Annotated in this window: 44 protein-coding genes, 1 tRNA gene and 2 pseudogenes (1 of these 47 running past the window's edge); 14 read left to right on the plus strand and 33 right to left on the minus strand. The window is 45.1% G+C overall.

The genetic code is table 11. The features are described 5' to 3' along the window. Positions 1-304 precede the first annotated feature (304 nt). From J3492_RS13250 to J3492_RS10700, 4 genes and pseudogenes are all read left to right on the plus strand, one after another. Positions 305-1,933 (plus strand): annotated as a pseudogene (locus J3492_RS13250) (arylsulfatase). Positions 1,934-2,034: 101 nt separating this feature from the next. After that, the gene (locus tag J3492_RS10690; RefSeq protein WP_207992042.1) at positions 2,035-2,430 is read left to right on the plus strand and encodes a hypothetical protein; all 396 of its coding nucleotides are present in this window, start codon (positions 2,035-2,037) and stop codon (positions 2,428-2,430) included. A 99-nt stretch (positions 2,431-2,529) separates the two neighbouring features. Then, positions 2,530-3,606 carry an RNA-guided endonuclease InsQ/TnpB family protein gene (locus J3492_RS10695; protein ID WP_207992043.1) on the plus strand — a complete coding sequence of 359 codons (1,077 nt, stop codon included), beginning with the start codon at positions 2,530-2,532 and terminating at the stop codon, positions 3,604-3,606. After that, on the plus strand, positions 3,563-4,567 hold the full coding sequence (locus J3492_RS10700) for a radical SAM/SPASM domain-containing protein (protein WP_207992044.1): 1,005 nt from the start codon (positions 3,563-3,565) through the stop codon (positions 4,565-4,567). Before J3492_RS10695 ends, J3492_RS10700 begins: the two co-directional genes overlap by 44 nt. A 32-nt stretch (positions 4,568-4,599) precedes the next feature. Here the strand turns inward: J3492_RS10700 and J3492_RS10705 are convergent, their stop codons facing one another. From J3492_RS10705 to mdlC, 4 genes are all read right to left on the minus strand, one after another. Then, positions 4,600-5,466: an IclR family transcriptional regulator gene (locus J3492_RS10705; RefSeq protein ID WP_207992045.1), complete on the minus strand. Its 867-nt coding sequence runs from the start codon at positions 5,464-5,466 to the stop codon at positions 4,600-4,602. A 31-nt stretch (positions 5,467-5,497) separates the two neighbouring features. Beyond that, positions 5,498-6,136 (minus strand): maleylacetoacetate isomerase, encoded by a 639-nt coding sequence (maiA, locus tag J3492_RS10710; RefSeq protein ID WP_207992046.1) that lies wholly within the window; start codon positions 6,134-6,136, stop codon positions 5,498-5,500. A gap of 52 nt (positions 6,137-6,188) precedes the next feature. Beyond that, a complete protein-coding gene (locus tag J3492_RS10715) occupies positions 6,189-6,431 on the minus strand; it encodes a cupin domain-containing protein (protein ID WP_207992047.1) in 243 nt (80 codons plus the stop codon). A 265-nt stretch (positions 6,432-6,696) separates the two neighbouring features. Then, positions 6,697-8,316 (minus strand): benzoylformate decarboxylase, encoded by a 1,620-nt coding sequence (gene mdlC, locus J3492_RS10720; protein ID WP_243453226.1) that lies wholly within the window; start codon positions 8,314-8,316, stop codon positions 6,697-6,699. A 172-nt stretch (positions 8,317-8,488) separates the two neighbouring features. Here mdlC and J3492_RS10725 point away from each other — a divergent pair. Further along, positions 8,489-8,917: pseudogene (locus J3492_RS10725) on the plus strand (aldehyde dehydrogenase family protein); the annotation flags it as partial. Between the two features lie 152 nt (positions 8,918-9,069). On the opposite strand, the gene J3492_RS10730 reads toward J3492_RS10725, so the two are convergent. The 3 genes from J3492_RS10730 to J3492_RS10740 all read right to left on the minus strand — a co-directional run bounded on the left by J3492_RS10730 (position 9,070) and on the right by J3492_RS10740 (position 10,647). Further along, positions 9,070-9,145 (minus strand) — tRNA-Arg (locus tag J3492_RS10730). 73 nt (positions 9,146-9,218) lie between these two features. Further along, complete coding sequence (locus tag J3492_RS10735; protein WP_207992050.1) at positions 9,219-10,055, minus strand: type 2 periplasmic-binding domain-containing protein; 837 nt, start codon at positions 10,053-10,055, stop codon at positions 9,219-9,221. Between the two features lie 79 nt (positions 10,056-10,134). Further along, positions 10,135-10,647 carry a hypothetical protein gene (locus J3492_RS10740; protein ID WP_207992051.1) on the minus strand — a complete coding sequence of 171 codons (513 nt, stop codon included), beginning with the start codon at positions 10,645-10,647 and terminating at the stop codon, positions 10,135-10,137. Positions 10,648-11,088: 441 nt separating this feature from the next. Here J3492_RS10740 and J3492_RS10745 point away from each other — a divergent pair, with 441 nt between their 5' ends. The 3 genes from J3492_RS10745 to recD are packed head-to-tail and all read left to right on the plus strand — an operon-like array spanning position 11,089 to position 22,369. Continuing rightward, positions 11,089-15,564 carry an exodeoxyribonuclease V subunit gamma gene (locus tag J3492_RS10745; protein ID WP_207992052.1) on the plus strand — a complete coding sequence of 1,492 codons (4,476 nt, stop codon included), beginning with the start codon at positions 11,089-11,091 and terminating at the stop codon, positions 15,562-15,564. A gap of 1 nt (position 15,565) precedes the next feature. Further along, complete coding sequence (locus J3492_RS10750) at positions 15,566-20,095, plus strand: UvrD-helicase domain-containing protein (RefSeq protein ID WP_243453227.1); 4,530 nt, start codon at positions 15,566-15,568, stop codon at positions 20,093-20,095. 60 nt (positions 20,096-20,155) lie between these two features. Beyond that, positions 20,156-22,369, plus strand: a complete 2,214-nt coding sequence (recD, locus tag J3492_RS10755) for an exodeoxyribonuclease V subunit alpha (RefSeq protein ID WP_207992053.1) — start codon at positions 20,156-20,158, stop codon at positions 22,367-22,369. Positions 22,370-22,436: 67 nt separating this feature from the next. On the opposite strand, the gene J3492_RS10760 is transcribed toward recD, so the two are convergent. Continuing rightward, positions 22,437-23,000, minus strand: coding sequence for a hypoxanthine-guanine phosphoribosyltransferase (locus J3492_RS10760; protein ID WP_207992054.1), 564 nt, complete (start codon positions 22,998-23,000; stop codon positions 22,437-22,439). A 100-nt stretch (positions 23,001-23,100) separates the two neighbouring features. Beyond that, a complete protein-coding gene (locus J3492_RS10765; protein ID WP_207992055.1) occupies positions 23,101-23,769 on the minus strand; it encodes a hypothetical protein in 669 nt (222 codons plus the stop codon). A gap of 314 nt (positions 23,770-24,083) precedes the next feature. On the opposite strand from J3492_RS10765, the gene J3492_RS10770 reads away from it, so the two are divergent. The 3 genes from J3492_RS10770 (at position 24,084) to J3492_RS10780 (ending at position 27,362) form a co-directional block, all read left to right on the plus strand. After that, positions 24,084-25,763: a carbon starvation CstA family protein gene (locus tag J3492_RS10770; RefSeq protein ID WP_207992056.1), complete on the plus strand. Its 1,680-nt coding sequence runs from the start codon at positions 24,084-24,086 to the stop codon at positions 25,761-25,763. A gap of 222 nt (positions 25,764-25,985) precedes the next feature. Then, positions 25,986-26,261, plus strand: coding sequence for a cory-CC-star protein (locus J3492_RS10775; RefSeq protein WP_207992057.1), 276 nt, complete (start codon positions 25,986-25,988; stop codon positions 26,259-26,261). Positions 26,262-26,342: 81 nt separating this feature from the next. Next, a complete protein-coding gene (locus J3492_RS10780; RefSeq protein WP_207992058.1) occupies positions 26,343-27,362 on the plus strand; it encodes an ArsA family ATPase in 1,020 nt (339 codons plus the stop codon). Positions 27,363-27,396: 34 nt separating this feature from the next. On the opposite strand, the gene J3492_RS10785 is transcribed toward J3492_RS10780, so the two are convergent. Together J3492_RS10785 and J3492_RS10790 are read right to left on the minus strand one after the other, a co-directional pair. Further along, positions 27,397-29,025, minus strand: a complete 1,629-nt coding sequence (locus J3492_RS10785; protein WP_243453228.1) for a DUF3482 domain-containing protein — start codon at positions 29,023-29,025, stop codon at positions 27,397-27,399. Between the two features lie 130 nt (positions 29,026-29,155). After that, positions 29,156-30,556: a DUF2868 domain-containing protein gene (locus tag J3492_RS10790; protein WP_207992059.1), complete on the minus strand. Its 1,401-nt coding sequence runs from the start codon at positions 30,554-30,556 to the stop codon at positions 29,156-29,158. A 303-nt stretch (positions 30,557-30,859) separates the two neighbouring features. Between J3492_RS10790 and J3492_RS10795 the strand changes: the two genes are divergently transcribed. Then, positions 30,860-31,615 carry an SDR family oxidoreductase gene (locus tag J3492_RS10795; protein WP_207992060.1) on the plus strand — a complete coding sequence of 252 codons (756 nt, stop codon included), beginning with the start codon at positions 30,860-30,862 and terminating at the stop codon, positions 31,613-31,615. A gap of 53 nt (positions 31,616-31,668) precedes the next feature. Here J3492_RS10795 and J3492_RS10800 read toward each other — a convergent pair whose 3' ends face one another. The 7 genes from J3492_RS10800 to prpF all read right to left on the minus strand — a co-directional run bounded on the left by J3492_RS10800 (position 31,669) and on the right by prpF (position 39,838). Next, positions 31,669-33,168, minus strand: a complete 1,500-nt coding sequence (locus J3492_RS10800; RefSeq protein ID WP_207992061.1) for a bifunctional 2-methylcitrate dehydratase/aconitate hydratase — start codon at positions 33,166-33,168, stop codon at positions 31,669-31,671. 131 nt (positions 33,169-33,299) lie between these two features. Then, entirely contained in the window at positions 33,300-33,908 is a 609-nt protein-coding gene (locus J3492_RS10805; RefSeq protein WP_207992062.1) for a GNAT family N-acetyltransferase, read from the minus strand. A 77-nt stretch (positions 33,909-33,985) separates the two neighbouring features. Beyond that, complete coding sequence (locus J3492_RS10810; protein WP_207992063.1) at positions 33,986-34,408, minus strand: hypothetical protein; 423 nt, start codon at positions 34,406-34,408, stop codon at positions 33,986-33,988. Between the two features lie 124 nt (positions 34,409-34,532). Beyond that, positions 34,533-36,380, minus strand: a complete 1,848-nt coding sequence (locus J3492_RS10815; protein ID WP_207992064.1) for an ABC transporter ATP-binding protein — start codon at positions 36,378-36,380, stop codon at positions 34,533-34,535. Positions 36,381-36,392: 12 nt separating this feature from the next. Then, entirely contained in the window at positions 36,393-37,085 is a 693-nt protein-coding gene (gene bioD, locus J3492_RS10820) for a dethiobiotin synthase (protein WP_207992065.1), read from the minus strand. Then, the gene (gene bioA / locus J3492_RS10825) at positions 37,085-38,389 is read right to left on the minus strand and encodes an adenosylmethionine--8-amino-7-oxononanoate transaminase (protein WP_207992066.1); all 1,305 of its coding nucleotides are present in this window, start codon (positions 38,387-38,389) and stop codon (positions 37,085-37,087) included. The genes bioD and bioA overlap by 1 nt, the downstream gene beginning before the upstream one ends. Before the next feature lie 198 nt (positions 38,390-38,587). After that, on the minus strand, positions 38,588-39,838 hold the full coding sequence (prpF, locus tag J3492_RS10830; protein ID WP_207992067.1) for a 2-methylaconitate cis-trans isomerase PrpF: 1,251 nt from the start codon (positions 39,836-39,838) through the stop codon (positions 38,588-38,590). A gap of 87 nt (positions 39,839-39,925) precedes the next feature. Here prpF and J3492_RS10835 point away from each other — a divergent pair, with 87 nt between their 5' ends. Beyond that, on the plus strand, positions 39,926-40,078 hold the full coding sequence (locus J3492_RS10835; RefSeq protein ID WP_207992089.1) for a hypothetical protein: 153 nt from the start codon (positions 39,926-39,928) through the stop codon (positions 40,076-40,078). A 29-nt stretch (positions 40,079-40,107) separates the two neighbouring features. Here J3492_RS10835 and J3492_RS10840 read toward each other — a convergent pair whose 3' ends face one another. The 7 genes from J3492_RS10840 to J3492_RS10870 all read right to left on the minus strand — a co-directional run bounded on the left by J3492_RS10840 (position 40,108) and on the right by J3492_RS10870 (position 50,178). Continuing rightward, the gene (locus J3492_RS10840; RefSeq protein ID WP_207992068.1) at positions 40,108-41,868 is read right to left on the minus strand and encodes an ATP-dependent nuclease; all 1,761 of its coding nucleotides are present in this window, start codon (positions 41,866-41,868) and stop codon (positions 40,108-40,110) included. Positions 41,869-41,978: 110 nt separating this feature from the next. Further along, positions 41,979-42,224, minus strand: a complete 246-nt coding sequence (locus tag J3492_RS10845) for a type II toxin-antitoxin system Phd/YefM family antitoxin (RefSeq protein WP_207992069.1) — start codon at positions 42,222-42,224, stop codon at positions 41,979-41,981. Between the two features lie 127 nt (positions 42,225-42,351). Continuing rightward, complete coding sequence (gene acnD / locus J3492_RS10850) at positions 42,352-45,006, minus strand: Fe/S-dependent 2-methylisocitrate dehydratase AcnD (protein ID WP_207992087.1); 2,655 nt, start codon at positions 45,004-45,006, stop codon at positions 42,352-42,354. Between the two features lie 252 nt (positions 45,007-45,258). Next, a complete protein-coding gene (gene prpC, locus J3492_RS10855) occupies positions 45,259-46,389 on the minus strand; it encodes a bifunctional 2-methylcitrate synthase/citrate synthase (protein WP_207992070.1) in 1,131 nt (376 codons plus the stop codon). Between the two features lie 119 nt (positions 46,390-46,508). Continuing rightward, the gene (prpB, locus tag J3492_RS10860) at positions 46,509-47,399 is read right to left on the minus strand and encodes a methylisocitrate lyase (protein ID WP_207992071.1); all 891 of its coding nucleotides are present in this window, start codon (positions 47,397-47,399) and stop codon (positions 46,509-46,511) included. 413 nt (positions 47,400-47,812) lie between these two features. Beyond that, entirely contained in the window at positions 47,813-49,087 is a 1,275-nt protein-coding gene (locus tag J3492_RS10865; RefSeq protein ID WP_207992072.1) for an NRAMP family divalent metal transporter, read from the minus strand. Between the two features lie 143 nt (positions 49,088-49,230). Further along, positions 49,231-50,178 carry a LysR family transcriptional regulator gene (locus tag J3492_RS10870; RefSeq protein ID WP_207992073.1) on the minus strand — a complete coding sequence of 316 codons (948 nt, stop codon included), beginning with the start codon at positions 50,176-50,178 and terminating at the stop codon, positions 49,231-49,233. Between the two features lie 277 nt (positions 50,179-50,455). On the opposite strand from J3492_RS10870, the gene J3492_RS10875 reads away from it, so the two are divergent. Further along, positions 50,456-51,271: a hypothetical protein gene (locus tag J3492_RS10875; protein ID WP_207992074.1), complete on the plus strand. Its 816-nt coding sequence runs from the start codon at positions 50,456-50,458 to the stop codon at positions 51,269-51,271. Here J3492_RS10875 and J3492_RS10880 read toward each other — a convergent pair. From J3492_RS10880 to J3492_RS10915, 8 genes are all read right to left on the minus strand, one after another. Further along, positions 51,263-52,231 carry a CobW family GTP-binding protein gene (locus J3492_RS10880; RefSeq protein ID WP_207992075.1) on the minus strand — a complete coding sequence of 323 codons (969 nt, stop codon included), beginning with the start codon at positions 52,229-52,231 and terminating at the stop codon, positions 51,263-51,265. The genes J3492_RS10875 and J3492_RS10880 overlap by 9 nt on opposite strands. 3 nt (positions 52,232-52,234) lie before the next feature. Then, positions 52,235-52,540, minus strand: a complete 306-nt coding sequence (locus J3492_RS10885) for a hypothetical protein (protein WP_207992076.1) — start codon at positions 52,538-52,540, stop codon at positions 52,235-52,237. A 52-nt stretch (positions 52,541-52,592) separates the two neighbouring features. Next, entirely contained in the window at positions 52,593-53,333 is a 741-nt protein-coding gene (locus J3492_RS10890; RefSeq protein WP_207992077.1) for a polysaccharide deacetylase family protein, read from the minus strand. After that, on the minus strand, positions 53,297-54,334 hold the full coding sequence (locus J3492_RS10895) for an amidase family protein (protein WP_207992078.1): 1,038 nt from the start codon (positions 54,332-54,334) through the stop codon (positions 53,297-53,299). The genes J3492_RS10890 and J3492_RS10895 overlap by 37 nt, the downstream gene beginning before the upstream one ends. Before the next feature lie 171 nt (positions 54,335-54,505). After that, positions 54,506-55,432 (minus strand): bestrophin family protein, encoded by a 927-nt coding sequence (locus J3492_RS10900; RefSeq protein WP_207992079.1) that lies wholly within the window; start codon positions 55,430-55,432, stop codon positions 54,506-54,508. Positions 55,433-55,540: 108 nt separating this feature from the next. Next, complete coding sequence (locus J3492_RS10905; protein WP_207992080.1) at positions 55,541-56,155, minus strand: ABC transporter ATP-binding protein; 615 nt, start codon at positions 56,153-56,155, stop codon at positions 55,541-55,543. Continuing rightward, a complete protein-coding gene (locus J3492_RS13450; protein ID WP_207992081.1) occupies positions 56,145-57,068 on the minus strand; it encodes an oligopeptide/dipeptide ABC transporter ATP-binding protein in 924 nt (307 codons plus the stop codon). Before J3492_RS13450 ends, J3492_RS10905 begins: the two co-directional genes overlap by 11 nt. A 15-nt stretch (positions 57,069-57,083) precedes the next feature. Further along, on the minus strand, positions 57,084-57,671 hold the 3' portion of the coding sequence (locus tag J3492_RS10915; RefSeq protein WP_207992082.1) for an ABC transporter permease. It continues 291 nt past the right edge of the window; 588 of the gene's 879 nt are visible here — the last part of the coding sequence; its start codon lies beyond the right edge, outside the window; the stop codon is at positions 57,084-57,086.

Genomic DNA, 57,671 nt, shown 5'->3' on the forward strand with positions numbered 1-57,671 from the left:
CCGATGGGGATGAATATCTTTGTGATTAAGGCGGTGGCACCGCATATTAAGCTGTCGGAGATGTTTAGGGGGGTGGCGCCTTTTATTGTCTCTGACTTTGTCAGGCTGGCAATCCTACTCGCTTTCCCGGTGATCTCGCTAGGACTGCTGGGGGGATAGGGTTGAGTCAGTTAGCAGTATGGTTCTATAGAAACATACTGCTAGCAACACAGTGTTTAACAGTGTTTAAAAAAATATAAGGATATAGATAATGACTGCTTTTAATCATAAGCTAGTTATCAGTTCAGGGATGATGCTGACTGGAATGTCAGTCACACATGCGGCCACAGTGGCAAATGCTGTCTCTAACACTGATATACAAAAACAACCTAACGTCTTGGTTATCATGGCTGACGACTTAGGGTTTTCAGATATCTCTCCTTATGGCGGTGAGATTGAGACTCCTAATCTACAAATGCTGGCAGAAAATGGCGTGAGCTTTACTGACTTTTCAGTGACGCCCTACTCAGCGCCTTCTCGAGCGACTTTTTTAACCGGTTCTGATCCACATGAAGTTGGGTTGGGTAACTTAATTGAGCTTAGCACACCTGAACAAAAGGCTGATCCTGACTATGTCGGGCATCTTAATGACAAGGCTCTAACTATTGCCCAACGTTTACAGCAAGCAGACTATTATACGGTGATGTCTGGTAAGTGGCATCTCGGTACTAAACCTGAGAACGCACCCAATAAATGGGGCTTTGATGATTCTTTTGTTTACTTAAAAGGTGATGGTAATCATTTTAAGCGTGATAACTATCCAGATGGTCCAGATGGTGATCAACCATATCGGTTAAACGGTGAGTTGGTTGAGTTGCCTGATGATTTTTATTCATCGACGACTTTTGCAGATTACTTAATTGAATCTTTAAATAAACGTCCAGACAATACACCTTTCTTTGCCTATTTGCAGTTCACGGCCCCGCATTCTCCGCTACAAGCGCCACGTGAAGATATCGAAAAGTATAGTGGTTATTATCACGATGGGCCACGTGCTTTGGCTGAACAACGTTTTAAAAATGCTAAGAAACTAAACTTTATTCCTGACTCTGCCAAACAACCGACTATGGTAGGTTATCCATCATAGGACAGCTTTAGCGAGGAAGACAGACAAAAAGAGATCAAACGCATGCAGATCTATGCTGCTATGGTCGATAATATGGATGCCAATATCGGTAGGGTGGTCGATAATCTTAGAGAAAAAGGTGAGCTTGACAATACTTATATTTTCTTCTTCTCTGACAATGGTGCTGCGGGGAAATATCGTGAGACCGCAGGACGCTGGAAAGACTGGGTTAATAACGACCATGATAACTCGCTTGCAAATATGGGCAACTTCGATAGCTATGTATCGACAGGTACTGGCTGGGCTCAAGCATCTAATATGCCGTTTTCTCTTTTTAAAGGCTACACTTCAGAAGGAGGCGTGCGTTCTCCGTTAATCGCCAGTGGTCCTGGTATTCCTAAATCTACAGTATCCGATAAGTACAGTAACCTGATGGATTTAGCACCCACTATTTTAGATATTACTGGCGTACCAAAAACCACGCCAAAAGGTAAAGCTACTATAGATGGGGAGACCTTGATGCCAGCGCTTATGCAGCCGCAGCTTGGTGCACAGGGGCCTTATGAGCCTAAAGTACTGGAAATGAATGGCGCTAAAATGGTGCGCTTTGGAGACTTTAAGGCACTGGCAAACACCCATAGGTTTGCTGGATTGGATGCTGATGCTCTACCAACACAAAAATGGCAGCTTTATAATCTGGCTCAAGATCCAGGTGAAACTACTAATATCGCTGAGCAATATCCAAAAATCCTAGATAGCATGATTGCAAATTATAATGACTATGCGAAAAAGGTTGGTGTGGTTGAAGTATCGCCTACTAGCAAATAAACATAGTTATCTGATAGCAAACCCGAAAATTATACCTATCATAATCAATGATAAAGTCATGTATTGTGATAGGTGTATTTGGATTTTAAAGAGCCTGACTTATGAACCGTATTCCTACCGTACCTATAAATCCAAATACCTCAAATAACCCAAGCATATATCCTAAACTTAGAATCGCTGATAATGAGCAGGTCGCTTATCGGTTTCATACCATGCTCAAGCCAAGTGGCTCTGCTTGCAATATCAACTGTGACTATTGCTTTTATCTACACAAACAAGACCTGCTCAATCAACCTAAGCATCCACGCATGCCTGAAGCGACACTGGATCAGCATATTAGACAATACATTGAGGCACAATTTGGTGCCGAAGAAGTGGTGTTTACTTGGCAAGGCGGAGAGCCAACATTGATGGGGCTAGACTTCTTCGCCAGAGTGGTTGCGTTGCAAAAGCAGTATGCACCTGACGACATGATAATTTATCATTTAACGCCGTAAAACCCCGTCCTTCTAGGGCGTGGATATCAGGCGTCAGTTGTTGTCGCCCAGTATGGCGAACTCCTTGATAACCAAACACATTGAGATCATAATTACTCCATGAAAACGCTCAAACTACGCATCAAAGACAAACATGCCACTCAGCTCAATATCTTAACTGGGGCGGTTAATTTTGTCTGGAATTACGTTAATGAGCTTAGTTTTAAACACCTTAAGCGCACAGGTAAATTCTTTTCAGCCTATGACTTGGCCGCTTACACTAAAGGGGCGGGTGAATACCTGAATCTGCACAGTCAAACCTTGCAAGCGATTAGTGAGGTTCACGCTAAATCCCGTAAACAATTCAAAAAAGCCAAACTCAACTGGCGTACCAACAACCCAAAGGCCAAGAGAAGAAGCTTGGGCTGGATTCCGTTTAAGAAAACCGCTATTAAGCATATCAGTACGCGCCAAAGCGGTAAAAAGTCTCTAAAAACCACCCTACAATTCAGCTTAGCTAAAGGCAAAAAGCTGATCATTGACTTATGGGATAGCTATAACCTCTCGCTCTATACCATTAACACCTGTGAGCTGGTACAAGATGCACGAGGCAGGTGGTACGCCTGTATCACCGTCAAAGAATTTCCAAAAACTAAGTGTGGTACTGGCCAAGTCGGTATTGATTTAGGCTGTAAGGATTCAGCTGTCAGTAGCGATGGTGAAGTTCTAACCACTAAGCTGACCCATCAATACGCAGAAAAACTGGCCATCGCTCAAAGAGCCAAGAATAAAAAACGGGTTAAGGCCATTCATGCCAAGATTAAAAACACCCGCCAAGACTTGATCCATAAATTCACATCAAAGCTTGTCAAAGCCAACAGCTTAATCGTTGTTGGTAAAATAAAATCAAACTCATTCACTTCATCCAAACTGGCCAAATCCGTCTATGATGCTGGTTGGTTTGAGATTAAGCGGCAACTGGATTATAAATGCGCGAACGCAGGTTGCCACTATATCGAAGTCAATGAAGCGTACACCACCCAAACCTGCTCGTGTTGCGGCTCTCGCCAAGACAGTCCGAAAGGTAGAGAGGGTCTTGGTATAAGAGAGTGGTTTTGTCGTTCTTGTAAAACGACCCATCAACGTGACGTTAATGGAGCAAAAAACATTCTCGCGGTCGGGCTTGGCCGTCTTTAGTAGGTATCCCCTCACTTTAGGGAGGGGAGGAAGTCAAAATGATATCCAAACCAACGGCCTGCTATTGGATGATAAGTGGTGTCAGTTTTTAGCCGCCAATAACTTTTTAGTCGGTATCTCTATTGACGGCCCCAAGCATCTACATGATCGCTACCGCCGTACCAATAATGACAAACCGACGCATGATCTGGTTATGGCAGCCATTAAGCGCCTAAAAGCGTACGATATTCCTTTCAATGCATTGTGCGTCGTTAATGATGCAAATGCTAAAGAGCCTTTGGCTGTCTATCGATTTTTGCGAGATGAAGTTGCGCCGCGCATGATTCAGTTTTTGGCTGGGGTTGAACCGCTTGATTTTAAGCAAGTGGCGCCCTTGCATTGGCAGCCTGATTCGTTAAAGAAAATAGATGAGTGGGGAGCGTCAGTTGATGGAAACGAGACTGGCGACGTGGTAACGGCGTGGTCGGTTACACCTGAAGGGTGGGGCGAGTTTTTGACCACGGTTTGGCAGGAGTGGATAGAGGCGGATATCGGTCGTGTATTTGTTGATCATTTCGAAAACACCCTTTCGCAGATCCTTAATAAAGGCGCCCAAAAATGTACCACTGCTGCTATTTGCGGCAAGGCTCTAGCATTGGAGCACAATGGCGATTTGTATTGCTGTGATCACTTTGTCTATCCAGAATACAAGCTTGGCAACATTCATCATACTCATCAAGGAGACTTGGCTTTTAGCAAAAAGCAAACGCAGTTCGGCTATCTTAAACAAAGCACTTTGCCTGAGTATTGTAAACAGTGTGATTTTTTAACACTGTGTTGGGGCGATTGTCCTAAACACCGTTTTATCAAAACCCCCGATGGCGACGTGGGGCTAAGCTATCTCTGTGCTGGGCTAAAAATGTATTATGCTCAAGTGCGCTCAGATCTATCCCTTATTAAAACCAAATTAGGCTGGCATTAGTAAATATAGTGAGCAGCTTATTTGTGGACTTTTTAAACCATCTGATAACGCTCAGCGATCGCCAGTATTTTCTTGGCGATTTGATGGTGTTTACTTGCTGGGAGTTGTTCAGTCGTACCGATAACGGTAACAGCATATTCTAGCAACCTGTGGCTTTCTGGTAGGATGCTATTATCAGATACGTTAATACTGAGAGCGTCAGTAGGCTCGGCGGTCTGTGCCAAAAAAACAGGGATACTAATGGCATTGATCCCCATAAAAAGAACCCCCGTGACAGCCGCATACCCTTGTTTGCGAATCTCTGCTTGCAATTGCGTGAAATCTTGCCAGTTTGTGACCAGATCATTTTTTTGCGCAAGATGAGAGGATGGACTCTCGACTTTGTTTTGCCATTCGGTGGATACTAAGGGTTTGATGATGTTGTCAGGCTGATAACTGGCAAACAGCCTGCCAGTAGCAGAGGTGGTTAATGGCATGCGTGAGCCTATACGGGTGATGATGCTAATAGGGCTGTCAGGCTCCACCAGATGTATCACTACTGGCCCATCATTAAACCATTTGGCGATTTGCACCCCACAGTTTAGAAGATCTTTGATTTCGTTTGCAATAAGCTTTAGGCGCTCGAAGGTGTTGTTTTGATTAAAACCTGTATAGGCTAAGGCGCTCACTCGCTCTCCGACTTTATAACGACCATCATCAAGTTGACGAGCGTACTTTTTCCGAATAAGGCTCACTAAATATCGGTGTGTTTTAGCAGGATGCATTTGCATTGCTTGAGCAATGTCTTTTAGCATCATCGGCTCGTTATACTCGATGAGTACATCGAGTATGGATAGGCCTATCTCAAGTGACTGTATGCCGCCTTGGTTTTTACTTGTGGCAGTTTTTGCTGATGACATGGTGAGCCTTATTTAAATTTAAAAAACGATGTTACAAAGCATCTTCTTGATTACTCGGTTCTGCATCGATAAATGCTTGCAGGGTATGGCAATGCTTGTCAATGGCTTCAATGATAGGATAAGCGCTCATGTCTACCCCAAAGCGCCGTGCCGAGTATACTTGTGGTATCAAATAACACTCTACAAGCGTAGGACTGTCGCCATAACAAAAATCACCACGTTCTTTATCTTCAGCAAGCAGCTTTTCTAATGCCGTAAACCCATCGTTTATCCAGCGCTGGCACCAAAGCTTAACTTGTTCTTCTTCGACAGAAAGCTCGTTACGCAAATACTGCAAAATACGGCGGTTGTTGATGGGATGAATGTCACAGCCTATCATGGCACTCAACGCCCGCACACGCATACGTCCAGCACTGTCTTTCGGCAGCAGGGATGTATCAGGATAAGTCTCCTCTAGCCACTCTAAAATGGCAGGGCTTTGAAACAATTGCAGATCGTTGGTTTGCAGGACAGGGACAAGGCCTTGTGGGTTGAGCGCTTTAAACTCAGGCTCTAACTGCTGATCTTGGGCTAAGTTGACTGACATTGACTCATAGTCTAGCCCTTTTAAATTTAACGCAATACGAACACGATGCGAGGTACCACTACGAAAGTAGCCATATAGTTTCATTATCATCAATCCTTATGGTTATGAAAGTTTTGTGAGTAAAGTGTCGAAAGACTTAGATGTCAGTTCTTGGACGTTCGGAGTAAAGGCCGAGTTTCTTTTGAAAAGGAGATTCATCTGCCACAAAAACAAACGCCGGTGTGTCCTTGGTATTGGTCAAAGTGATATTGGCAAAGCAAGGGGCGCAGCTGGTATCAGAGTCTATCAGCTCGTGTCTGACGTCATCAACATCCACGATGATATCACCTTCTATCATATGAAGTATCATGGCACATGAGCGTCTAGGTAAACGTAACATTTTGACAAAAATCCGTTCTTTAACTCTTTAAAAGTTATGCACTGTAAATTTACACTATTTATAGTGAGTTACGCAATATGAAATATTTGATCACTAATAGTATAGTTAAAGTTACTTATATTTATAAATAAGGCTAAATCAATGATAAGTAGCAACAGAGAAAAGGGTGCTAGAAGATTAGACGCTGATAGCAATTACTTTTTATGATCGTTTTAAGATAGCCTAAACAAAGATTATCAAAAGATAAGCCTCTATAAAATAAACTCTAATAAATTGCCCCAGTATCTGGATCGACAATGATTTCTAACAAGTAGCTGCCAGATGCGGCTAAGGCAATACTTATTGCCTCGGCTAATTGTTCATGCTGACTCACGCGAGCGGCAGGACAACCCATACTCTCGGCCAGCTTTACAAAGTCAATAGCAGGTAAGTCAGTCCCTGGAATGGCTTCGCTTCCTGTAATCTTGCTAAATGAGCGCATTGCCCCGTAGCCAAAGTTATTGAGCACAATCACAGTGAGGGGCAGGTTTGATTGCACCGCCGTCCACAGTGCCTGAATTGAGTACATTGACGAGCCATCACCCACCACGCATATGACCCGTTTACTGGTAGCGAGCGCTACGCCAACCGCGGCAGGCAGGCCATAACCTAGTCCGCCACTGGCCATGGTATAAAAGCCACCTGTTTGGGTAATGGGCAAAAAACGTTGAATCGCGGGACGATGAGAGGGTGCCTCCTCCACGATGATAGCGTCGGCAGAGCGGGCGTTGGCAAGCACATCGATGGCATACTCGATGGGTATTGGCGTTGCTGCACTGACTTGTGGAGCCCGAGGGCGAATGGATTTGGTTATTGGCGCCTTGTCGCTCTGGGGTAGTTGCTCTATAAGTGCTTGAATGCTGAGTGCTACCGTACCGAACAAAGTCGTCGTTGCCGAAGCAAGTGCCGCATACATCGGATCATCGGTGATTTGGTATATTGCTACCTCAGAGTCAAACAGTGGCATCTCACCTGCCATGTGCAAGGTGAAGACAGGTGCACCAATCACCAAAACCACGTCATAATCAGCAAGTTTGGCTGAGAGCGGTTCTGGTAGAGCTGGCAGGAACCCTGCAAACTGTGGATGATCTTCAGGGAAGCTCGCTCGGCTAGAGTTGGGCGCTTCCCATACCTGCGCTTGCAAGCGCTCAGCGAGAGTAACTATCGACTCAAATGCACCTTGTCGGTCGATGTCTGATCCCACTACCAAAGCCAAGTTTTGACTGTGTGTTAAAGCGTTGACTAATTGAGCCATGGCATCTGAGCTTGGCGTGCTACCGCCAGTGACTTTTGAATAATTGGGCATGACGGTGGTTTTGTCCCAATCATCAGAGGGAATAGACACAAAGGTCGGGCCGCGTGGGTGCTGCATAGCGATATGATAAGCTTGGGCGATAGCTAAGGGTACGTCTTCGGCGCGCGCCGGCTCAATGCTCCACTTCACATAAGGTTTGGGAAATTCTGCGGCGTGCTCTGCGCCTAAGTAGGGCGCAAAAGGCAAGATACTGCGAGTTTGCTGTCCAGCGGTAATAACTAGCGGCGCATGATTGCGAAAGGCGGTGTAGATGTTACCCAGCGCATTGCCTAACCCTGCTGCTGAATGCAGGTTGACAAATGCAGCATTGTTCGTGGCTTGCGCATAGCCATCTGCCATTGCTACTGCAGAGGCTTCTTGTAGCGCAAGCACATAGTCGAAGTCTTCAGGAAAATTATTCAAAAAATTGAGCTCAGTTGAGCCAGGATTGCCAAATACCGTGGTCATACCCAGTTCACGCATCAGGCGAAAGGTGATTTGCTGGACGGTATTTACATTGTTAAAAGCGGGGGCAGATTCAGAGCGAGACATAGACAACATCCTTGTTGATAATGGGGTGGCAGTAATGAATTTGTATTACTAGATCTCTATTTTACTATAGCAAAATGATTTACCAAAAAATTAGTATTATCAAAGAAGCCGTCGGAGTCGCTGGCATCATTACCCCATGGAACTCGCCAGCGGCGTTGACTAACGCCCTTGTAAGGGTGCCAAAGTGTTGGTATGCGGCGGACCGATACGTGATGGTGAGCTTGCTAATGGCGCATTTTATCAGCCTACCTTGCTTGAGGTGGATGACAGCCAAGCGGACATCGTACAACAAGAAATCTTCGGTCCGGTGCTGACCTTGCAAGTCTTTGACACTGAGCGTGAAGCCATTGACATGGCCAATGCTACTGAATATGGTCTATCTGCTAGTATCTGGACAAGCGATTTAAATCGCTCTTTGCGTGTGGCCCGCGAAGTTGAAGCAGGTACGATTTGGTTTAACGACTGGGCGGTGATGCGAGATGAGTTTGAAGAGGGTGGTTATAAGCAAAGCGGTGTGGGCCGTCTACGTGGACAATCAACGCTAGAGGACTTTATTGAAGTGAAGCATATTGTCTTGCAGCCAGGTGTGGTTGAAGACTGATAACAGGTACTTTGATACTCTCAACGTAGTTATTGCTAGGGTCTATTGCTCATTCAAAGATGGTATGAGCGTCAGCTGTTTTTAGACAATATGTATCGATACCTGGTCTGCCTAGACCCTACATAATAGCTAAAGTTTTTGGTAGGTATGATTGGCGCACCCACAGGGACTCGAACCCCGATCGGTCGCTTAGGAGGCGACTGCTCTATCCTGTTGAGCTATAGGCGCACGGAGGAGTGGTATTGTAAAAAAAAGACGCTATAAAAGCAATGCATAAAGACTTCATGCATAAGACACGTCGCTACTTTCCATTACTGAGTGCGTCTGCTATCTCTACATCCCCTTTGCTGGTCTGCTGTTCATCTTGCGCCTTGGTTTGTGAGCTTGGGTTAAACAAATCATCCAAGCTGTTTTTATAACCTTCGATATTATCATAGTCATATTGCTTTAAAATATCCTGCCCCATACTCGAGAGTAAGAAGTTTCGAAAGCTGATAGCAGCTGAATTATCCGTTAAAATTACACCATCAACGGTACTGTTATCTTTGAGTGCATAGCTAAAAGGTACCAGCTGGCGGGCTTCTTGATTGTCATTTTTAGCGACCGGCTGAGTATTGTCATTGTCGTTGCTGACTTTCTCTATTTTAAACTCATCCAGCACTATACTGTCATCCGCACGAGTGCCAGCATTCTTTTGATTCTGACTGTCGTTCAACAGCGTTTGTAGTGGTGATAAATGCGCTTTAGACAAGCTGTCATTGGCCATAATGATGTCGGGATTGACAGAATAGCTTGGCCGTTGATGAGCAATATCATCCACGTCTGGTAGTCTCATTAAGACATTACTAGGTACATAGTGAGCGCTAACTTTTATATTTGGATGACGCTTTTCAAAGCGGCTAATGACATCATCCAAAGGTGTCTTTAAGCCATTTTCTGCTTGCAAGTGGAGCACCTCAACAACACTATCATCTGCTTTGTTTTCATCATTGACCACTTTATTACTGCGCTCATTAAAGGTAATGGGCAGTGGATCTATGTTTTTTTGATTGTTGCCCCATAACCATAAAAAAGCCCCGATAAATATGAGCAGTATCAGTAAGATTAGCATGGCCAATATAAGCTTATAGTCTTTCATGATACAGGGCTCATTTATCAATTCGTTGTTAGGGCGGTTTTTGTAGAGACAAACGGTTTAGAGTATCACCGTGAATCACTCAGTGTCTATTGAGCACTTCATTGGTCAGTTCTGTCAACATATCCGCAAAGATATCTGTACTTGCAGAAGAAGGTAGGTGTTCTGTGTCTGTTGCTACAACTACAGGCTGACTTGTCACGGTTCTTGCAGAGGAGGTAACAGGGCTACCTTCGAAAGTCGCAGGTGTTGCTGATTGGTGTGCGGCCAAAGGAGACTTGCCTTCGTTGAGCTGCTCTTTTAGCCATTCAAAACCATGAAACGCCCACCAAGATTCAAAGCGTGATAATGTAACGCCTCGCACAGCGTCTGGCAAGTTTAGGGTGCGCAGTGTTTGCGCCAATATAGGGTCTGTAAGCACTTGATTGCGGCTCAGATACAGATGGTTGGTATCACCATCATAGGGTTGTCGGCGCAGCCATGCTGCATGATCGATTTTCATGCGTGGTAATTGCCACAGTTCACCACGAAAATACACGACATATTGGCGTCTTTCAGGATTGATAAAGATAGCATCTATTGGACGTAGTGGCATAAATTCGGCGGTCTCGTTTTTTAAATTAAAGGCTAAGCAAATAGAAGTTGAAAAACCAAGACAAGACGACATTAGATGTCGCAAGCGCTCATAACGTCTCGGTAGCGTGCTGGTAAATTACTGTTATCAATGACACACTGTCTGTATAGAGCTATAGTCGCCTATTGAGCGCCGCTGTCATCTTAGCAGAAATACATAACAGGTACGACTGCTAAGCATGAGCCATGAGATGGTATACATTCTACTTCCTACTTTTTATACTCTGTCTTTTTAAAATACTGATGTCGTATAGGGTGGTTTTTACTATTGTATCTCTCTATTTTACTGTAGTTAACTTTTTTATGATAAAACACATGTCTGACTGTTTTAACGGTTTAACGGTTGGCTTGTGATGCTTTTATTATTTTTGTTGTTTTTAATATTATCGCTAGAATACTGCTTATGTTTACCATTATACAATCCCACCGTACCGAAAACCTTGTCGATCAGCTGCTTGTACAATACCAGTCCAAAAACCAACCGGTATTTGAGCCTTTTATCGTCATTGTACCGTCTATGGTACTCGGTGACTGGCTCGATAAGACCATCGCTAGCCGTGCTGGTATCAGCACCTTGGTACGCACGAAGTTTTGGGGCCAATATCAGTGGACGCTGATGCAAAATGTGTTGAGCTGTCATAACGCCTATTTATTGGCGAAAAGTCCTGAAGCAGTCCCCTTAAATGTGCCTGAGGTGGCAGTGTTGTCGCCGACAGTCATGCAGTGGCGTTTGTTTGGGTATTTGACTTATTACCAAGAGACCCTTACTGCAGATCAAGATCATCCTGTGTACCCCTTATTGGCATCTTTGATTGATGAGTCGCAGGCGGGCGAAGCTCCGGATAAGGCGCAGCAGGATGCCCGAATCTGGCAGCTGGCAAGTGACTTAGCAAGGGTGTTTAACCGCTATCTTACCCATCGTGAAGACTGGTTAGAGTTGTGGTCAAAAAACACGCCACTTAATGTGGAGAAGTTGATCGCAGATAAAGATGCGCTATCGTTGCGCTTTGATCAGTATGCTCGTGGTACGCCTGAGTGGTTGGTGGCACATTATGTCGAGTTAGAAGTTGCTCAGCGGTTTTTGTGGTCACAGTTGTTTGCTGATGTATACCAGTACCGCAGTGCACTAGAAGATACGTTTTGGTCGGCATTGGCAGAAAACAAAGCAAATGAGCGCGCCCAATTGCCAAAGGTGCTCCGTATATTTACCATTCAGCAGCTGCCCCAGACGGAGCTGGATTTTTTGCAGCGATTGTCGCAGTACATGGATATCACCTTGCTCCACTATAATCCATCCAAGCTGTTTTGGGCTGATATCGTCGATAAGTCTTGGCTCCAGCGTCAGCAGATTATCAATCCTGAGAGTGTGTTTTTGCGTGACTATGGTCACAGCTTACTATCACGTTTGGGCAAACAATCACGTGACACCTTTGCGATGCTTGCCAACTTATCGGGCAATGAGCACTATCAAGATGCGCTTGTGGCATGGCATGATGATTTTGATGATCATTCACACAAAAATTCTTATGATGATCACAGCGTGGATAGCGACTCAGTACAAACCAATCCAAGCTTGCTACGACGTCTACAAAATGATGTGTTGATGCTTGACGAGCAGTCCACTCAGCAAGCGACAGCTGCCAAAGTATCAAAAGCGGTTGGCAGCCAAATAGAGCTCAGCTTTGAGGGAGGTGCTACCGACAGTTATGATGGATCTCTTGATAAAACAAGCGCAGCGACAACTGATATGCCTTGGTATGAGGATGAAGCGTTAGAAAATAAACGCTTTGAAAAAGAGCGTCTGTGGGCCATGTCGTTACAAGATAATAGCCTAAGCATTCACTCTTGCCACAGTCTCCAGCGTCAGCTTGAAGTACTGCGTATCATGGTGGGGCGCTGGCTCAATGAACCTATCAAGCCCGGTGAAAAAAAGCGTCATATCTCTGATATTGTGGTGTTGCTGCCTGACGTGGAGCGTCATCATGCGCTTATCAGCGCTATCTTTGTAAGCGGGCGCGGGCAAGACGGTTTGACTTTACCTGCCAAGGTCACAGGCGTGGTCGATACCGACATCCGCCAGTTATGGGAAGCGATTACTGGGTTTTATAAGCTGTTAGGCAGTGACAGTGCTCGTTTTGAGGCCGCCGAAGTTTTAGATTGGTTGATGTTGCCCCCGCTGTTTGAGAGCTTTGGCCTGACTCATGAGCAGATGAGCCGAGGCTGTGATTTGCTGATTGAGGCCGGTTTTATCCGTGGTTTTGATGAGTGGCATCTTAAACAAACCCTAGATAAAAACGACTTTGATTATCGCTTTAGCTTTGCCCAGGCGCTTGATAGGTTGACGCTAGGGTTGGTCATGCCAGAGGCTGATATGAGTGACTGCTTATATCCATTAGCACCAAGCAGTTGGCCGAGTACGGCCTTACCAGAGATGAGCTTGCCGTTACCGAAAGTCAGCTTAGAGGATGCAATGATCGTTGAGGCGCTCTGTCGTATTTATACGGGCTTAAACGATCGACGTGATGATCATATTAAAAAACTAAAAGCCGAGGAGTGGCTTGATCAGATTGAATCGCAAGTGATCCATCGTTATTTCGGTGATGTGGATCAAACCCGCACCATGCGAGCTATCTATAATGCGATGAACGGCTTTAAATCTAGCTTGCGTGCCAATCGCCATTACAAGCAGTATGCCAATATCGATAGTGCCAATACAGCAGTCGAGCAAACGCTGGCAGGCGTTGAGCAATTGCCACTCAAGCTCAGTTTTATGTTGGACAGTATCGAAGGCGAGCTTGAGAGTCAGCAAGTCAGTGCTGAGCCAACAGGGGTGATTACTTTTGGGCGCTTTGGTGCCTTGCGCAATGTGCCATTTGAGCTAGTGGTTATGCTTAATATGAACCTCTCAGAGTTTCCAGATCGTGATCGAGATAATCGCTATGACCTGATGAAAGCTGCCATGGCACGCCGCGGTGATAGAGTAAGCGAGGATGATGACAATGGTGCATTTTTAGATGCATTGCTGTGCGCTCGCAGTGCATGTTGGATATTTTATAATGGTCAAAGCCTGACGGACACTCACGAGCACCTGCCTGCCAATCCTGTCAGTGAGCTGTTGCAGTTTTTGCAAGGTGAGGTGCAGTGGCAAGTCAGTACTATAGAGAGCCTGCCTGCTCATATCGATACTACCAGTCAGCACCTTCAGCGTTACTTGCCTAAGCTCATCAAGCAGTGGCTGGTCACTGAGCATCCAGCGTTGCCGTTTCATGAAAGTTTATTTGAGACGCAAGTAGAAGATACTGTTGATTCCGATTCTTATATGACGCCACCAGAGGCCACAAAGACTACAAAGACTGATGCTGATTTAGCTCCAAGCGCTACTGACACCATGGATGAGTTAGACCTTGTGTTACAAAAAGCCATGCGCAAAACCAAGCTGGCACAAAAAAAGCAATTTCCACCTGCCCCGCTATGGCAGTCTGTGTTTGAGACCCTAAAGCAGCGCCTGCCACATCAGCAAACGCCCTTAGTGGGATTGCCGACAAAAGCACAATATGCCGCCATAGCACAGCTATTTGGTAATGGCTTAGGGCAACTTGGGCAAGCTGACCACCAAACCTTACATATATTGCTCGATATGTTGGGGTTGGCTGACAGTGGACTTACTACTCATGGTGTCGATAGCGTGTTTGATATCGGAGAGATAGATGTTGAAGGCGTACTTGCGTATCAAGTACGCCACCCTGCCAAAGCATTTTTGCGCACACAAAAGGTGTATATGATACAAGGCGAGGAAGCAAGGGAGCGGCAAGAGCCGCTGTTTTTGGACCATTTAACCACTTATCAGATCAAAGAATATTTAATCAATGAAATGGCCAACGGTGCAGATGCTGATACGGCTGAGCATGGAGAGCAAAATAACAGCTCGGTGCTGATGTACCAAAAGCTGATGCCAGCTGGGATTGCCCGCCAAACAACCTTACCCAATCAGCAACAAAAACTGCAGCAGCAATGTATCGATTTTAAAGAGCAGCTCATAAACAATGGTGTTGATCAACGCATTGCCACTACTGAGCCTAGCGCCAATCAGCCAGATGAGAGGGTAGGCCTAAAATTACTGACACCAACGATGGAACATCCAGTACAAATCGAGCTGGCAACAATGCTGAGCGAAGCCCATCCAGCAGCACTGGCATTACTTGAGCGCTTGCCAAAAGTTATAAAAATAAAAGGTGTGGTACCAAAAGTTAGGCAGCCACAGACGTCTACAAGCCATCATGACAGTCAGAGTCGTCAATCTGAATCGATGAGCTATAGCGAGCAGTCACCTAAATACTGGTTAAATATACTGCCTAATTCCGCCAGTCCTAAGCATTTACTAAAGTTTTGGTTAGCGCATTTATATTGGCAAGTCGCCAGATGTACCAGCGCTGAGCAAGTAGCAGCCATTGATGGTGTGAGCATTTGGCGCTTTAATAAACCCAGCGGCAAGATCAAAAAGTATGAAAAAACAACTGCCTTTAGGCTAAATCCTATCGCCTATGAAGAGGCAGTGGTTGAGCTGATAAAATGGGCGGTTTTTGCCAATTTGTCAGGTCAAGTACCCATGACTTTATTGCCTGAGTATGCCCTTAATTTTGTTGATAAATGTAGCAAAGCAGAAGACAACACGTACTATCCAAAGCGAGCAGACTTCTCAGATTGGTTGCGACCCGGCTATCATGTCGATACCGTCTACGAGACATGCTCGCAGCACGCCATTTGGCAATACATACTGCGTGATCAAGATGCGTTTGCCGCACTATCTGATGCTTTGACTAGCTTAGCGCAGCCGCTATATGAGCCAATGTTTAATGCCTTAGAAAGCTTGGAGGGCTAATATGACAGACAAGACGATATCCCTAAATGCTAGTGACGAGCGATTAGACCAAATACGAATAGACGAGCCGCGAGATGGTTTTGATAACCCCATGACCAAAGGTGCTGATATAGATAAAAGTACAGAGAAAAAATCAGCTAAAGATATCGACAAGGGCAGACCTAAAGAAGAGGTGACACCAGCGATCGACATCGCTTTGACAGGACAGCATCTCATCGAAGCGTCAGCGGGTACGGGCAAGACTTGGACATTGACGGGTATCGTGCTGCGCTTGCTGATTGAGGCACGGCGTGCACCTGAGCAAATCATCGCCACCACCTTTACCCGAGCGGCCGCAGCCGAGATGCGCCAACGTATTCATGACCGCTTGGTGGATTTTTATCAGCTGCTCCAGTGGGTCAATACTTTAAGTGCTGAGCCAAGCCATAAAGAGCACCTATATCCTGCAGCGCTACAAGTCGTGCCTGCAAGTGATCAGGATAAGCAACCACAAGACAGCGATAAGACGATTAACCAAGACCTTGAATATGACAACAAGACGCTGGCAGAAAAGCGCTTGCAACTCAAAAAAATGCGTGAAAAATGGCTGATGACGCAGGCAGCTTATGCACGTTTGGATGAGACCATGCAAGATCCGGTTAATCTACACCTAATTGGCTACTTGCTCGACCATGTGCACAGCTATTCAATGGTAGAGGCCATTCGCCGTACCGCATTGGTACTGACCACACTGGATAAGCTATTTGTCGGCACACTTGATAGCTTGGCACAAAAGTGGCTAGCAGAATACAGTAGTGAGACGGGCCATCAGCAGGGGATGGCTATCATAGAAGACAGTAGTATTGAGCAAGTGACGGACAGTATCATTCATGACGAGCTGCGCCAGTTTCAAAGCCGACTGTATCATGAGCAGCCCAAACTCTATGCTTTGCTAGATCAACAAGGCAAGCTGACGACGGTTGGCGATCACAAAAGTTATGTGACTCGCTCGCTGAACTTTATCTCAGCGCCAATTGATGAGGTTCCCGTCAGTGATTTTTCTTTTGCAGGTTATGAGCGGCTTATCCGCAGTATCATTGAGCGCAGCGACGAGCTAGATGGGTTCTTTCAGCCTGATGGCGAATATTATAAAGTTCCTAAGGGGCAGTTATTCAATAATAGAGGTGAGTGGCCAAAAATTATTCAAACATTAAAAGAGTCTGGTGTAGCAGCCTATGGCTTTATATCTAATAAGAGTAAAAAAACAAGTAAGCTGATTGAAGCTTTTTTAAAAACGGACAACATCGGCAGTCAGTTTCGTGTACCGCAAGATGGAAAAAGAATTAATTTAATATTTAATGAATTGCAGGTGGTACGTGACTTTAAGCGCTATATTGAAGAAAGTAACACACTAGAGAAGTACATCATCACAATCCTAGCCAATCTCAATCGCCACATCGTGCTGGCGGTTCGTAACAGACTGCCGGTTATACTAGAAGAGCGCAAAGAGACGACCTTTAGTCTACAGATGGTACGGCTCAACCAAGCCTTAACGGGTAATCAGGGACCAAAGCTGGCACGTTATATCCGTCACCATTACCCAGTTGCCTTAATTGATGAGTCGCAAGATATCAATGGTGAACAGGCAACCATGATCGAAAGTATTTATTTGCCTAAGAAAAAACCGACGGACAGTGACAAACAGTCTACCAGTCATAAAACCCATCATGAGTTTGTATTGTTGGTTGGCGATCCCAAGCAGGCGATCTATGGGTTTCGAGGCGGTGATGTGGCCAACTATAACTATATGAAATCGCAGTTTAATAAAGACAGTCTGTGGACGCTTGATGTCAACCGTCGGTCCAACGCTGGCGTGATTGAAGCACTTAACTGTTGGTTTGGGATGCCGACAGCGACAACAGATAATAATAAGTTGGCACAACTGGGTACAGGCATTTATTACCAGCACATCAAAGCAGCAAAAACAGACAGTCAGCTGTCTTGGTTTGATGCCTCTCAATCTCATAATATAGATAGTCCATATTCAAGCCATAAGCTTATTACTGATGTGCTCTCTGCTCAGCCTGTCAGTGTACTGCATACACCCTATGACAAGGCGCTTGATTACGATGAGTATGAAGTTACGGCGCAGCATATTGCCACATTACTCAACAGTCAGCAGACTTTACAAGATAAACCCATTGCGCCTAGTGATATCGGCGTGTTGGCCCGTACCAAAAAAGATCTAAAACGAGTGGAAGATGAACTGGTTAAGCTGGGTGTGCCGACTCTAACCACCAGTGACGTGAGTATTTTTGAGACCATCATGGCCGAGGATGTCGCTGCGCTGCTGAGTGCCATGCTTTATCCATATCGTCATGACATGGTTAATCGGGTATTGACCAGTCATATGTATGGCTTGAGCATCAAAGAGGTCAAAGCCATGATGGTGGATTATGAGTCAGAGGTCGCTGAGCGTGATGACGCTTTAGATAATGGTGCTTTAGGTAATAGTATCGACAGCAGTGCTTTAACAGACAGCACGATGATCCGTCATAACAAGAGCTACCAAGATTTTATCACTCATCTCAAACAAGGCGCTCAAAACTGGCAGCATTTTGGTATTTTATCGGCATTGCATTATTTATTGGACAAAAATCCCATACAGCCTCAGGGCGTTTGGCAAGCGCTAGCAGCTCATCCTGAAGGTGATCGCCATATCATGGATTTGCGCCATGTGCTTGATGTCTTGGCGCAGTACGGTGTCGGTATGGGTGAGCACGAGTTATTGGCTTGGTTTAGACAGCACCTAGATGCAGCACCCAGTAGTGATTGGGCCAAGCAGTATCCGTTACCGACAGAGTCAGGCGTCCAGCTGATGACCATTCATAAGTCTAAAGGATTGGAGTTCCCTATCGTCTACGTATTAGGGATGGGAGATGCCAGTCGCCAGTCAGGTAACAAAGAAAAATACGGACTTTATCTGTATAACGAACAACACTCAGATAATGAACAGACGTCACTTGAGCAGACGCCTATCAGCAATCGACGTCGGTTTTCTGCGGTAAAAAGCTCTGCGGCCACCGAAGACTACTATACCAAAATCGAGACGCAAGAAGGCTTTGAAGAGCTACGTCGACTCGGCTATGTGGCCTTCACTCGTGCCAGTGAGCAGTTGTATGTGGTGCTAAAAGATCCAAGCGATACAAGAGATATGACACGTAAACCCGTATTTTATTGGTTTGAAGCTACCGAGCATAAGTTTGAGTTACCCGATAGACTCAAAGGCATTATCGGTATGATTAGAGGACAGCGTGTCACTGAGTTTGTTAGTGACTTAGCCGAGCAGGTGGGTTCGAATACGCCAAACACTGATGCTAATACTAAATCTAGTGTAGAGCGTACAGAGCCCATAGAGTATGCTGAGTTTTCGCAAGTAATGAAAAACCGTTATTTCCATGGTTGGGCCAAGACCAGCTTTACCGCTTTGGCTCGTCAGCTAGATGAATCAATGCAGGCGATGGTGGTCGTGGATGAGCGTATTGATGACGCACTAGATATCAATCCTATGGCAGCGCTGCGCTCACTATCAGTGGAACCAAGCGATGATGCATCCTCAACCCTTAATTATAGCCATGATGCCAAAGCAGAAGACGATATCCGCTTTACCTTTACCAAAGGGGCCAATGCAGGTACGTTTTTGCACGAAATATTTGAAAAAATCGACTTTCATGATCACTCTCAATGGTCCACTATCATCGACCGGGCAGTCAGTGGTTATCAGCTGCCGATAGTCTATAGCAGCGCTGAACAGCAAGCTCGACTGTTGCAAATGCAGCAGGCAAATCATTCAGGAGCGCTGAATACACTTTCGCCAGCAGAGTCAGTAGATGCGAGCAAACATGACGCCTTGTTGGGCTGGATTGAAGAGGTGCTAGATACACCGTTATTGGCATCAAATCAGCCGTTACGTGCGCTTGATTCGACACAGCGTTTTGCTGAATTGGCGTTTAATATGGGACTCTCAGAGCGTTTTAGAGCGCAAGATATCACTCAGTTGTTTGAGCAGCATCTGCCCCATGAGACCGACAAGCACGTCAGACTAATACCACAAGACAGAGCGCATCTGTATCGTTATTTACGTGGTGAAATTGATTTGGTGTATGAGTATGCTGGCAAGTACTATGTCGTCGACTATAAAAGTAATTATCTAGGAAATAGCCTAAGTGATTATGATGAGGACATGCTCAAAAAAGCCATGTCAAAAGCAGGATACTGGCTACAAGCGGCCATTTATCAGGTTGCCTTACATCGATTTTTAGCGATGAGAATACCTGACTATATTGGTAATGAAGATAAGTATCTCGGCGCAGTAGAGTATGTGTTTTTACGAGGCGTCTATGACCCACAATCCTATGACGATGGCGCACAGCCACCAAAGAGCAAGGCAGACGACGAGGCTGGCCATAGTAGACGCTATGGGTTAGTCACTTGGGATATTCCTATTGATTTTATTAAAAGCTTAGACCAGCTATTTGGTATGCCAGATTAAGACAAATCAAAGCTATAACCGCATCAATCGTTCGTTTATAACAATAGAGAACCACACAACATGAGCAAACCTAGTAATAATAAGAGCATTGTTGGCGCACAAGAGAGTTGGGCCAGCAACATCAGTGACTATATACTGCTGCGTCGTCAGCAAACCAAAGCAGCATATCAAACGACGACTGCCAATGACGAGGTCAATACTGATGCTAAAATGGAGCATAATATAAAAGATAACGGCTTGTTTCATGCCTTGTTGATTATGTTGGCCACTCATTTGGAAGAGGGGCATACCGTATTAACAATCGAAGCGGATCTGCATGAGACACCAACGCAAGGTCGGATTAACGGTGAATCAGTTACGCTTTATGCTTGGCAACAGCGTTTATTACGCTTACTGGCAGCGCCAATTCTGCCATTAGCCAAAAGACAGATAGAGGCCCTAATAGAGATACCTACAGATGAGATTTCTAGCGCTGAATCATCGTTATTTGAATTATTGGACGTTTTGTTTATTAGACAGTCGCAGACGTGGGCGCAGTTAGCACTTAGCAATCACGACAAAGAAATGCTCAGCAAGCGATTTAACTTAGTTACAGCATTCTATGATCTACTGAAAAACAGCGACTTTAGCACATTTGTGCAAACGGTTGCTAAGCACAGATTACTTGCCGATGTGAACTGTCATGATATAAATAGCCTAAGCAGAACAAATCAACCAATCATTTACCAAGCTACTAAAAACAAAAAAAACGTAACCACCCAATCCATCACCTTTTGGATACACCGTACATGGCAAGCAGAGTACAACTTAGCCAATAATATCTACAATATCTTAAATCAGCAGATCACCCCGTTAAAGATATCCATACCCAAAAACTTAAATAAGCAGCAAGTGGCTGCCATTAATATTGCCAATAACCATGCTTTTAGTATTATTACAGGTGGACCGGGTACAGGTAAAACTTATACTGTTGCTCAGTTGGTCATTGCACTACAACAAGCGGCTGAGAGTGGGGGAGAAGCACATAAAAGCATTAAGTTTAGTACCGACAGTGCCAGCCTAGCATTGGCGGCACCGACGGGCAAAGCAGCTCAGCGTATGCAAGAGTCGCTACAAGCCGCTCTAGACGTGGCAAATGTCGAGCTGCAGTTGCAAGAGGCCAAGACCATTCATCGTTTATTAGGTATTGGTCGGACGGGTCGACCTCGCTACGATGCAAACAACCCACTTGGTGAAGATATCATTATCGTCGATGAAGCCTCGATGCTAGGAGTAGAGCTTGCAAACAATCTCGTCAGTGCTATAAAGCCTGGTGCCAGGTTGATATTGTTAGGCGATGCGAACCAGCTGGCCGCAGTAGATGCAGGCGCCGTATTGGCTGACCTGTGCCGTATTCCTGCCTTGTATTCCATACATGCGCAGCTCACTGAGAGCCGGCGCTTCGATGCTGACTCAGGTATTGGTAAGCTCGCCCATCAGATCAACAAGCCTGACACTGACTTGCAAGCTATCTGGCAATTACTAAGGCAGGATAAAACATTAAATTTTAATGCTGTTAATATGGTAAACATGGAAGCGTCTATTGATAATACATTTAAAAATAGCCTAAGCAAAAATAATTATTTAAAAAGAATATCAAAAAACTATATCAATTATATATACCAAATAAAAAAACTAATAAACCATCCAATAGAAAAATCCATGCCAGAACAAGTAAAAAACACCATTACTCTACTAACAGACAGCTTTAATCAATTTAGAGTATTAAGTGCAGGTCATAATGGTGAATGGGGCGATCGTCATATCAATAATTATCTGACTCAGTGGCATTTGACTGAGCTAGAGCTACCATTGGGTCAGAATACTTGGTTTCATGGTCGTCCTGTGATGATATTGCAAAACAATTACGAGCTTGGGCTTTTTAATGGTGATATAGGATTTTGTTTGCAGGTAGAGGGCAGTGCTGATCGGTTAGAGGTGTTTTTTGAAAATAAAACTCAAGGTATCGCAGTCAATTTATTAAATGAAGAATTGGTGGCGACGGCTTATGCGATGACCATTCATAAGTCGCAAGGGTCTGAATTTGATCATGTAGCCATCACTTTTGACAGCAGTCATATACGTCTACTGAGTAAAGAGCTCATTTATACTGCCGTTACTCGAGCCAAAAAACATGTCACCATTTATAGCACCAAGCAAGCTTTTGAGCTGGCAGTACAGACACCAACCGAACGATATACAGGTCTTGGCTTACAGTTTGAAAATCTGGACTGAAAATTGTTAAAATCGTTAAGTAAAAAAAGCATCCATATTGGATGCTTTTTTGCTTTAAATTATGATATTAGACTTTATCTTCTTTAATGGCATAAATACCTGGTAGATGACGCAAGTAACCATGAAAGTCCATGCCACAACCATAAACGTAACGATCATCAACATTGATACCAACGAAGTCAACTTCAAAATTTGCTACTTTACGGTCATGCTGTTTATTAAGTAGGACACAGCATTCAATAGAGAGCGGGTTTTCTTTACCCAGTTCTTCTACGATTGCTTTGAGGGTAATGCCTTCATCAAAAATATCATCAATCAATAAGACGTGCTCACCCTCGATACTGACATCTGGCTTAAATTTCCAATCAAGCTCATTGGTACCTTCGTTATCACGATAACGTGAAGCATGGATATAATGCATGCGATGATAAAACGTCAAATGAGTCAGTAGTTGACCTGCTGGGATAAGACCACCATTCATGACGACCATAACAATAGGGTTTAGGCCAGCATAATGTAAATTAAGCTGTGCAGCGAGACGCTCGTAAGCAGCAGCCACTTCGATACTGCTAATGAGACACTCTGAATTACGCAGGGTTTGTTCTATTTCTTGGTTGCTGATTTGGGTCATGGGTTGCGCCTTCGATGAAAACTGCTTATTTTAGCAAACTTTGATGAATTTGCCCAATAACTACGACGGATTAACTAACATTTCTTAGGGCTACTAGACTCTAGTCTTTTATTTCAACAACAAACGGCTCATAAAAGTTTGCTAACCTTTTAAGTCCAGCATCAGGGAGTTGGGGCAGCAGTTTATGCAGTGCCATACTCAGCCCCTTATCAATTGCTGCCTTGGCCACTGGAATGGACTTGCGTTTTATCACACCAAGGCTCAAGGTCTCAGTGAAGCGAATGAGAAAGTGGTCAAGAGAGTCCTCATTGATGGTCTCTAACGCTTTTTCAAAAGCAGGTTTGTCAACAACATCAAGTTTGACAGCTGCAAAACCGTCCATGATGGTTTGTACAGAATCTGTCGATAGTTTATAGCCCACACGGCGAACCCCGTCATTGTCCACAAACATGGTTTGATGTTTTAAAAAGTTAAAGCTTGGCAGGATATCCTCGTTTTTATCCTTACCCAGTAGCACGTTAAGTAGGGTTTCTGTGGTGCGCTCAATCGTACCCACTATTTTTTTCATAGCGGCTTGACGTTCTGAGTTTGGAATGACGTCAATCAATCCCACCAATAAATTGTCAATCAGCTCACGAGCTATTTGCTGGGTGAGATTATTGCGGTAGGGGTAATAATCCGTTTGTTCATTTGAAGTGATGACTCGCTCAGCTTCATCAATCATCTCGTTCAGTTTGTTTGATGGTATAAATCCAAAGTAGTATGTCATGCCAGCCCTTTAACTAAAAATCTTCAATTATCGCTTTCTATAAAAACCATAATCAGGTATTAAAACTGCCTTATTATAACCAAATACTGATTATAAAAAATGATAAAACGCAGACGCATGTAAATGGTTAGCGTATTGCAACTGACCTAAAAAAGAGGTAGGTAAGTTTTTAGAAGGTTACAACATCTAATAGATAAGCTACAATTGTTTTGACGTACAGAGTAGAGGTTATACCAAAAAATCAGTCATATATTAAAAAATACATACAATAAGATGGATCACATCCGTCACTAACTTGTCTAAGGAGAGATAAGATGAATAGTGCCATTGTATTACTACTTGGGATTGCTGCCATGCTATGCGGTTATCTGTTTTATTCCAAGTTTATTGCAACGAGGATTTTAGCACTAGACAATAGCCGTCCCACACCGGCGCATACTATGAAAGACGGCGTGGATTATGTCCCTACCAATAAGTATGTCCTTTGGGGACATCATTTTACATCAGTAGCAGGAGCAGCTCCGATCATCGGTCCTGCTATTGCGGTAATTTGGGGCTGGGTGCCCGCCGTACTTTGGGTCGTCTTTGGTACGATATTTATGGCGGGTGTGCATGATATGTCGGCGATTTGGGCCAGTATGCGTAATCGTGGCCAGTCCATCGGTTCTATCGCTGGCAGCGTCATGGGTACACGTGTACGTAGTTTGATGATGGTCGTGATATTCTTATTACTGCTTATGGTTAATGCTGTCTTTGGTGTTGCCATCGCTAATATGCTGATCAAAACTCCGTCCGCTGTATTGCCAGTATGGGGAGCATTAATTGTTGCGTTTATCATTGGTCAATGCATCTATCGCTACAATATGAGTCTCATCTGGGTATCTATCCTTGGCGTGACGGCCTTGTATGGTCTAATCTATCTGGGACCGATGTTCCCGGTCGTGCTCCCTGAGACGTTTATGGGGCTACCAGACAATGCCGTCTGGATCATCATCTTATTTACCTATGCTGCGATTGCGTCACTATTGCCAGTATGGATGCTGTTACAGCCTCGTGATTATATCAATGGGCTACAGTTATTCGTTGGTTTGATTCTCTTGTACGCAGCTATATTTATCTCCACGCCTAATATCGTTGCGCCAGCGATCAATACGGACTTACCCGTAGGTACACCATCAATCATGCCACTGCTCTTTGTCACGATTGCTTGCGGTGCTATCTCAGGTTTCCATGGTTTAGTGGCGACAGGTACGACCTCCAAGCAGATCGACAAAGAAGAAGACGCCCGTTTTGTCGGTTATTTTGGTGCACTTGGAGAAGGCATGCTCGCCTTAGGTGCTATTTTGGCTGCTACTGCAGGCTTTGCATCACTGGGTGACTGGCAGGCTGTGTATCAAAAGTTTGGGGACGGTTCTATCGGCGCCTTTATTGATGGCGGCGCTGCTATCCTAAATGCAGGCGTTGGCATCGAGATGGTATTGTCTCAGACCATGCTCACTGTAATGGCAGCTTTGTTTGCTGGTACGACTATGGATACAGGGGTGCGTCTACAGCGTTATATCTTTCAAGAGTTTGGGGAGTTTTATAACTTACCGATCCTAAGTAAAGGGGTGGTCGCTACGTTGCTTGCAGTAGGCACGTGTCTGTTATTAGCATTTGGTGCTGGTGGTATCGATGGCTCAGGCGGTATGATCATTTGGCCATTATTCGGTACAACCAACCAATTAATGGCGGCGCTGACACTGATGATCGTAACCGTTATCTTACTGCGTAACGGCAAGACGGTTTGGTACACCTTAGCGCCGTTATCGTTCTTGCTGGTCATGACGATCTTTGCTCTACTTATTCAGCTAAAAACCTTCTACGTTGATGGTAACTGGTTGCTGATTATTATGGATCTCATCATTTTGATTGCCACGATTTTAGTGACTTTTGAGAGCTTTTCTGTGTTGCGTCGTGAGTGGTCATCACATAAAGGCAAAAACGAGACATAATGCTTAAAAACCATATAAGCAAAAAAAACGCTGGCAGCCATTGCTGGCGTTTTTACGTTTTGAGATTGTGTTTTGAGATGATGAAGCATAAGGTTGGCGCAGCGCAACCCGCCACTTAATGATACTATCTAATAGATGAGTTCATAAACTACCGACCACCTAAAAGGTGGGGGAGTTCTGCGCTGAAAATGTTGAAGCTAATGTTAAAACTAAGGCGAAACCATGGATGACATAAAAAACGACCAACCGCTGTGGCAAAGATTCCTTGCAGGGCTTAATGAGTTTTACCATGCACCGTATCGACAAGCGATGGCACGAGCAGCACGTGATGAAGAGGATTTGTTTATGCTCATGATGTTTGCTGAGAGTCTCGGTATTGATAATCCAGCCAGCTTTTATACCCTTGAGCTGCAGCCGCTATTTTTGGAGAACTTTCATGATTGGCATACACGTATGGGTATGGAGAAATGTCCTTTTGACCATATTGGCTGCTGCTAGTGCGCTGGCTGATTGGATGGTCAGTACAGAAAATATGATAACTATGATAACAAAGCATTTAAACAAAGATGAGTAATCATTATGGCTCTACAATCTCTTAGTGCATTGGTCACCCAACTGGCCTCACAGCCAATTATCTTTGTCGGTGGCAAGGGTGGCGTGGGAAAGACAACGACAGCAGCAGCGCTTGCCAGCCATTATGCCGCTATGCAAAAAAAGACGCTTGTGGTCTCAACCGACCCTGCACACAGCTTAGGAGATGTACTGAACGTAACGCTCAATGATGAAAAGACAGCCGTTACCCCTTACCTTGATGCGCTCGAGCTCAATCCTGATGTCATCGTAGACGCGCATTTTGCGCAGGTCGAGCGCACCATCAGGGGGTATGCCAATCCTGACATGATGCCCAAAATTCGTGAGCATCTGCGTCTGTCAAAATCTGCCCCCGGTGCACAAGAGGCCGCTATGCTTGAGTCTATGTGTCAGCATTTGGTGACAGCCGTAGATGCAGGCTATGATCATATTGTATTCGATACTGCACCCACTGGTCATACGTTGCGGCTATTGGTGCTGCCTGAGATGATGGGGGCGTGGACCGATGGACTGCTGGCACAGCAGCGGCGACAGGCTAAACTGCGCTCAGCAGCCACGAGCTTAGACCGTAATACAGACGATAAAAGGTATGAAGGGTACAAAAATAAAGTAAACAACCCATTTGCCAAGCATCGACCTGATCGCTGGGAGCAAGCAGTATCGGTACTGGAGCAGCGCAAACAACTGTTTCGTGAGACAGGAGCACTGTTGCATGATCACAAGCAGACCGCCATCGTCTTGGTCATGACTGCGGACGTATTACCCTTGGCTGAGACCAAGCGCACAGTCGAGCAATTAGAAGAAAGCAAGCTTAACCCTGCAGCAATCGTGGTCAATCAGCTGATAACACCTGTACAAACTGATGCGTTTTGGCGCAAACGTGCTGATAGACAACAACAGCTGATGCATGATATTGAGAAAAGCTTTGGCAGTTATCCAATCTATCCAATCTACTTACAACAGACAGATGTACGTGGTAGTGACGCATTGGGCAAACTATTGCAATGAAGAAAATAACAGCCGTGCAGCATTATAAACCTGATTACTCACGGCCAAGATGCTGCGCCTGCAATTTAGTGGACAATGACCATGCCGCATCGATACGTAAGCTTTCGGCTTGTTCTGACTTGCCACTACTTAGTGACGACCACTGGGGCTTTCCTCTGGCTTTTTTTAGTTCACTTGGTAGCTTATGTGTGGGCCAAGGGGTAAATCGATGACTGTCATCATCGTTCAGCTCGTGCTCATCAATAATGGTTTTTTCTTGATATAGCAGCTGTGTGGCATCAGTAGCAGCATGACCACGATGACGTAAAGCGGTTAATAGATCGAGGGCTCGTGTCGCCAGCAAGGTTAGGGTAGCAGGATCGATATATAGACGTTTCACTCCTGTGATTTTATCTGCGATACTGCTGGTATTAGAGAGTATGCCACCAGCGATACCCCCCAAAGCGGCGCCTAGTCCTAACGTCGTGCCTAATGCTGCTGCATCAATCCCCAGTCCCAATAGGGCGCCTGCAGCGGCACCTGAAGTGGTACGAATCCCATAGCTTTTAAGCAATTCAGGATCAAAGGGATCTTGCTGATAGGCTTGCAACTCAAGCGGTGTCGCTGCCACAGCATTATCATAAAACCGATATAAATTGAGCAGTTTATGTTGCATGGCACGTTCACTTTGGCGCACCGCCTCTTGCATCTGTGTCAGTATTGGTAATGGATCATCATCGTCACTAACCTCTTGGACAAAAGCGGCGACGTTTAACAAAAAATCAGCAATAATGATATTGGCCTCTTCATACAGGCGAGCCCAGTTCTCTGTACGCTGCTGCATCAAGCGCTCAAGCATCTCAGAGTGAGTCAGCATGGTTGCGAGGTTTTGCCACAGTCGCATCTCATCTGCAAACTCAAAAGCGACAGAATCGAAGCGGGTAGATATATGTAGGTTGCGACGTGCCAGCATGGTTTGCCAGTCGTCAATATTGGCCTCTTGGCTGTCAGTAAAGTTAAACACAGGCATCACAGGAATCGCCGCCCATGACAGAATGGTCAATTCATCTTTGTATTTTCCAAGTACAGGCTCACGTGCATCGACCACATAGATGGCCATATCACTTGCCAGCAGTTGCCGGATAACTTTGGCTTCTTGGCTATAATCATCAAACCCAGTGGCTTCTCCTGTCGCAACATCTGCTGCCAAAAACTGCTGTAAGCGCTCAATCCCATCACGACGACTGGCAGTGTTGTCCTCGAGCCAGTCCATCAGTCCCGAAGCGTCTTCTAGACCGGGAGTATCATATAAAGTCACAAAGACCTCGCCGGTATGACTGTCTGTTAACTGCGCTTTTTCAACATGACGGGTCGTGGCTGCCTCATTTTTTACTTCTCCAAAATAAACATCACGTAGTAAAGTACGTAGTATCGAAGTTTTTCCAGTGTTGGTATGACCAACCACTGCCAATTTGAGCGCTTCGCCACTTGCGATCGTCGTTTGGTTGGCTGTAGGGTGTTCTGATAATTCAGATGAGGACTCATCAGCAGGATGGGTAGGTTTACTTACTTCCTGCTCTTTATGGATATCAATAGGCTGCGAGACGTCAGAATCTGGAGGATAAGCCTTGTCTGCAAAAAGACCTTTGGGCTGAGTATTCGCATTATTATTGTCGTGGTTCATATTAGGATCTTATTTTTCATGTTGATAGCTCATGTGTTCACTCAAGTTTACAACAAACACGGTTAAGGTGAATATAGCCATCAAGTAATCATTGGCTCAGGCACTAGTCAACGGTTGCATACTTAACTGATTAATGACTGGCACTGCTCTCTACCAAGCCAATGTCTCGAGCGGCAAGTGCGGTTTGCCATTGCTGATAACGAACCGCTTGAGGGTTTTTTGGATCATTAGCCTCTGTCGTGGCGGTCGGAATGTGGTCAGTATTCGTGCTTTCGTTACTTAACAGTTGAACTACCAGACCATATTTTGCGGTGTTGGCAATACGATCGAGTTTGCGCAATGTACCGCGGTCAGGTAGTGCCTGACTGTGCACGCCTAATAGAACCTGTACGGGAGTTGTTTCTAAATAGCTGATTAGGCGATCCATGTCATCACGATCATCAAGGATACCAAAGCTTTCGACCTCATCACTGCTAGTGGTTTTATTAAGTCCAGCTTGCCACCAATTGTCCTGCTGTGAAGGGTATTCGAGCAATACCGCTAGCTTTTTGCCTGCACTGATAGTTGCTTTTGGTGCGACTGGCGCAGGGGCTTCTTGAAAATCATCAGCATCCACGACCTGACGTTGCCAAAAGTTTAATATTTTTTGATAATAAGGAAGCTTGATATCTAAGCGCATTTTTTTGCGGCGAAACATCAGCGCACAAAACGCCCAAGCCAGCGCCCGAGGGACGATACCGTACATCAGCAAACTGCCAATCAGTAAGCTTGCCCACTGCCGTGCGACCGACAAAGGCATGACGTCAGTAACCAGTCGGCTCTGCACGATGGCGCTACGGTCTGGTACATCAAACCCAACCAGATCTGGTAGCCAGCCAAGGACGTTAGTCAAGCCAATCAGCGCCTGATCAGAGAGTAGCGTCGACTCCCAACTAAAACTATACTGACGCACAATCAATAAAAAAATGATCGCCAATAACATACCAGTCAAAGTGGCAAGCCATAGCTGATGACTAAATCGACCTAAGTACCAACGCATACCGCTATGCTGTAGCTGGCGCTCGTACAAATCAACAGCCGCTTTAGTGACATCATCTTTTCCCCGTATCAGATAGCTTGGGCTGACAAAATTTGCAAACCAGCTGGGAGACTGACGACCTTGATTGATCAGGGTTATGACCAGCCAGCCGCCAAGCATAAGGGTGTGAAAACCCAGCAAGCACACCAAGACATAAAAAAAGTTCACTACATTGGACTGTAATAAGGTAAATAACCCTAAAAACCCTGACACGCACCAGACGATACTCATGATGACCATGATGCCTTTGATACGGCCATCGATTTTAGCCAGTACCCGTGCCAGATTGCCATTACTGTCTATACGTGACGCTCGCCGATGCAGTTTTTGTAGAGGTTTGCCTTCTTCTGCTTGCATCTTTTCTGTCACCAGTAAAGGGTCTGTAGCAAAGACATGCTGCTGCGTCTCAAGCGAGCGTACCAGCTCGGTTAATTGATCTTGTGGTGATAGCATGATGGAATGGTGTCCGTGTCAATAAAACAAGTATTAAGTTGCACAAGTGACAAGTCGTCAGTCACTCAAAGATATTGTAGCGTATTTAACAACATTATTATTACTGCCTAGCTAGGGCGTGTCTTCATTTTTAAAATGAAGACACGCCCTAGTAATAAATGGCCTCTAATTATTTAACAAGCATTATGCTATGTTAAAGACTAGGCGCTGTAGAAAACAACAATAGTAGTTATATAGACTCAATTTAAAAGTGTTACAGCACTACTGGTATAAGTTGTTCTAATAAAAATAGGGAAAGACCATATGAACAATAAAACCTATCTTATCATCGGCGGGACTGGTGGTATTGGTCGAGCCATGGTGCAGCAGCTGATACAGGCAACGGCCAATGAACGGGGCAATATTCGGGTATTCGCCACCTATCATAGAGGCGTGCCTGACTTTGAGGCGGATAATTTGCATTGGCTACAGATGGATGTCAGTAATGAGAGCAGCATCACGCAAGCTGTCGATGCTATCAAACAACAAGAGGCGCATCTGGATTGGGTCATCAACTGTGTGGGGCTGCTGCATACTGAATCTACCCAGCCAGAAAAAGCCCTGCGGCAAGTGGATACAGAGTTTTTTTTACAAAACATGCAAATCAATGCCTTAGCAGGGCTACTGATAGCCAAACACATCAGACCATTACTGGCCAAAGCAGAACGTAGCGCTGATCACCCTGCAATATTTGCCACCATATCAGCACGAGTAGGTAGTATCAGTGATAATAGGCTTGGCGGCTGGTATAGCTATCGTATGAGTAAAGCGGCGCTGAACATGGGTATGAAAAACTTAAGCATAGAATGGGAGCGCTCACTAAAAAACGTCTGTGTCGTGGTCATGCAACCGGGTACAGTGAATACTCAGTTATCAGCGCCATTTCAAGGCAATGTGACAAAAGGGCAGTTATTCTCGCCTGCTTATAGTGCAGAGTGCTTATTGGCAGTGTTATCAAACATGACCGCTGCCCAATCTGGTGGTTTTATCGATTGGGCAGGGGACCCTATACCTTGGTAACCTATGCGCTATATGATTGAGCTATAGTAATGTCTCTAGCTGTCTTAGCTACCTTAATTAATAACCAATAAATCCATAAACTCATTAACAGGCGTTTGCTCTAGTCGAGCGTGGTCATGGCACAGCTCAATGATCTCAGCACAGCGACTCTCGATAAAACGAGTGGCCAAACTGGCTGCAAATTTGGCCTTGAGCACCGGAATCCCTTCGTCACGGCGACGTTTATGGCCGATAGGGTACTCCACAGCGACTTTATCAGTGCTGCTGCCGTCTTTAAAAAAGATCTGAATGGCATTGGCAATCGAGCGTTTGCTTGGGTCGTGATAATCTGCTGAATAACGCTTGTCTTCTTCTACGACCATTTTACGGCGCAGCTCGTCGATAGATAAATGCTGTTTATGGTAGTCGTCCTCGTAGTTTTCTGCCATCAGATCTCCTGTCAATAAGGGCACAGCGACCATATATTGTAAACAATGATCACGATCGGCAGGGTTATTTAGCGCCCCTTCTTTTGAGATAATACGAATGGCAGAATCATGCGTGGTCAGGACGATTTTTTCGATATCATCGATTCTGTCTTCAATACGAGGGTGCAAAATCACTGCAGCCTCACAAGCCGTTTGGGCATGAAACTCAGCAGGAAAGCTGAGTTTAAATAGAATGTTTTCCATCACATAAGTGCCAAAGTCGCGCTGGAATCTAAAGCGGCGCTCGTTTTCAGGTTTGAGTGCTAGATCTTTATTGGTATGGCTAAACAGCACATCATAAAAACCCCATTGCGTCGCCGTTAAAACGCCAGGTATGCCCATCTCGCCGCGACAGGTAATATCAACCAAGCGCACCGCACGACTGGTCGCATCGCCCGCTGCCCATGATTTACGGCTACCGGCATTGGGCGCATGACGATAGGTACGCAGGGCTTGGCCATCGACAAGAGCTTGGGAGATCGCCGCCATGATACGCTCTCGTGGCAATTCATATAGCTTTGCAACGACTGCAGTCGAGGCGAGCTTGACTAAAAACACATGATCAAGACCCACACGATTAAAGGAGTTTTCCAGCGCCAACACGCCTTGAATCTCATGTGCCATGATCATAGCTTCAAGCACTGCCTTCATCGTCAGTGGGGCGCGGTTTTGACTGATGTTTTGTTGACTGATGTAATCTGCTACCGCCAAGATGCCACCCAAGTTGTCTGAGGGATGACCCCACTCAGCAGCAAGCCAGGTATCATTATAATCTAGCCAGCGCACCATGCAGCCAATATCGAATGCTGCCTTAATAGGATCTAATCTATGAGAGGTACCCGGTACTCGTGCACCATTGGGCGTTACTTGATCTGCACAGTCAGGACCAAGATGTTTGGTGCATTCTGGAAAACGCAAGGCCAGCAAGCCGCAGCCCAATGTATCCATTAGGCAATAGCGAGCGGTGTTCCATGCTTCAGTGCTGTTAGGGGAGTCTTCATCAATAGAATAATTGAGGACGTAATCGGCGATTTTTTGAATCTCATCGTCGTACTCTGGACGGACGTTGCTTTCAACATTAGACATAGTCAATACCTCTTCCTTAAGTGTGCTGCTTTTGACCATTGACCATAAAGGTCATGATTCAAAAGTAACATACTCGGTAGGCAACAACAGTGACATCATGTAAAAGCCATTTAGGCAAAACTATTTGGGCGTTAAGTCATCAAATAAATCAATCCAGCGACAAACATCAGGCTTAATAGCAGCAGTAGCACACTCAAAATCTGAGTAACAACGCTTGCACCTTGAGATTCAGCTGGTTTTTTCCGCCTTACTTTGGTTTTTTTTAGGGGCGGCAACACCATGGTGACATGCTCGATATTATCCTCTAAATAGTATGCGCCCTCAGGGACAAAGCCCAACGACTGATAAAAATCGAGCAAATAAGTTTGAGCAGAGATAATAATGGGTTTTTTGCCATACTTTTTACGGCTGTGTTTGATAGCGTGGGTCATGAGTTGTCTGGCCACACCTTCGCCCCTATGAGCGCTCAATACCAACACTCTTCCAATAGCAGGCATTGAGTATGACGGGTACTCTAAAGATTTTTTAGGGTTGAATTCAGGTCCGATGATGCGGCAATAACCCACCAAGGCTTCATTTTGATGAGCGATGAGGTGCAGACAATCAAAGTCCACCTCGTCCATATCTTGATAAGCGCAGTTTTGCTCCACGACAAAGACTTGCGAGCGGGCTTTTAAGATATGGTAAAGATCAACTGAGGTCAGCTCATCGAAGGTTTTTACGGAAAATTCACACGTCATAGTTACCACGTCACAGTTACAATATCTCAGTACTTTTAGTCACCACAGCCGCTCAGTTGAGTAACATAAGCACCTGTTTAGTTTGATAAACGGTTTTTGTTGATGCTCACTTTGCTTGCATAAGGGCTAATGCCTTTGTCCATAATTTTTACCGCTTCTTTATCAATATCTTGCCCAAAATGACTGAATGCATTTTTATCGCCCAGCATCAGACTTTGCCAGTTACTCATCCATTGATTGCCTAGAGCCAGCTGTGAGGCTATGATTTGCGAGCCAATATCGCCAATCGACTCTATAAACGCCATCTCCTTTTCCACTATCATGCTTTCAATCTCTTGTTGCTGCATATTCGAGTTCATAGGAGCGGTAGCAATTTTCCAGATACGAGTGGTCATGACTTGAGGGATGGCTAAAAGCATATCCAAGGTTTTTTGCTGTAGTCTTAAAGCAGGTGCTGACAGTATAGGTAATGAAAAATCCGGTGCAGAAAAGTCGATCATAAGTGTCTCATTTTTATGGTAAATAAGGCATTTTACTCTGCTTAAAGTAATTAGCAACCGTATAAGCGTATTTAGAATGACTCAGAGGCGCAAATACTGACCCATTCTAGACATTTATGCCTGCTTAATGATTTAGGGTTTGACTGATTTTATCTAGGTTCAAACTGTCCGACATGGCATTGAATATCTCATAGTACTTACCATGATTGGCATACAGCGCCTCGTGTGTGCCGGTCTCTACAACATGACCGTCTTCTACCACCACCAAATCATCAGCGTCAATAATTTGTGAGATATTGTGTGAGACAATGATGACGGTACGGTCTTTTTTGATCAAATCTAGACTTTGCTTAATCTGCTGCGTGGCAATGGCATCAAGGCTGGCTGTGGGCTCATCCAAAAACACAATCGGTGGGTCTTTTAAGAACATACGTGCCAGCGCAATACGCTGCTGTTGACCGCCAGAGAGCTGCTTGGCTTCACTACCGTAACCTTCGGGCATACCTAAGATTTGCTCATGGACTGAGGCTTTTTTGGCTGCTGCTATCATCTCCTCGTCAGTGGCATCCATGGCGCCATACCGAATATTGTCAGCGATCGTACCCGAGAAAATATGGTTGTTTTGCAGTACCAATCCAATCTGCTCACGCAGGCTCTGAGTACTGTACTCTTCTAAATCACGACCATCTAAACAAATCGTGCCGCTGCTGGGGTCATAAAACTTAACCAATAAGTTAATGATGGTGCTTTTACCCGCACCGCTTAATCCGACCAAAGCGGTAATGCGATTGGGATAAATATTAAAGCTCACATCTTTAAGAGCCTGTTTGCCGTTAGGGTAGGAAAAGTTAACATTTTTTAGCTCGATATGACCCTTTAAGTCGGTGCATTCGACTTTACCTTCGCTCTCAATCGCCTGGTCGTCATCTAAGATATCAAAAAACCCTTCGGCATAGGTCAATGCATTATTGATTTGATCGTAAATACGGTGTAATTCACGAATAGGGGCAGCGACGTTTTGAAACAGTAAGATATGAAACATAATGGCACCGATGGTCATCTGTCCATTGAGTACAAAATAGGCGGTCAGAATAATAATCACCACTACGCCGATTTGTTCAATAAAGCTTTTGCCAGCGTTGTACATAAAGGCGATACTGCGAATACGCAGCTGGTTGGCGGTCATGTCTTTTTGGATGTCCCAATGTTTGTCAGACTCAATCGGCTCACGCACAAAGGATTTGATCACGGTAATAGAGTCAATAATTGAGATAACCAGCCCGCTTTTAGTCTCACGATACCCGCGCATTTGCTTACGAAACCCTTGCAGACGGTTGGCTTGTTTTTGACTGACCACAAAGTAAATCGGCACGATAATAAGGCCAACCATACCGACCCAAAAGTTGGCATTAAACATAATGATTAAGGACACGATGGCACTGGCAAACAGCGGCAGCATGTCAATAAAGAAGTTTTGCACCAGTTGCGTCAGGCTGCTCACACCTAAGTCAATACGGGTTTGTAGCTTACCGCTGGCGTTTTCATCACTGGTATAAAACGCCATTTTATAAGACAAGATGCGTTCGACAACTTTTTGGGAGAGATCACGTGATAAGTTGATACGGATACGCTCACCAAAATAACGCTGACCAAAAGTGATAAAAACGTTTAGTACTTCTTTTACTAATAAAACGCTACTAATGAGTAGCAGCAAGTTTAAACCTGCCGCCCACGGATCAGGCAAGCTCACGATATTGGTCAACGTGTCAATGGTATATTGCAGTACAAAAGCGTTCACCTGTGCGGTAAACGACCCAAGTACCGTCAGTATAAGAGTCAGTATAAATAGTCCGCGATAGGGTCTGGCAAACTCGCTCAGTCTTTTGAGGATAGACCACAGCAGAAGACCACGATCCTTTGGTTTAGAGGGTGGTTTTAAATCAAGCGGAACACGTTTTGGAGGTGAGGCCATGATCTATACTTATCATTGATTGTCTTTAAGGTTTGGCAAATCTAGCCATTTTGCTTGTGGATAATGAGCGGCCAAATGTCGCTGTAAAAACAACCGGGTATCGTCCGTAATCTGCTCATCAACTGAAGCTTGCTTATGCTGCGGTTCTGCCACGCCTTCTCCTTGCCAATGGTTGTAAACCAAAGTATGTAGTGGGATATTGCGCTGCTTTAGAGCCTCTAAACTCAATAAAGTGTGATTGATACTTCCAAGCCTGCCAGACGTCACGAGGACCACCGGATAGCCCTGCTCAGCAATATAATCGATAATCAGTACATCCTCGGTAATAGGTACCATCAATCCACCAGCACCTTCGAGTAACACAGTATCATAAGTAGCGAGTAATATTTGGGTGGCCTCAGTGATTTTGTCGACATCAATGACACACCCTTCTAACTTAGAAGCCAGATGCGGTGAAGCAGGGACAGCAAACACATATGGACAAGTTGTGATATTGGTATCTACTTTTTGTAGAGGCAACGCCATCATCTGTCGATGTTTTAGTAGGTCAGCTGCAATCCCTGTACACCCTGTTTGCACCAGCTTTTGGGTAATGACAGTGCTGGCGTTATCAGGGTTCTTTTGTTGCAACAACTTGGCCAGATATCCTGTCGCATAGGTTTTACCAATGTCAGTATCGATACCTGTAATAAACAGTACGGTCATTATATTGACTCAAAATATTCAGTTAAAACAGTCATGAGACGCTCACAAAGCATGGTGACTTCATCGTCAGTCATGATGATTGGTGGCATGATGTACACCAGCTTTCCAAAAGGCCTTATCCATACTTTATGCTTGACCAATAATTGCTGAAAGCAAGTCATATCAACAGGATCATACAATTCCACCACCCCGATAGCCCCCAAAGTGCGTACGTCCTTGATGGCTGAGTGAGTGATCAACTTACTTAAATGCGCTCTGAGTAATGTCTGTATATGCCGCGCTCGTGCAGGGTAGTCACCCTCGATCAGCAACTGCAAAGAAGCGTTTGCGACAGCGCATGCAAGCGGGTTGCCCATAAATGTTGGGCCATGCATCAAGGCAGGATAGTCACTATTGGCAATAACCTCAGCCACATGACGCTGACACAAGGTCGCTGCAAATGTCATATAACCACCTGTCAACGCCTTTCCAACCGTCATAATGTCAGGAGTGATATCTGCGTGTTGACAGGCAAACATAGATCCTGTGCGTCCAAAGCCTGTGGCGATTTCATCGGCAATTAAAAGCACCTCGTATTTATCACATAAATCACGCAGTAGTCGTAAATACTCCTGACTATAAAAGCGCATACCACCTGCACCTTGCACAATTGGCTCAATAATAAACGCCGCCATTTGACTGTAATGAGTGTCAAAGAAATGAATCAGCTTTTCTTTATCACTGTCAGAGAGGGGCTTATCAAAGCCATCAGAAGGGGCGTCGGTAAACAGCTGCACGGGTAACTGCTGACCATAGATGCTATGCATGCCATTTTTGGGGTCACAGATGCTCATGGCATGCCAGGTATCACCGTAGTAGCCTGAACGTGTGGTGGCAATTTGCTTACGGTTGGTGTGAGTGCCACCCAATTGGTATTGTAGTGCCATTTTTAATGCCACTTCGACTGCAATACTACCACTGTCAGCATAAAAAATAGCGTCTAAGCCGTTAGGCACTATAGACAACAACGTTTTACCCAATTCAATGGCCGGCGGGTGCGTCAGTCCGCCAAACATAACGTGAGCCATCTTATTCAATTGACTCGATACCGCCTTATTTAAAGTTGGGTGGTTGTAACCATGTACCGCCGCCCACCAAGACGACATACCATCTATCAGTGCCTCGCCTGACTGAGTATACAGATAGACGCCTTCTGCACGTTCGATGACTAAATTTGGGTAAGTGGGTGGTAGGCTAGTATAAGGGTGCCAAAGATGATGCTCATCAAATGATTTGGCAGATAAAGAGGTTTGATATGTTGTCATCAGTTACTCTACGTCCAGGGGTTTATTGATCTGAACAGCTTTGAGACGGTAACCTAAAATCTAGCACAGCCCCAAAATATATTGTATGAGGCACTATGGTAGGAGTTAGCCTTAAGCTTGTCCAGCCTTTTGTCTTGGCAGTAAAAAGCGCTTATTTAAAAATAAGCGCTTTTAGAACAAACCGCCTGTCATGATGCTTTAAAATGCGTCCGCTGGCACAAAAACTTCACCAACCATAATACGACGCGCCGAGCGGCTCATCGAGACTTTTTTGGCTTGCCAGCGACCATCGATTTGTTCGGTCTTACCACCGACAAGTAATGTCCCTGATGGATGACCAAAACGAACCTCTGATAGCTCGCCAGCACCTGCCGCTTGGTTTACAATCGTTCCTTGCGTGGTTGCCGCTGCCGCAATGGCGACTGCCGCCGTACCCATCATGGCATGATGCAGCTGTCCCATGCTCATCGCTCGTACGACTAGATCAATGTCCGTTGCCTTAACTTCTTTGCCACTGGATGAGGTGTAGCTTTGCGCCGACGCCACCCAAGCAATCTTAGGGATATGTTGGCTGCTTTGCGCTTCAGACTCATCTGTAAACAATCCCATCGCCACGCCGCCACGGGCACGAATTTTTTCCAACTTAGCTAAGGTCTCACTATCACTGTTGATATCGCCTTGCAGCTCTGTACCTGTAAACCCTAAGTCTTCTGCTTTCATAAAGATGGTGGGGATACCTGCGCTGATAAAGGTCGCTTTGATGCTGTCTTTATCGAGGCCACAACCTGAGACATCAAAGTCATCGACGAGGTTATTGGTCGGGAACATATCACTGGAGGAGTCTACTGGGTCAATGAACTCAATCTTGACCTCAGCAGCAGGGAAGGTGACGCCATCTAATTCAAAATCACCGGTTTCTTGCACTTGTACCTTGCCATTTTCATCTTTGTATACAGGTACATGGGCAATGATGGTCTTGCCGATATTTTCTTGCCAGATGCGCACTTCACAACTACCGCTATCGACACCCTCATCAATACTATTGGCCACCTTATCCGCATCGACCAAGCCCATATTAATCGCACAAGCGCCCACCGCAGCAGTTAAGTTGCCACAGTTACCCGCCCAATCAATCATCGGTTTGGCGATATTGACTTGTCCAAATAGATAATTAACGTCATGATCAGCTTGCGATGCTTTAGACAAAATCACCGTCTTTGAGGTGCTGGAGCTGCCATTACCTAAGCCGTCGATTTGCTTACCATAAGGGTCGGGGCTACCAATGACACGCAGTAAAAATTTATCGCGTGCTGAGCCTGCCACTTGGCAACGCTCGGGTAGATCAGATAATTTAAAGAAAGTCCCCTTTGAGGTACCGCCACGCATATAGGTAGCAGGGACGGAGATTTGCGGGGCGAATTTTGGTTTTGATTGGGTGGCTTGGGTCATTACTAGGAGTCCTTAATATAATTATGATTTGATTATGTATTATTGGTAATATAAATAGGAATAAAGTAGCTAAAGATAGAGGTCATCATGGATAGAGACAATAAGCCTAGCGAAAGATCAGCTAAAATTAAGCAGATTATGCAAGACAATCCTGATTTGTCTTATGAGTTTGTGCGTCAGTTGTTGATTGCTCAAGCAGAAGTTACTGCTGGTCATGTTGAGACTTTTGAGTTTGAGTAAATTAAGATTTTGATTTTTCAGTGTTTCACTTAATTAATGCACCATTCAAAGAATTCTCTGATTTCACCTAAATCTGCCACACAGTCTTCAACCCTTTCCATACTCAATCTTTGTCTATATTGAAGCCATTCTCCATTTGTCTTAGTACTCAAGCATAGATGCGGCTCTATAGCACCTTTGGACCAAACCCAAATAGAATGGTTCTTCATACTCTTTCTTATATCATTAATATGAATAGCTGCATTACTTTCGATAGCCATTAACTCGTAAATATCGCTTGCTTTAAAATCCTTACATTTACATGGCAATCTATCTTTCAATTTAAAATTATGTGTTGGTTGTATGTTTTCTATAATGGTTAAACATGATTCTATAGATGGATCTGTCCTATCTATCAGGTTTTGTTTTATTGCACCTGTAAAAGCAAAATCTAAATCAGCTAGAGCTTTAGTAGCTATTCCCATCTTATTAAGTATTTCTATCATTTTAGGAATATTATTCACTCCTTCTGCAATTACTAGAGCTAATTTATGCTCCCCTAAAGTTTTACCAGTTACACTATTAAAAAGAGCTGGTAGAACCATTTTTTCTGTAGCTCCTTCAGCAATCAAAACCTTATCAGAAAACAAGATTTGACCAAGGTTATAGGTGTCAAATAGCAGTCTAGCTTGTGAGTCATTATCATTTAAAGTTTGTTCCAGAGCTTCTTTTAATCTTGTTGTTACAACAGTTCCTTTATTATTTTTCCTAATGATATTAGTAGTAGGTATATCAGATTGTTCAATCATATAAGGCGAGTGTGTAGAGAATACAACTTGATAACCCTGAGCAGAAAGGATTTTTAGCGAAGAGCGTAATAACTCAATAGCTTGTGGATGCAGAAATAACTCTGGTTCATCAATCAAAAGTATATTCGTCTTTCCTCTTTTATCAACCTCTTTTGTGGTCTCTGCTAAATGCCTTATTAATGTCATTTGAATAGCCCGCTGTGAGCCATGACCCATATCTATAAAATCAGATTGTCTTTGAATCCCAGACTCACTTACTTTAATTGTTCCTTGCTTGAACAAATCTGAAATATTCGGAGTAGGAATGTCTATATTTAGCGACAAACCTGGGAAGAAGTCTTCTATTTTTTCATTAATAGATAAATCAAAATCACCCAGCTCATTAAGTCTTTCGCTACCAGTTAAACTGAGTTTTTTACCTACTACATTGAGAGCAGAGTTTATTTCATCTGCCTTAGAGGCAACAATTTCTTTTTGTAGATGAACAATTAATTTACCTATTGTATTACTTGCTTTGAATTTAGATACATCTTCTGCTGAGTCTTCCATAGAGTTAATGAAAGTTGGCTCAGGAAATAACGTCGTTATTGCTTGTGGTAAGCCATTAGGGTTTACCCAAGAACCATTTCCTTGTTCAGAAGGTTTTTGTATACCCATTTCAACAGACTTAGTACTTGTGCCAGGTTTTTGCTGAAAGAATCGAACCATTAATGAACCGTCTTCAATATACGGCTTAAGGCTGGTTACCTGTTGAGAACTTAAATGAGATAAAGAGTGTTCATCAAGACCTTCTAATAAAGCAATAATTTCAAGAGGTTTATTTTCATTAAAAAAACTCGCTCCATTTTGCCCTTTTCCTCTGACTAAGGTCTCGATACACTTTAAGATGTTAGATTTTCCAGCATTGTTATAACCAACTAAAGGCGTATAGTTTTCAAGTGTTATAGTTGTATCTTGACAAGATCTATAATTTCTTATTTGTAACTGTTTTATCTTATGCATCTCAACACCTAGCTTTATAAGTTGAACTCAGTATTCAATTGTAGAAACAAAATAGTATATTATAAACAACAAAAAATAACATTATGAACCTTAACAAAAATCTGTTCCTTTTAAAGAATACTACTGAGCTTCACCTCGCCAGCCCGATACTGCGCAATAGACTTAGCCAAATGCGCCGAGTTCTCAGGCGACTTCAATAAGTAGAGTGTCTCTATCAAACTATTGTAATAATTAAGCGACATGACGACCGCATCATCACTATTTTGACGCTTTATGCAGACTATATCAGCATCATTCATGGTGTCTAAAACACTTTTGAAGTCCTTATTAGCTTCTGTAAAACTGACAATTTTCATGATAATTCTCTTTTTTAATCTAAGATTAAGACTTACATTATCAATTACAAAAAACCGATGCCATATCTCTATACAACATCGGTCGTTTTACCTTTTAACTTATAATCTCAAATACTTGATTGGCTATTTAAGCCACTTCACCCGCCAAAAACTCTTTGGCAAAACGCTGCAGCATACCGCCAGAGTTGTACATTTTCACCTCATCAGCGGTATCTAAACGGCAGATGACCGGCGTTTTATCAACGCTGCCGTCTTTACGATGGATAACTAATGTCATATCGCCACCAGCGGAGACATCCCCTTCAAGATCAAACACTTCACTGCCATCGATGTTTAAAGTGTTACGGTTGGTGCCTTCTTTAAACTGTACGGGAAGGGCGCCCATGCCGACGAGGTTTTGGCGGTGGATACGCTCAAAGTCTTCTGCGACGACGACTTCCACGCCAGCCAGGCGCACGCCCTTGGCCGCCCAGTCACGGCTAGAGCCTTGACCATAGCCGTCACCTGCGATGATGATCAGCGGCTGTTCACGATTCATATATGTCTCGATCGCTTCCCACATACGCATCACTTCGCCTTCAGGTTCCACACGAGCCAGCGATCCTTGAATGACGTTGCCGTCTTCGTCACGTACCATCTCGTTAAGCAGCTTCGGGTTGGCAAAGGTGGCACGTTGGGCGGTTAGGTGATCACCACGGTGGGTGGCGTACGAGTTATAGTCTTCTTCAGGTAGCCCCATCGTATCCAAATACTCACCCGCCGCACTATCACTCATAATGGCATTAGACGGTGACATATGATCGGTGGTGATATTGTCTCCAAGTACCGCTAATGGACGCATGCCAGACAGCTTGTTTTTTGCTGCCATAGCGCCTTCCCAGTACGGTGGACGGCGGATATAAGTGCTCATCTCACGCCAATCGTACTGCGGATCGATGACCGACGCTTCATTACGGCCGGCTTGCGCCTTGGCCTCATCAAACATCGGGATATAGACTTGGTTGAACTGCTCAGGCTTCACAGCTGCCTCTACAATGGCGTCCACCTCCGCATCATCAAACCAGATGTCTTTTAAGTAGACATCATTGCCATCTTGGTCTTTACCCAGTGCGTCTTTTTCGATATCAAAGCGGATATTACCTGCAATAGCGTAAGCCACAACCAATGGCGGTGAGGCAAGGAACGCTTGCTTGGCATACGGATGGATACGACCATCAAAGTTACGGTTACCCGACAGCACAGCGGTACTAAACAAATCACGGTCGATGATTTCTTGCTGGATATCTGGGTCTAACGCACCACTCATGCCATTACAAGTGGTACAGGCAAAGGCAACGACATCAAAGCCTAGTTTTTGTAGCTCTGGTAGCAACTCTGCTTCTTCTAAATACAGCTTAACGGTCTTAGAGCCTGGAGCAAGTGAGGACTTCACCCAAGGTTTACGCACGAGACCCTTTTCGACGGCGTTACGAGCAACAATACCGGCCGCCACCATGTTACGGGGGTTTGAGGTGTTGGTACAGCTGGTAATAGCGGCAATAATGACAGCACCATCTGGCATGAGGCCATCTTCTGGCTCAGGCTGTTTTTGATCAGCGCCATGAGCGATGCCCTCCTTAACCAAGTCAGTCGTCGAGACGCGCGCATGCGGGCGTGAAGGGCCAGCGATGTTACGCACGACTTTTGACAAATCAAAGCGCAGTACACGGTCATATTCTGCATCTACCATGCCATCAGCCCACAGACCAACTTGCTTGGCATAAGCTTCAACGATTTTGATTTGTTGCTCGCTGCGACCTGTTAGACGCAAATAATCAATGGTTTGCTCATCGATAGAGAACATCGCAGCCGTGGCACCGTATTCAGGGGTCATATTAGAGATAGAGGCACGGTCACCAACGGTTAGATTACGGGCACCTTCACCAAAAAACTCAAGATAAGACGACACCACGCCTTCCTCACGTAAAAACTCGGTCATGGCCAGTACCAAATCGGTACCGGTAATGCCTTCTTGTAATTTGCCAGTTAATTCAACACCAATGATATCTGGCAGGCGCATGTAAGAGGGGTTGCCCAGCATCACGCTTTCGGCCTCTAGTCCACCAACACCGATTGAAATCACACCCAGCGCATCGACCATTGGCGTGTGGCTGTCAGTGCCGACTAGGGTGTCAGGGAAGGCAACAGCATCGCCGTCTTGGTCAGCGACGACTTGTACCACTGGTGACATTTTTTCTAGATTGATTTGGTGCATGATACCGTTGCCGGGTGGTACGACGTTGACGTTATCAAAGGCGTACTGACACCAGTTAATAAAGTGAAAACGGTCTTCGTTACGGCGCTCTTCGATGGCACGGTTTTTTTCAAACGCATCTTCTTCAAAACCAGCATGCTCAACGGCTAGTGAGTGATCAACGATCAACTGCGTCGGTACGATAGGGTTTACTTTGGACGGGTCACCACCTTCTGCTGCGATGGCATCACGTAGCCCTGCTAAGTCGACAAATGCGGTCTGTCCTAAGATATCGTGACAGACCACACGGGCAGGGTACCAAGGAAAGTCGATGTCTTGCTTACGGTAGATATGCTGTGATAGCGCTTCTGTTAAGTCTTCTGGCGGGCAACGGCGTAATAAGTTTTCGCACAGTACTTTTGAGCTAAACGGCAGCTTGGCATAAGCGCCAGGCTCAATCTCATTGACCGCTTGTTCGACATCAAAATAATGCAAATCGGTACTGCTGTTATCAAAAGCTGGCAATGGCTTTTTGTACTTTTCGTTCATGGTTTGCGGATTAACTTGCGTTAAAGGCTGCTTGCTGTCATCGCTCATGGCGTGCTTTCCTTTATAAGTAGGGTGGTATAGTGAGTTGAACTGTATTTAATTAAGTTAAAGGTATAAAAAGGTATACATATGATTCATTTAGCAAAATTTATTATTGATAGTAAATTTTGCTAAATAAATGTTGCGGCTGTTTTAGAAAGCGATAGGGCATGCCATACACACCCTATCTAGTCAGTCAAAAAACACAATCAATTAACCACGCTCAGCGATAGGCGGAACCTCTCTTGGCTCCTCACCGATATACTCTGCACTTGGGCGAATGATACGGTTGTTGGCACGTTGCTCAAACACATGCGCCGCCCAACCTGTCAGACGTGAGCAGACAAAGATCGGCGTAAACAGCTTGGTTGGGATACCCATGAAGTTGTAGGTTGACGCATGGAAAAAGTCAGCGTTACAGAACAGTTTCTTTTCACGCCACATCACCTCTTCACAGCGTACCGATACGGGATAAAGCACCGTATCGCCCACATCTTCTGCAAGCTTCTCTGCCCATTCTTTAATAATGACGTTACGGGGATCAGATTCGCTGTAGATGGCATGACCAAAGCCCATGATTTTGTCTTTGCGCTCAAGCATCGCCATCATCTCGGCTTCTGCTTCGTCAGGCGATTTGAAGTCTTGAATCATGTCCATTGCTGCTTCATTTGCACCGCCATGCAAGTTGCCACGTAGTGAGCCGATGGCGCCTGTGATACAAGAATGAATGTCAGATAGGGTAGAGGCGCACACTCGTGCAGTAAAGGTTGAGGCATTGAACTCATGCTCTGCGTATAAGATAAGCGACACGTTCATCACACGCTCGTGCAGCTCATTAGGCTTCTTGCCTTTAAGCAGATGTAAGAAGTGACCCCCGATGGTATCGTCATCAGTTTCGGTTTCGATGCGCACGTTATCGTGGCTAAAACGATACCAATAATTGATAATCGAAGGGAATACTGCCAGCATACGATCGGTTTTGTCGTTTTGCTGATCAAAGTCCGTTTCCATCTCCAGATTACCGAGCATTGAGCAACCGGTGCGCAGTACATCCATAGGATGAGCGTCCTTTGGAATGCGCTCAAGCACGTCTTTTAGCGCTTGTGGCAAGCCACGCAGTTTTTTGAGCTTGGCTTGATAGGCATCTAGCTCGCTTTGGGTTGGCAAGTGACCATAAAGTAGCAAGTGCGCCACTTCTTCGAATACACATTGCTCCGCCAAATCTTTGACATCATAGCCACGATAAGTCAGACCTGAGCCCGACTTTCCGACGGTTGATAATGACGTCTTACCTGCAACTTGACCACGTAGTCCTGCGCCTGTTAATTGTTTGCCTGCTGCCATAATTAAATTCCTTTTGTTGGTAGCGTGTTGTTTACTGCTTGGTGTGTTGAAACGGGGTTCCTATAAAACCACTGAGTGAGAGAATAAGCTTATACCTTACTTACCTCTCAACTTAGTGCTTACTTATTGTCAGCAAATAGCTTGTCTAGAGTCTGCTCAAATTCATGGTAGTTTAGGAAGTCATAGAGCTCCATGCGGGTTTGCATGGTGTCAACGACATTCTCTTGCGTGCCATCAGACAGTATGTGTTGATAAACGTTTAAAGCGGCTTTGTTCATCGCACGAAAGGCGGATAAAGGATAGAGCACCATATCGACACCGACGCCATATAACTGCTCAGTTGTATATAGATCTGTTTGACCAAACTCAGTCATATTGGCCAGTACAGGAATATCTAGTACGTCGGTAAACTTACGATACATCTCGATATCGGTCAAAGCTTCTGCAAAGATCATATCGGCACCTGCTTCTTGGAAGGCAACAGCGCGCTCTACAGCAGCGTCCAACCCTTCGACCGATAACGCATCCGTACGTGCCATTATCACAAAATCAGGATCAGTCTTGGCATCAAGCGCTGCTTTTAGGCGATCCACCATCTCTGCGATACTAACGATTTCTTTGTTGGGGCGATGACCACAGCGCTTTTGCGCCACCTGATCTTCGATATGTACCGCTGCCACGCCTGCTTTTTCCATCTTTCTGACAGTTTGGCTGATGTTAAAAGCGCCGCCCCAACCCGTATCGATATCGACCAATAGCGGAGTATCTACAGCATCAGTGATACGGCGAGTATCCTCGAGCACATTATCCAGACTGGTCATACCTAAATCTGGCAGACCAAATGAGGCGTTTGCCACACCGCCACCAGACAGGTAGATGGCTTTGTGACCGACTTGGGTCGCCATCATGGCGGTATAGGCATTGATGGTGCCGACAATCTGTAAGGGCAGGTTATTATCGTTTTGTTGTTTCATTGCACTGCGAAAGCGAGCGCCAGCTGATGTGGTCATGTAAAAGTCCTTGCGTAGGGAGAGTAGGTAGATAAAAGAATCCGTAATTAGCTATATCGCTGCTGTTATTTTTATAACTGTACTCAATTAACGGATAATTAATTGAACCTTAGTTGACTTAGAGTATACATAATTACCTTGATATGGAAGAGGTGATTGCGCTCTATTTATAATTTATAATTAACAATGAAGTTATAAATACTAATATTATTTGTATAATAAATACCTATATACAGTAATCTAATGATTTATTCTTTGCATTATTCATTTTTATCAAAAATTATTCGTCAGCCCTTGTTTTTAGAAATATTTGGTTACATTTATTTTAAATATTGTTTCGTTAAGCCTTAAAAAACCCCTTATCGCTGTAGCAATAAGGGGCTTGAGTTAATCTTCATTAGGATGTTGAATACTTACCCAAACATGCCAGCGAGATTGCCTAAGAATAATAGTGTAAAGGCTGCTAAGAACAATAATCCAGCTATCGAGTAGGCGTTCATAGCAAACGACAGTTTCTTATGGTTTTTTACCAAGGTGTAGTTGAGCCAACCAAAAATAGGCGCTGAGACAAAGGCTGATATCATGGCAAACTTAAGCATAGCGCCTAGCTGTCCGGTAAAGAAAGTGATAATCACCAACCCGCCACCAATGGCGTAGGTTGTCCAAAAAGCAATCTGCTTTTTATTGATTTCGCTTTGCCCTTTAATCAAACGCCAGCACTCTGAGTTGGCACGGCCATAACCGTCTGCACAGGTAATGGTGGTGCCAAACATACACATAAAAGCAACGAAGGCGACGAGTAGACGTGACCACTCACCGATAGTATCGGTATACATACTGATCAGCTGAGCAATGTACGCACCGCCAACCAACTCGATTTCTTGACCTGATCCATACTGTACAAAGACGCCCAGTGCTAAGAAAAACAAGGCCAAAATAGCAGACACCAAAAACCCAACGTTGAAATCAAGTAGGCCTTGACGATGGGTGGTGTGATCGGTTTTGACTTTAGCGGACGTCCACATCGAGGTAATGGCGGCGAACTCAAGCGGCGCAGGCATCCAGCCCATAAGCGCTACAATAAACCCAAGTGTGGCCATATTCCATGGTGAAACAGCCACAAAATCTGCTGCCATAACGGTCGGCTTGCCCGCCGCAATCACCACAGCGGCAAGGGTGGCGGCAGTCAATGCAATCATGATCCATTTGGTCACGCCATCTAGCAGCTTATAGCGGCCTGCAATCAAAAACACCCAAGACACTGAGACAATGATTAAAGACAGACTGATCGTCGACAGCTCAATGGAGGCTGGTAACATAAACCCTAAAATAACGGCTGCAATCAAGGAGACTGCACCGGTACTAATGACAGCCGACAGCATGGATAAGATAAAGTATATCCATAAATAGGCTTTTGAACGTTTGGCATAACCTGCAATCAGACTCTCACCGGTCTCATAAACGTAGTCTGTACCGAAACGAAAAAAAGGATATTTAACAACGTTGGCCAAAATAATCATAATCGCCAACTGCCAGCCATATAGCGCACCTGCTTGGGTTGATGAAATCAGATGCGAGCCGCCGATGGCAGCAGTCGCCATCAAGATGCCTGGGCCAAATATACGCCAACTAAAGCCCTCTGGTGACGCCTTGGTACTGGCATTTTTATTCAATGATTGTGTGCTCATAACGACCTCAATGTATATTTAATCGGCTCTCACTACCTTGTGATGAGCTACTTGTAAGCAAATGTAAAACAACAAGGCAGACTTTAGCATAACTCTACAGCCCTGCGACAATAATTATTCTGATAAATGGGAATATAAGGCATTTACTCAAAATGCTGCTGGCGATAGGTAATACCCTTCTGCTCATAGACTTGGTAAATGGCGCTGAGTAAGTTTGGTGTGTGAGGATGGATAAAGTCTTTGAGCGTATGCAAGTAAATAGGGGAGGTGGCGTTTTCATGAATCAGGCGCTGATAGCTTATCTGCTCAGTACGCACCGTTTTTAGGCTGGCGGGCACGAGTGTAATCCCTTCACCGGCAGCGACTAAACCCAACGCCACTTGCAAATCGCTCACCTCAGTGGTCATTAGTGGTGTAATGCCATATTGAGCAAACAAGTGTAATAGAGGCTCAGTGACAGGCTCATCTTGGCTGTTAGCAGTGGTCGTAGACACGGGCAGGTGAGTTTGATGATACAAAATCAGCCGATTGTCTGCCAAATCTATCAAGCGCTGCTTTTTAATATTGGCCAAGGGATGTGCTTTTGGCAAGGCCACTAAATAGCGTTCATGACGCAACAAAATCTGCTGTATCCAGGCATCTTGATGCGCAAAACGGCCAAAACCGATATCAATCTCGCCAGACTTTAGTGCTTCGATTTGTTGATAAGAGCTGATGTCTTTTAGATTCACTGCGATGTCGGGGTTTTGCTGTTTTAAAGTCGCAATAATATCTGGCAAATGTCCATAAAGCACCGAAGGCACAAAACCAATGTTAAGTGCCGTATTGGGTGTCGATAAACGCTGGGTCATAGTGGTGATATTGTTGAGCTCTATCAGGACTGAGCTGACCTTGTCATAAAAAAACTGCCCCGCCTCTGTCAGCTGCAAGGGCCGATTGTAACGATCCACCAGCGCCACATTCATATCAGTTTCTAGTTGTTTAATTTGCCGACTGAGACTGGGCTGTGACAGGCCTATGGCTTTTGCTGCAGCGCTAAAGCTGCGTAATTCGGCAACGGCAACAAAGGCATTGAGTTGTTTTAAATCCATATCAGCTTCCCTCTTTTGTGGCCGGTTTTGCTCAAACGATAAAATCAAGGAGGGGTACTATGCGATAAAACCGTTTATCGGTCAATTGTATTACTCATCCCAACATCTGTTGCTTATTATCAAATACCAGTACCATAATGTAAACTTAGCGTCTATATAGAGCGCATTGAATATTTGCAGACAGTCACAGAGCGCATTGACAGGGTCTACACCATACAAAAGTGAAAAACAGTCCCTTGACTTTATTTGGTTATGCGAATCAATCTGGTATTACCCTATGAAAAACTCAAACCATAATATAAGCAGCCGCGATAAAGGATCCGTACCACCCGATGATGACCTTAAACTAAATATTAATGAGCGTAGCCTGAGCGTCTATGAACGCTATCTTAAACAGATAATGCAGGATAGCACTCAAGACCCCAACGCTGATAGTAGCAACCTATCACGTACTCATGATAGCCGTACCAATCACGCCAGCACGTCTTTACAAGACCATCAAACATCACCAAAAAAGGACAGGCCAAGCAGCAGTGTCAAGCTACTGCTGATAATGGGTGTTTTTTGTGCGGCGCTACTGATTGGGGTTATCGTGGTTATTTTAAACGCCACTGGTGTCTTGGTGTCTTTAACAGATCGATTGGTTTCCAATCCCCCCCAAATAGTCAGTACAAGCAGCAATAACGACTCAGTCATCAATAGTACAGTAAATGACAACGAATCAGCAGCAACACACAATAAAGACACAGACAGTACCGATATACCAGCCAATATAACAGTTGAGAACTCTAGCAGCTCGGATGAAGCAGCCACTGAGGTCATGCCAGCCAACGCCAGTGTAAAAACAACCATAGCGCCAAATAATATGACCAAAGTCTATGCAGAAAAACGCAGCGCTGGTACTGAAAACTATAAACCTGTACATACTGAGTCTAAAATGATGATAAGAACTCAAACATTGACCCTGCCAGAACCAAAAAGTAATGTTGAACCTAAACCAGGTTCTGAGTCAGACCATAGTGAGTATGACATTAGCTTTGATGACTTCAAAGAAGAGGCGCAAGTTGTCATATACCGTGAGACTTCAGAGTAGTGCTTTTGCATCCCTGCTTAACCCTCTTTGCCAATATAGGGCATCTTGATTCATATCCTGCCCTATAAACACAATATCCCTAGCTCCAGAGCTGCTTTTCTCTGCGGGCAGGATCTCAGGTTGCTGCATAACCTTACGTACCGATTGCAGCAATAGCGGTCCTTCATCCGTATGCAGGACGCCCTTAACACGCAATATCTTGTCACCTCGAGCATGTAGTAACGCTGAGAGCCAAACCGTGAACTCCACCCAGTCTATTTTTTTAGGAATCGGCAGTGACACCACAGTCGTTGATGCTCCAACATTAGCGAGCGTTGATTGGTAGATTTCGGTCGGCGCTGGTAGCGCAGGTACAGAGCTTTCGACACCAAATGCGGATAATGAGATAAGTGCAGCTGGATTGATCTTGCCGATGGTCGATACAAGATTTGATAAGGACTGCTCAGATACTTCCTCTGATTTTGCAATAACAATACGATCAGCTGATAGTACTTGCTGACGACATAGGGCATCAGTCTTTAGCGCCACCTGAAAATGTAGCGCATCAACCATAATGATGGTTTTTTTTAGCACAAAATGATAGATCAAAACAGGGTGCTCGCTGATAGTGACGATGATGTCTTCGGGATCAGCCAGACCACTGGTTTCTATGATGAGTGCATCTGGAGTATTGATGGCGTCTGTTTTTGTATGGGTTCTAGACTCTGCAACCTCCAACAATGCCGATATCAGCTCTTCTTTGCCTTTTGAGATGCCGGCGGTTCCGGTCAAAACCTTGACACTCATCGCCTCACCTAACAGTAAGTCGTCAACGGGTTGCTGGGCGGCTTCTTGGGTAAAGACCTGCGCATTGCCATATGTCTTAGTAAAAAGGGCATGACGTAGCCATGTGGTCTTACCTGAACCCAGATAGCCACTTAATAGCACAATATCAAGCCGGTTGTCTGATGAGGTCTGCATCAGCTATGATAGCTTGGCTGGTTTTTGTGGGGTAATCAAGGTCAAGGGATCTATTGCAAAACCTTGTCGGCGCTCCACTTCAGCCCACAGCTCTGATAAGTCATTGACCATCACTCTCGCCCCACCAGGGCAGATCAGCTGGATCTGGGGGATCACTCCGTCTGCATATGCTGAAAAACCATAAGGTTTTAGCACCCGCTTTAAGATTGATAATCTTCGAAACATCGCTCTTAGACGAATACCGCCATGTTGTGCTCCTGCTTCTGTCCAATGCCCTAACGCCGCTGGATTGCCACACGCATTACACATAACGCTTCTCCTTATTTGTCTCCCCAAAACCTCCCTAAAAAATGCGCTCCGCTCAGATGACCTCAGGACGACGACCACTTTCAAATGGGAAGCGTTGACGGAAGTCTGCCGCAATATCTTCAAATGGCATCCAAACCACCCCTTCATGACTATTAATATAGTCAATCAAGCGCTCAAGCATCAACAGGACCTGTGGACGACCAGACACATCAGGGTGGATGGTGAAAGGGTAGACGGCATAATCCATATTGCGGTATACCCAGTCAAACTGATCACGCCACATCTCTTCGATATCACGAGGGTTGACGAACCCATGGCTGTTAGGAATGTTTTTCATAAACATCATCGGCGGCAAGTCATCCATGTACCAGTTGGCGCCAATCTCGACCAAATCGATCTCTTCGCCATGGGTCATAGGATGCATCCATTCCTCTGCTGTTTTTGAATAATCGATCACATTCCATTGGTCACCAACTCGAGCATAAAAGGGCTGAAAATCACGGTAGCCTTGACTGTGGTCATATTTAAAATCATATTTGGCTAAAATCTCAGGGGTAGCAGCCGACATCTCCCACCAAGGTGCCACATAACCACGTGGGCTTTGGCCGGTCAGCTTTGTGATCAGTTCAACCGACCTCTCCATGACCGCTTCTTCTTGAGCCCGAGTCATAGCGATTGGGTTTTCGTGCAAGTAACCGTGTGCGCCCACCTCGTGGCCATGGTCAACGATCATTTTAGCGATATCAGGAAAGGTTTCTATGCTATGACCAGGAATGAAAAACGAAGTGCGCATATCGTACTTTTTAAACAGCCGCAACAGACGAGGCACACCTCCCAATGCAAATCTAAGGCTTCGGGGCCCACTAAGTAGCCGTGCTCACGAGCAAGCCTGCCTATTTCGTCAAACTCGTGGCACACGCCGCGTCTGATGGTTGCGCCAGCCAGCTCAAGTGCTTGCACACTGCGCTCAAAGTTTGCCATGACTGCTGTTTGTGCGCCCTTAAACACCACGTTAGTAGGAATAAAAAACTTAAGCTGACTAATAGGCGTAGGGTTTGGTGTGCTGACTGAGCGACCGTTGAGAATCTCTGTTGCGCCAATACAGCTCTGGACGTCAGTGGCAAACGGACCGTAGGTATCAAGGGTAGGGGAAAGAGGAAAAGTGCCCGCTGTTGGAAAGGCGCTGCTAGAGCCTTTGTAACCAACGATGCCGTTTAATGCTGCTGGTATGCGTATCGATCCGCCAGTATCACTGCCAATAGTGAGGGGTACCAGTCCACGAGCGACGGCGACTCCGCACCCTGAAGAGGAGCCACCAGGAATACGGTCAGGGCCAGTGCCATGCGGGTTTTTTGGGGTACCAAAGTGAGGGTTTAGACCGAGGCCTGAATAGGCAAACTCAGTCATATTCAGACAACCAATCGAGATCAGGCCGGCTTGGCTGGCATTGACTACCATATCAGCGTCCTGAGCTGCTGGCGTGTTGGACGCAAGCACCACAGAGCCTGCGGTAGTCACCCTACCTTTTATATCAAACAAATCCTTCCAAGCCACAGGAACGCCATCCCAGGCGCTAAGTGGCTGTCCTTGGTGGTGACGTTGTTTTGCGGCCTGCGCCTCTTCAAGCGCTCGCTCTTCGAGTAGTACTGTAAAGATACTGGGATCAGAGGATCTAATATGAGCAAAAGTCTCTTTGGTAAGCTCAACCGGACAAATATCGCCTTTTTTAATCTTATCTGCCATATTTGCAGCTGACACGGTCTCTTTTATAAACCCACCCATCATAGACTCCATACGATTGACTCCTTAGGATCTGTTGATTGCTCAACAGACTCTAGGCTATATATTTAAATATAGGCTGAGAAAACAGGATAGTCAACGCAGTATGAAGTTAGATACAAATATAAACTTTTGTCAGTCGTTATAGATATGCTGACATCTGTAATATTCCAATGAGTGTCAAATCTATTGTAAGTAGCCCTTGTTGGGTGTGATACTAGGGGGCAGATCAGTGTCACCAAGTGCTTCTAATAGGTTGATTTCGATAGTGCGTGATAAGGCGCTTAGCGGTAATTGGTTGGCTGCTAAACCAAAGGGCTCCTCTAACTCTTCACTTAACACATCTAGTCCAAAAAAAGTATAAGCGATTACAGCGCATATTAGCGGGGTGGCCCAGCCCAAAGAAGAGACCAAACCAAAGGGCAGCATAAAGCAATATAGGTAAGTAGTGCGATGCACCAACAGCATGTACGCAAAGGGTAGTGGGGTATTATGAATGCGTTCACAAGCGGCCAAAACGACAGTCATAGACATCAAACGCTCGTCCATCTTTTGCACCATCAGTTCTGAGAACTGTCCTTGACGTCGACCATCTCCAAGATACTTGCCCAACAGGCGCATCAAATAATCAGGTAGGTTTTGTGCTTGCCGCATACTCGCATGATACTCCGGCTCTACAAAGCGTTCGATATCTTCCCAAGGTGAAGTGTTGCGAAGCCTGTGGCGCAAAGCATGGGTAAAAGCAATGGTCAAATAAATCATATGCCGCTGCGTATCACGTCCAGCCTCTGTCTCATCGTCCATATAAGAGAGTACCTGACGGGTAAAACCACGAGCATCATACACCAGTTGACCCCATAGTCCTCGAGCTTCCCACCAGCGTTGATAGCTGGCGTTATTACGAAAACCAAGAAACAATGACAGGGCTATTCCAAGTAAAACAAAAGGCGCTGTACCATACGATGAAAAATAACTGGGAAGCCTGTGCTGCATACCCGTTATCAAAGTGCTTAAGAGCGTGATCAGTACAATCTGTGGGTATATTTTTGGAATAATGGAGCCACGGAGTGAAAAAAATATTTTAAAGGCATTTGGGTTTTGTCGGACGATCATATTCGTTTCCAGCTGTTTGGTTGGCCGCTTGAGACTTGGCTGCGAATGCACTGCATTGCTTTATCTCCATTTTCTAAATGACACACTCTAGAGCTGACAGGAAGCGGTTTAAGAAGGCGTGCCAATCTCTCTTAAATCAATCACTCGCTGACAAAGTCGCTTAACAAGGGCGGCGTCATGGCTGACAACCAAGATACCAACCTCACTATGCGCACACCTCTCTAGCACCGCATGCCAAATCTGCGCTTGGGTGATCGCATCGAGCATGGTGGTCATCTCGTCAGCAATCAAAAACCTCGTCTGGGGCCCAAGCGCCCTTGCCACGCAAAACCGCTGCAGCTCACCGCCTGACAACTCGCTCGGATACCGGTTCAGCCATTCTTTGTCAATTCCTAATAGCTCTAATAATTTGGGGTCAGGCTGCCAGCTCTCATTCAGCACTTTGCGCATTTTCCAACGTGGGTTCACCGCTTGTTCAGGATGCTGAAACACCAATTGTACCGGATGATAAGTTTGTCTGGCGATAGCTGAGCCATTTAGGGTCACGCTACCTTCTAAAGGCTGCTGATAACCCGATAAAATACGACAAAGGGTGGTTTTTCCTAAGCCACTTGGTCCTACAAGCCCAACGATTTCGCCCGATGCTATCGTTATGTTTAACCCTCGAAACAGCCAAGGTCCACCCTCGTAGCGAAAGCCAATGTTTTTAGCCTCAAGTTGCATGCAGACACCTTACTTTACCGTTACGAAGGTCGCGCATGTCTGGCCGCACTTCGCTACAGTCAGGTATCATAAAGGCACAGCGCGGCGCAAATAAACAACCAGATGGCAGGTCAGTGGCCTGTGGCTGCGAACCGGGAATAGGCATAAAGTCATTTTGCGGCAAGGCACGCCATAATGCTTTGCTATAAGGATGGCGCAGCCGCTCGCCATCTCCCGTAAAGTCCTCCACCGAGGCGACTTCAAGCGTTGTCCCAGCATAAAAAACAGCAATCCGATCGGCGATTTGCAGGGCCGCTTCAATATCGTGGGTAATCAGCATAATGCTGCGCCCCTCATCAGCCAGATCTCGAAAGCTTTGCAGCGCCTCTTTGATGACCACGGGATCAAGTCCGGGTGTCGGCTCATCGGCGATAATCAGCTTGGCATCTCTGACGATGGCAGTCGAGAGTAAGGTTCTGCGTGCCATGCCGCCAGAGAGCTCAAAAGGATACATGTCTTCGACCTCTGGACTCAAATGTAGACGCTCAAACGCTGCTCTTTGTGCTTTAATAGTCGCTTTATCGTTTGCAGGCGACCGGACTTGTTTACCTACTCGCATCAGCGGGTTTAGAAAATTAACGGACTGCGGAATCAAGGCAATCTCGCTGGCTCGTAACGACTCTTGCCGCTTCGCCGTTAAGGCTTCTCCTTTATATTTGATAGTGCCACTGACGTTGGCATTAGAGGGCAAAATACCTAAAATTGAATGGGCAAGTAAGCTCTTGCCTGAACCACTTGCGCCGACAATCGCTAGTATCTCGCCCTCACTGATACTGATATCTAAACCTGAGACGACATTGAGCTTCCTTTGTTTTAGGCCGCTAGTATATTGATTAAACGATATCGATAAATCGCTGACTTCTAGAATCGACACCTATATTCTCCCTTTTTACTGATTCGCTTGTGTCGGATCAACAAGTATTCTTATATTCTCGCCCATGGTCTCAAACGTGCGCACCACGATAAGTAGAGCCACGCCAGGGAAAAAGGCCAACCACCAAAGGCCTGATGATAAATATTTCATCGACTCAGATAAAATAATACCAATCGCCGGTTTATGCGGTGATAATCCCAGTCCCAAAAACGTCACTGCCGCTTCATGTAAGATAACGTGCGGGAACATGAGCATAAATCCAACCAACAGCTGCGGGATGAGATGCGGAAATATATGATGGGTGGCAATCCACCAGCGAGACTTGCCCATTTGCTGCGAGACTTGCACGTAGTCAGCAGTGCGTATTTGCATGACCTCCGCTCTAATCACCCGAGCTAGGCTTGGCCAGTGGGTCAGCATTAGACCAACCACAATGCCTTTAAAACCACCGCCGAGCATAAAAGCGATAAGAATGAGTGTCACCAGATGCGGCACACTCAAAAACAGATCAATCATCCAAGTCACCACCCGATCGGTCAGCTTGCCCATGGTCGCAGCCGCCATACCGAGCACCAGCGCAATAAAAGCACTGCCTACCGCACC

It is taken from the genome of Psychrobacter coccoides (genome assembly GCF_017498085.1).
Lineage (GTDB): Bacteria > Pseudomonadota > Gammaproteobacteria > Pseudomonadales > Moraxellaceae > Psychrobacter > Psychrobacter coccoides.

What these genes read in the sequence shown, in the direction of transcription:
- J3492_RS10690 (WP_207992042.1), top strand. Translation starts at nt 2,035, where the DNA reads ATGAACCGTATTCCTACCGTACCTATAAATCCAAATACCTCAAATAAC.
- J3492_RS10695 (WP_207992043.1), top strand. Translation starts at nt 2,530, where the DNA reads ATGAAAACGCTCAAACTACGCATCAAAGACAAACATGCCACTCAGCTC.
- J3492_RS10700 (WP_207992044.1), top strand. Translation starts at nt 3,563, where the DNA reads ATGGAGCAAAAAACATTCTCGCGGTCGGGCTTGGCCGTCTTTAGTAGG.
- J3492_RS10705 (WP_207992045.1), bottom strand. Translation starts at nt 5,466, where the DNA reads ATGTCATCAGCAAAAACTGCCACAAGTAAAAACCAAGGCGGCATACAG.
- maiA (WP_207992046.1), bottom strand. Translation starts at nt 6,136, where the DNA reads ATGAAACTATATGGCTACTTTCGTAGTGGTACCTCGCATCGTGTTCGT.
- J3492_RS10715 (WP_207992047.1), bottom strand. Translation starts at nt 6,431, where the DNA reads ATGTTACGTTTACCTAGACGCTCATGTGCCATGATACTTCATATGATA.
- mdlC (WP_243453226.1), bottom strand. Translation starts at nt 8,316, where the DNA reads ATGTCTCGCTCTGAATCTGCCCCCGCTTTTAACAATGTAAATACCGTC.
- J3492_RS10735 (WP_207992050.1), bottom strand. Translation starts at nt 10,055, where the DNA reads ATGAAAGACTATAAGCTTATATTGGCCATGCTAATCTTACTGATACTG.
- J3492_RS10740 (WP_207992051.1), bottom strand. Translation starts at nt 10,647, where the DNA reads ATGCCACTACGTCCAATAGATGCTATCTTTATCAATCCTGAAAGACGC.
- J3492_RS10745 (WP_207992052.1), top strand. Translation starts at nt 11,089, where the DNA reads ATGTTTACCATTATACAATCCCACCGTACCGAAAACCTTGTCGATCAG.
- J3492_RS10750 (WP_243453227.1), top strand. Translation starts at nt 15,566, where the DNA reads ATGACAGACAAGACGATATCCCTAAATGCTAGTGACGAGCGATTAGAC.
- recD (WP_207992053.1), top strand. Translation starts at nt 20,156, where the DNA reads ATGAGCAAACCTAGTAATAATAAGAGCATTGTTGGCGCACAAGAGAGT.
- J3492_RS10760 (WP_207992054.1), bottom strand. Translation starts at nt 23,000, where the DNA reads ATGACCCAAATCAGCAACCAAGAAATAGAACAAACCCTGCGTAATTCA.
- J3492_RS10765 (WP_207992055.1), bottom strand. Translation starts at nt 23,769, where the DNA reads ATGACATACTACTTTGGATTTATACCATCAAACAAACTGAACGAGATG.
- J3492_RS10770 (WP_207992056.1), top strand. Translation starts at nt 24,084, where the DNA reads ATGAATAGTGCCATTGTATTACTACTTGGGATTGCTGCCATGCTATGC.
- J3492_RS10775 (WP_207992057.1), top strand. Translation starts at nt 25,986, where the DNA reads ATGGATGACATAAAAAACGACCAACCGCTGTGGCAAAGATTCCTTGCA.
- J3492_RS10780 (WP_207992058.1), top strand. Translation starts at nt 26,343, where the DNA reads ATGGCTCTACAATCTCTTAGTGCATTGGTCACCCAACTGGCCTCACAG.
- J3492_RS10785 (WP_243453228.1), bottom strand. Translation starts at nt 29,025, where the DNA reads ATGAACCACGACAATAATAATGCGAATACTCAGCCCAAAGGTCTTTTT.
- J3492_RS10790 (WP_207992059.1), bottom strand. Translation starts at nt 30,556, where the DNA reads ATGCTATCACCACAAGATCAATTAACCGAGCTGGTACGCTCGCTTGAG.
- J3492_RS10795 (WP_207992060.1), top strand. Translation starts at nt 30,860, where the DNA reads ATGAACAATAAAACCTATCTTATCATCGGCGGGACTGGTGGTATTGGT.
- J3492_RS10800 (WP_207992061.1), bottom strand. Translation starts at nt 33,168, where the DNA reads ATGTCTAATGTTGAAAGCAACGTCCGTCCAGAGTACGACGATGAGATT.
- J3492_RS10805 (WP_207992062.1), bottom strand. Translation starts at nt 33,908, where the DNA reads ATGACGTGTGAATTTTCCGTAAAAACCTTCGATGAGCTGACCTCAGTT.
- J3492_RS10810 (WP_207992063.1), bottom strand. Translation starts at nt 34,408, where the DNA reads ATGATCGACTTTTCTGCACCGGATTTTTCATTACCTATACTGTCAGCA.
- J3492_RS10815 (WP_207992064.1), bottom strand. Translation starts at nt 36,380, where the DNA reads ATGGCCTCACCTCCAAAACGTGTTCCGCTTGATTTAAAACCACCCTCT.
- bioD (WP_207992065.1), bottom strand. Translation starts at nt 37,085, where the DNA reads ATGACCGTACTGTTTATTACAGGTATCGATACTGACATTGGTAAAACC.
- bioA (WP_207992066.1), bottom strand. Translation starts at nt 38,389, where the DNA reads ATGACAACATATCAAACCTCTTTATCTGCCAAATCATTTGATGAGCAT.
- prpF (WP_207992067.1), bottom strand. Translation starts at nt 39,838, where the DNA reads ATGACCCAAGCCACCCAATCAAAACCAAAATTCGCCCCGCAAATCTCC.
- J3492_RS10835 (WP_207992089.1), top strand. Translation starts at nt 39,926, where the DNA reads ATGGATAGAGACAATAAGCCTAGCGAAAGATCAGCTAAAATTAAGCAG.
- J3492_RS10840 (WP_207992068.1), bottom strand. Translation starts at nt 41,868, where the DNA reads ATGCATAAGATAAAACAGTTACAAATAAGAAATTATAGATCTTGTCAA.
- J3492_RS10845 (WP_207992069.1), bottom strand. Translation starts at nt 42,224, where the DNA reads ATGAAAATTGTCAGTTTTACAGAAGCTAATAAGGACTTCAAAAGTGTT.
- acnD (WP_207992087.1), bottom strand. Translation starts at nt 45,006, where the DNA reads ATGAACGAAAAGTACAAAAAGCCATTGCCAGCTTTTGATAACAGCAGT.
- prpC (WP_207992070.1), bottom strand. Translation starts at nt 46,389, where the DNA reads ATGGCAGCAGGCAAACAATTAACAGGCGCAGGACTACGTGGTCAAGTT.
- prpB (WP_207992071.1), bottom strand. Translation starts at nt 47,399, where the DNA reads ATGACCACATCAGCTGGCGCTCGCTTTCGCAGTGCAATGAAACAACAA.
- J3492_RS10865 (WP_207992072.1), bottom strand. Translation starts at nt 49,087, where the DNA reads ATGAGCACACAATCATTGAATAAAAATGCCAGTACCAAGGCGTCACCA.
- J3492_RS10870 (WP_207992073.1), bottom strand. Translation starts at nt 50,178, where the DNA reads ATGGATTTAAAACAACTCAATGCCTTTGTTGCCGTTGCCGAATTACGC.
- J3492_RS10875 (WP_207992074.1), top strand. Translation starts at nt 50,456, where the DNA reads ATGAAAAACTCAAACCATAATATAAGCAGCCGCGATAAAGGATCCGTA.
- J3492_RS10880 (WP_207992075.1), bottom strand. Translation starts at nt 52,231, where the DNA reads ATGCAGACCTCATCAGACAACCGGCTTGATATTGTGCTATTAAGTGGC.
- J3492_RS10885 (WP_207992076.1), bottom strand. Translation starts at nt 52,540, where the DNA reads ATGTGTAATGCGTGTGGCAATCCAGCGGCGTTAGGGCATTGGACAGAA.
- J3492_RS10890 (WP_207992077.1), bottom strand. Translation starts at nt 53,333, where the DNA reads ATGCGCACTTCGTTTTTCATTCCTGGTCATAGCATAGAAACCTTTCCT.
- J3492_RS10895 (WP_207992078.1), bottom strand. Translation starts at nt 54,334, where the DNA reads ATGGAGTCTATGATGGGTGGGTTTATAAAAGAGACCGTGTCAGCTGCA.
- J3492_RS10900 (WP_207992079.1), bottom strand. Translation starts at nt 55,432, where the DNA reads ATGATCGTCCGACAAAACCCAAATGCCTTTAAAATATTTTTTTCACTC.
- J3492_RS10905 (WP_207992080.1), bottom strand. Translation starts at nt 56,155, where the DNA reads ATGCAACTTGAGGCTAAAAACATTGGCTTTCGCTACGAGGGTGGACCT.